Annotated in this window: 54 protein-coding genes (2 of these 54 only partly in view); 41 read left to right on the forward strand and 13 right to left on the reverse strand. The window is 70.4% G+C overall.

Annotated elements, in window-relative coordinates; translation table 11 throughout:
- From metH to OHA17_RS31610, 4 genes are all read left to right on the forward strand, one after another.
- On the forward strand, positions 1–996 hold the 3' end of the coding sequence (gene metH / locus OHA17_RS31595; RefSeq protein WP_406509361.1) for a methionine synthase. 2514 nt of this gene lie to the left of the window's left edge; only the last 996 of its 3510 coding nucleotides appear in the window; the start codon falls outside the window, past its left edge; it ends in the stop codon at positions 994–996.
- 130 nt (positions 997–1126) lie between these two features.
- Positions 1127–1828 carry an HAD family hydrolase gene (locus OHA17_RS31600; RefSeq protein WP_406509362.1) on the forward strand — a complete coding sequence of 234 codons (702 nt, stop codon included), beginning with the start codon at positions 1127–1129 and terminating at the stop codon, positions 1826–1828.
- A gap of 489 nt (positions 1829–2317) precedes the next feature.
- A complete protein-coding gene (locus tag OHA17_RS31605) occupies positions 2318–3919 on the forward strand; it encodes an ABC transporter substrate-binding protein (protein ID WP_406509363.1) in 1602 nt (533 codons plus the stop codon).
- A gap of 71 nt (positions 3920–3990) precedes the next feature.
- Positions 3991–5583 (forward strand): ABC transporter substrate-binding protein, encoded by a 1593-nt coding sequence (locus OHA17_RS31610; RefSeq protein ID WP_406510861.1) that lies wholly within the window; start codon positions 3991–3993, stop codon positions 5581–5583.
- Positions 5584–5817: 234 nt separating this feature from the next.
- Here the strand turns inward: OHA17_RS31610 and OHA17_RS31615 are convergent, their stop codons facing one another.
- The gene (locus OHA17_RS31615) at positions 5818–6489 is read right to left on the reverse strand and encodes a response regulator transcription factor (RefSeq protein WP_053723497.1); all 672 of its coding nucleotides are present in this window, start codon (positions 6487–6489) and stop codon (positions 5818–5820) included.
- A gap of 128 nt (positions 6490–6617) precedes the next feature.
- Positions 6618–7475, reverse strand: a complete 858-nt coding sequence (locus OHA17_RS31620; protein WP_406509364.1) for a RecB family exonuclease — start codon at positions 7473–7475, stop codon at positions 6618–6620.
- Positions 7476–7563: 88 nt separating this feature from the next.
- On the opposite strand from OHA17_RS31620, the gene OHA17_RS31625 reads away from it, so the two are divergent.
- The 3 genes from OHA17_RS31625 to OHA17_RS31635 all read left to right on the forward strand — a co-directional run bounded on the left by OHA17_RS31625 (position 7564) and on the right by OHA17_RS31635 (position 10625).
- Positions 7564–8910, forward strand: coding sequence for a site-2 protease family protein (locus tag OHA17_RS31625; protein ID WP_406509365.1), 1347 nt, complete (start codon positions 7564–7566; stop codon positions 8908–8910).
- A 56-nt stretch (positions 8911–8966) separates the two neighbouring features.
- Positions 8967–9854: a tRNA (adenine-N1)-methyltransferase gene (locus tag OHA17_RS31630; RefSeq protein WP_053723500.1), complete on the forward strand. Its 888-nt coding sequence runs from the start codon at positions 8967–8969 to the stop codon at positions 9852–9854.
- Between the two features lie 189 nt (positions 9855–10043).
- Positions 10044–10625, forward strand: a complete 582-nt coding sequence (locus tag OHA17_RS31635; RefSeq protein WP_406509366.1) for a hypothetical protein — start codon at positions 10044–10046, stop codon at positions 10623–10625.
- Between the two features lie 32 nt (positions 10626–10657).
- Here OHA17_RS31635 and OHA17_RS31640 read toward each other — a convergent pair whose 3' ends face one another.
- Entirely contained in the window at positions 10658–10936 is a 279-nt protein-coding gene (locus OHA17_RS31640; RefSeq protein WP_406509367.1) for a ferredoxin, read from the reverse strand.
- A gap of 240 nt (positions 10937–11176) precedes the next feature.
- Here OHA17_RS31640 and arc point away from each other — a divergent pair, with 240 nt between their 5' ends.
- The 6 genes from arc to prcA all read left to right on the forward strand — a co-directional run bounded on the left by arc (position 11177) and on the right by prcA (position 17295).
- Positions 11177–12943, forward strand: coding sequence for a proteasome ATPase (gene arc, locus OHA17_RS31645; RefSeq protein WP_053723538.1), 1767 nt, complete (start codon positions 11177–11179; stop codon positions 12941–12943).
- A 234-nt stretch (positions 12944–13177) separates the two neighbouring features.
- On the forward strand, positions 13178–14689 hold the full coding sequence (dop, locus tag OHA17_RS31650) for a depupylase/deamidase Dop (protein ID WP_053723503.1): 1512 nt from the start codon (positions 13178–13180) through the stop codon (positions 14687–14689).
- Between the two features lie 120 nt (positions 14690–14809).
- Positions 14810–15028, forward strand: a complete 219-nt coding sequence (locus OHA17_RS31655) for a ubiquitin-like protein Pup (protein ID WP_016325855.1) — start codon at positions 14810–14812, stop codon at positions 15026–15028.
- 44 nt (positions 15029–15072) lie between these two features.
- Complete coding sequence (locus tag OHA17_RS31660) at positions 15073–15684, forward strand: endonuclease VII domain-containing protein (RefSeq protein WP_406509368.1); 612 nt, start codon at positions 15073–15075, stop codon at positions 15682–15684.
- Positions 15636–16481, forward strand: coding sequence for a proteasome subunit beta (gene prcB / locus OHA17_RS31665; protein ID WP_053723505.1), 846 nt, complete (start codon positions 15636–15638; stop codon positions 16479–16481). Before OHA17_RS31660 ends, prcB begins: the two co-directional genes overlap by 49 nt.
- Positions 16482–16536: 55 nt before the next feature.
- Positions 16537–17295, forward strand: coding sequence for a proteasome subunit alpha (gene prcA, locus OHA17_RS31670; RefSeq protein ID WP_398877440.1), 759 nt, complete (start codon positions 16537–16539; stop codon positions 17293–17295).
- A 36-nt stretch (positions 17296–17331) separates the two neighbouring features.
- Here the strand turns inward: prcA and OHA17_RS31675 are convergent, their stop codons facing one another.
- On the reverse strand, positions 17332–18354 hold the full coding sequence (locus OHA17_RS31675) for a LacI family DNA-binding transcriptional regulator (RefSeq protein WP_406510862.1): 1023 nt from the start codon (positions 18352–18354) through the stop codon (positions 17332–17334).
- Positions 18355–18529: 175 nt separating this feature from the next.
- On the opposite strand from OHA17_RS31675, the gene OHA17_RS31680 reads away from it, so the two are divergent.
- The 15 genes from OHA17_RS31680 to OHA17_RS31750 all read left to right on the forward strand — a co-directional run bounded on the left by OHA17_RS31680 (position 18530) and on the right by OHA17_RS31750 (position 33766).
- Complete coding sequence (locus OHA17_RS31680) at positions 18530–19789, forward strand: MFS transporter (RefSeq protein WP_406509369.1); 1260 nt, start codon at positions 18530–18532, stop codon at positions 19787–19789.
- A gap of 9 nt (positions 19790–19798) precedes the next feature.
- Positions 19799–21160 (forward strand): Pup--protein ligase, encoded by a 1362-nt coding sequence (gene pafA / locus OHA17_RS31685; RefSeq protein ID WP_406509370.1) that lies wholly within the window; start codon positions 19799–19801, stop codon positions 21158–21160.
- Positions 21161–21295: 135 nt separating this feature from the next.
- Positions 21296–22306, forward strand: coding sequence for an FKBP-type peptidyl-prolyl cis-trans isomerase (locus OHA17_RS31690; RefSeq protein ID WP_406509371.1), 1011 nt, complete (start codon positions 21296–21298; stop codon positions 22304–22306).
- Positions 22307–22346: 40 nt separating this feature from the next.
- A complete protein-coding gene (locus tag OHA17_RS31695) occupies positions 22347–22718 on the forward strand; it encodes an FKBP-type peptidyl-prolyl cis-trans isomerase (RefSeq protein WP_406509372.1) in 372 nt (123 codons plus the stop codon).
- Between the two features lie 147 nt (positions 22719–22865).
- On the forward strand, positions 22866–23816 hold the full coding sequence (locus OHA17_RS31700; RefSeq protein WP_398877446.1) for a helix-turn-helix transcriptional regulator: 951 nt from the start codon (positions 22866–22868) through the stop codon (positions 23814–23816).
- A 16-nt stretch (positions 23817–23832) separates the two neighbouring features.
- Positions 23833–24807 carry a YafY family protein gene (locus tag OHA17_RS31705; RefSeq protein WP_053723512.1) on the forward strand — a complete coding sequence of 325 codons (975 nt, stop codon included), beginning with the start codon at positions 23833–23835 and terminating at the stop codon, positions 24805–24807.
- Positions 24808–24822: 15 nt separating this feature from the next.
- Positions 24823–25077, forward strand: coding sequence for a hypothetical protein (locus tag OHA17_RS31710; RefSeq protein ID WP_189962092.1), 255 nt, complete (start codon positions 24823–24825; stop codon positions 25075–25077).
- Positions 25078–25088: 11 nt separating this feature from the next.
- Positions 25089–25280, forward strand: a complete 192-nt coding sequence (locus OHA17_RS31715) for a hypothetical protein (RefSeq protein WP_406509373.1) — start codon at positions 25089–25091, stop codon at positions 25278–25280.
- A gap of 212 nt (positions 25281–25492) precedes the next feature.
- Complete coding sequence (gene tatA / locus OHA17_RS31720; protein WP_053723515.1) at positions 25493–25771, forward strand: Sec-independent protein translocase subunit TatA; 279 nt, start codon at positions 25493–25495, stop codon at positions 25769–25771.
- Positions 25772–25841: 70 nt separating this feature from the next.
- On the forward strand, positions 25842–26795 hold the full coding sequence (gene tatC, locus OHA17_RS31725; RefSeq protein ID WP_406509374.1) for a twin-arginine translocase subunit TatC: 954 nt from the start codon (positions 25842–25844) through the stop codon (positions 26793–26795).
- A 37-nt stretch (positions 26796–26832) separates the two neighbouring features.
- Positions 26833–27765 carry a diacylglycerol kinase gene (locus OHA17_RS31730; protein WP_406509375.1) on the forward strand — a complete coding sequence of 311 codons (933 nt, stop codon included), beginning with the start codon at positions 26833–26835 and terminating at the stop codon, positions 27763–27765.
- 45 nt (positions 27766–27810) lie between these two features.
- The gene (locus tag OHA17_RS31735) at positions 27811–30639 is read left to right on the forward strand and encodes an RNA helicase (protein ID WP_053723518.1); all 2829 of its coding nucleotides are present in this window, start codon (positions 27811–27813) and stop codon (positions 30637–30639) included.
- Positions 30640–31126: 487 nt separating this feature from the next.
- Positions 31127–32443 carry a cytochrome P450 gene (locus OHA17_RS31740; RefSeq protein WP_406510863.1) on the forward strand — a complete coding sequence of 439 codons (1317 nt, stop codon included), beginning with the start codon at positions 31127–31129 and terminating at the stop codon, positions 32441–32443.
- Positions 32444–32673: 230 nt separating this feature from the next.
- Positions 32674–32961 carry a hypothetical protein gene (locus OHA17_RS31745; RefSeq protein WP_406509376.1) on the forward strand — a complete coding sequence of 96 codons (288 nt, stop codon included), beginning with the start codon at positions 32674–32676 and terminating at the stop codon, positions 32959–32961.
- 175 nt (positions 32962–33136) lie between these two features.
- A complete protein-coding gene (locus tag OHA17_RS31750; protein WP_406509377.1) occupies positions 33137–33766 on the forward strand; it encodes a TetR/AcrR family transcriptional regulator in 630 nt (209 codons plus the stop codon).
- Positions 33767–33904: 138 nt separating this feature from the next.
- On the opposite strand, the gene OHA17_RS31755 is transcribed toward OHA17_RS31750, so the two are convergent.
- Complete coding sequence (locus OHA17_RS31755; RefSeq protein ID WP_406510864.1) at positions 33905–34933, reverse strand: ADP-ribosylglycohydrolase family protein; 1029 nt, start codon at positions 34931–34933, stop codon at positions 33905–33907.
- Between the two features lie 241 nt (positions 34934–35174).
- Here OHA17_RS31755 and OHA17_RS31760 point away from each other — a divergent pair, with 241 nt between their 5' ends.
- The 3 genes from OHA17_RS31760 (at position 35175) to OHA17_RS31770 (ending at position 37858) form a co-directional block, all read left to right on the forward strand.
- Positions 35175–35846 carry a PadR family transcriptional regulator gene (locus OHA17_RS31760; protein WP_406509378.1) on the forward strand — a complete coding sequence of 224 codons (672 nt, stop codon included), beginning with the start codon at positions 35175–35177 and terminating at the stop codon, positions 35844–35846.
- 195 nt (positions 35847–36041) lie between these two features.
- Entirely contained in the window at positions 36042–37052 is a 1011-nt protein-coding gene (locus OHA17_RS31765; protein WP_406509379.1) for an ATP-binding cassette domain-containing protein, read from the forward strand.
- Positions 37049–37858, forward strand: a complete 810-nt coding sequence (locus OHA17_RS31770; protein WP_406509380.1) for an ABC transporter permease — start codon at positions 37049–37051, stop codon at positions 37856–37858. The genes OHA17_RS31765 and OHA17_RS31770 overlap by 4 nt, the downstream gene beginning before the upstream one ends.
- A gap of 89 nt (positions 37859–37947) precedes the next feature.
- On the opposite strand, the gene OHA17_RS31775 is transcribed toward OHA17_RS31770, so the two are convergent.
- Positions 37948–38853, reverse strand: coding sequence for a hypothetical protein (locus OHA17_RS31775; protein ID WP_406510865.1), 906 nt, complete (start codon positions 38851–38853; stop codon positions 37948–37950).
- 174 nt (positions 38854–39027) lie between these two features.
- On the opposite strand from OHA17_RS31775, the gene OHA17_RS31780 reads away from it, so the two are divergent.
- A complete protein-coding gene (locus OHA17_RS31780) occupies positions 39028–39720 on the forward strand; it encodes a MerR family transcriptional regulator (protein WP_406509381.1) in 693 nt (230 codons plus the stop codon).
- A gap of 66 nt (positions 39721–39786) precedes the next feature.
- Here the strand turns inward: OHA17_RS31780 and OHA17_RS31785 are convergent, their stop codons facing one another.
- The gene (locus OHA17_RS31785) at positions 39787–40632 is read right to left on the reverse strand and encodes a siderophore-interacting protein (protein ID WP_406509382.1); all 846 of its coding nucleotides are present in this window, start codon (positions 40630–40632) and stop codon (positions 39787–39789) included.
- A gap of 112 nt (positions 40633–40744) precedes the next feature.
- Positions 40745–41653, reverse strand: a complete 909-nt coding sequence (locus tag OHA17_RS31790) for a 5'-3' exonuclease H3TH domain-containing protein (RefSeq protein ID WP_406510866.1) — start codon at positions 41651–41653, stop codon at positions 40745–40747.
- 278 nt (positions 41654–41931) lie between these two features.
- On the opposite strand from OHA17_RS31790, the gene OHA17_RS31795 reads away from it, so the two are divergent.
- The 4 genes from OHA17_RS31795 to OHA17_RS31810 all read left to right on the forward strand — a co-directional run bounded on the left by OHA17_RS31795 (position 41932) and on the right by OHA17_RS31810 (position 46278).
- A complete protein-coding gene (locus OHA17_RS31795) occupies positions 41932–42999 on the forward strand; it encodes a glycine betaine/L-proline ABC transporter ATP-binding protein (protein WP_398877467.1) in 1068 nt (355 codons plus the stop codon).
- On the forward strand, positions 42992–44794 hold the full coding sequence (locus tag OHA17_RS31800; protein WP_406509383.1) for an ABC transporter permease/substrate binding protein: 1803 nt from the start codon (positions 42992–42994) through the stop codon (positions 44792–44794). The genes OHA17_RS31795 and OHA17_RS31800 overlap by 8 nt, the downstream gene beginning before the upstream one ends.
- A gap of 213 nt (positions 44795–45007) precedes the next feature.
- Positions 45008–45565 carry a helix-turn-helix domain-containing protein gene (locus OHA17_RS31805; RefSeq protein WP_398877471.1) on the forward strand — a complete coding sequence of 186 codons (558 nt, stop codon included), beginning with the start codon at positions 45008–45010 and terminating at the stop codon, positions 45563–45565.
- Positions 45565–46278, forward strand: coding sequence for a helical backbone metal receptor (locus OHA17_RS31810; protein WP_406509384.1), 714 nt, complete (start codon positions 45565–45567; stop codon positions 46276–46278). Before OHA17_RS31805 ends, OHA17_RS31810 begins: the two co-directional genes overlap by 1 nt.
- A gap of 17 nt (positions 46279–46295) precedes the next feature.
- Here OHA17_RS31810 and OHA17_RS31815 read toward each other — a convergent pair whose 3' ends face one another.
- Positions 46296–47414 carry a TDT family transporter gene (locus OHA17_RS31815; protein ID WP_406509385.1) on the reverse strand — a complete coding sequence of 373 codons (1119 nt, stop codon included), beginning with the start codon at positions 47412–47414 and terminating at the stop codon, positions 46296–46298.
- A gap of 70 nt (positions 47415–47484) precedes the next feature.
- Here OHA17_RS31815 and OHA17_RS31820 point away from each other — a divergent pair, with 70 nt between their 5' ends.
- The gene (locus OHA17_RS31820) at positions 47485–48414 is read left to right on the forward strand and encodes a LysR family transcriptional regulator (RefSeq protein ID WP_406509386.1); all 930 of its coding nucleotides are present in this window, start codon (positions 47485–47487) and stop codon (positions 48412–48414) included.
- Between the two features lie 7 nt (positions 48415–48421).
- On the opposite strand, the gene OHA17_RS31825 is transcribed toward OHA17_RS31820, so the two are convergent.
- The 4 genes from OHA17_RS31825 to OHA17_RS31840 all read right to left on the reverse strand — a co-directional run bounded on the left by OHA17_RS31825 (position 48422) and on the right by OHA17_RS31840 (position 52534).
- A complete protein-coding gene (locus OHA17_RS31825; protein WP_406509387.1) occupies positions 48422–49105 on the reverse strand; it encodes a GNAT family N-acetyltransferase in 684 nt (227 codons plus the stop codon).
- A 312-nt stretch (positions 49106–49417) separates the two neighbouring features.
- On the reverse strand, positions 49418–50104 hold the full coding sequence (locus tag OHA17_RS31830) for a gamma-glutamyl-gamma-aminobutyrate hydrolase family protein (protein ID WP_406509388.1): 687 nt from the start codon (positions 50102–50104) through the stop codon (positions 49418–49420).
- 27 nt (positions 50105–50131) lie between these two features.
- The gene (gene eat, locus OHA17_RS31835) at positions 50132–51598 is read right to left on the reverse strand and encodes an ethanolamine permease (RefSeq protein ID WP_406509389.1); all 1467 of its coding nucleotides are present in this window, start codon (positions 51596–51598) and stop codon (positions 50132–50134) included.
- Positions 51599–51781: 183 nt separating this feature from the next.
- Positions 51782–52534, reverse strand: coding sequence for a FadR/GntR family transcriptional regulator (locus OHA17_RS31840; RefSeq protein ID WP_406509390.1), 753 nt, complete (start codon positions 52532–52534; stop codon positions 51782–51784).
- Positions 52535–52611: 77 nt separating this feature from the next.
- Here OHA17_RS31840 and OHA17_RS31845 point away from each other — a divergent pair, with 77 nt between their 5' ends.
- From OHA17_RS31845 to OHA17_RS31860, 4 genes are all read left to right on the forward strand, one after another.
- Entirely contained in the window at positions 52612–53976 is a 1365-nt protein-coding gene (locus OHA17_RS31845) for a glutamine synthetase family protein (RefSeq protein ID WP_053723549.1), read from the forward strand.
- 8 nt (positions 53977–53984) lie between these two features.
- Complete coding sequence (locus tag OHA17_RS31850) at positions 53985–55355, forward strand: aldehyde dehydrogenase family protein (protein WP_406509391.1); 1371 nt, start codon at positions 53985–53987, stop codon at positions 55353–55355.
- A 6-nt stretch (positions 55356–55361) separates the two neighbouring features.
- Positions 55362–56144 (forward strand): 3-oxoacyl-ACP reductase, encoded by a 783-nt coding sequence (locus tag OHA17_RS31855; protein ID WP_406509392.1) that lies wholly within the window; start codon positions 55362–55364, stop codon positions 56142–56144.
- Positions 56145–56264: 120 nt separating this feature from the next.
- Positions 56265–56906: the beginning of a haloacid dehalogenase-like hydrolase gene (locus tag OHA17_RS31860; protein ID WP_406509393.1), read on the forward strand. Its footprint extends 642 nt past the window's final position; the window shows 642 of its 1284 coding nt (coding positions 1–642); the start codon lies at positions 56265–56267; its stop codon lies off the right edge, out of view.

The following is a 56906-nucleotide window of genomic DNA, read 5'->3' on the forward strand; positions in this document are numbered from 1 at the left end:
ATCTACGAAGGCGAAGTCCGCTACGCCCGCGACGCCTTCGAAGGCCTGCGCCTCATGGACGCCCTCATCGGCGTCAAACGCGGCGTGCCCGGAGCCGCACTCCCCGACCTCAAACAGCGCCGCGTCCCCAAACGCGACACCCCCCTCCTGGAGACCAAGGAGCCCGAGGGCGCGGCCCGCTCCGACGTCGCCACCGACAACCCCGTACCCACCCCACCGTTCTGGGGCACCCGCGTCATCAAAGGCATCCCCCTCAAGGAATACGCCACCTGGCTCGACGAAAACGCACTCTTCAAAGGCCAGTGGGGTCTGAAGGAAGCCCGCAGGGGCGGACCGACGTACGAGGAGCTGGTGGAGACCGAGGGCCGCCCGCACCTGCGCGGCTGGCTCGACAAGCTGCACACCGAGGGCCTGCTCGAAGCCGCCGTCGTGCACGGCTACTTCCCGTGCGTGTCCAAGGGCGACGACCTGATCCTGCTGAACGAGGACGGCTCCGAGCGCACCAGGTTCACTTTCCCGCGCCAGCGCCGCGGCCGGCGGCTGTGCCTGGCGGACTTCTTCCGCCCGGAGGACTCCGGCGAGACCGACGTCGTCGGCCTCCAGGTCGTCACCGTCGGCTCCCGCATCGGCGAGGAGACCGCCAAACTCTTCGAAGCCAACTCCTACCGCGACTACCTCGAACTGCACGGCCTGTCCGTCCAGTTGGCCGAAGCACTCGCCGAGTACTGGCACGCCCGGGTCCGCTCCGAGCTCGGCATCGCCGGCGAGGACCCCTCCGACGTCGAGGACATGTTCGCCCTGAAGTACCGCGGCGCGCGCTTCTCGCTCGGCTACGGGGCCTGCCCCGATCTGGAGGACCGGGCGAAGATCGCCGAGCTGCTCCAGCCGGAGCGGATCGGCGTGCACCTCTCCGAGGAGTTCCAGCTCCACCCCGAGCAGTCCACCGACGCCATCGTCATCCACCACCCCGAAGCCAAGTACTTCAACGCCCGCTGACCGGGCGCGGCCCATAATTCAGCGCATGTTCAGCTGGCCGGACGTACACTGGTCGGCCCAGTAAAGGCCGGTCGCTTTTCCCGTCTCGGGGAAGGCGACCGGCCTTCTCGTCCCTCCAGGAGGTGTGCCGATGACCAGTACGGTCCCCGCAGCCATGACCCTTACGGCCGAAGGCTCCGCGCTCCAGGCCGTCTTCCTCGACATGGACGGCACCCTGGTCGACACCGAGGGCTTCTGGTGGGACGCCGAGCGCGAGGCCTTCGCGGCCCTCGGGCACGAGCTCGAAGAGTCCTGGCGGGACGTGGTGGTGGGCGGCCCGATGACGCGCAGCGCGGGCTTCCTCATCGAGGCCACCGGCGCCGACATCACCCTGGCCGAGCTGACCGTACTGCTCAACGAACGCTTCGAGGCGCGGATCGCCCGCGGGGTGCCGCTGATGCCGGGCGCCGCCCGGCTGCTGAGCGAGCTCGCCGCCCACAACATCCCCACGGCCCTCGTCTCGGCCTCGCACCGCCGCATCATCGACAAGATCGTCCACTCGCTCGGCCCGTCCAACTTCGCCCTGACGGTCGCGGGCGACGAGGTCACCCGCACCAAGCCGCACCCCGACCCGTACCTGATCGCCGCCAGTGGACTCGGCGCCGACCCGGCCAGGTGCGCCGTCGTGGAGGACACCGCGACCGGGGTGGCCGCCGCGGAGGCGGCCGGCTGCCGGGTCGTCGCGGTGCCGTCGGTCGCCCCGATCGCGGCTGCCGCGGGCCGGGTCGTGGTCGGCTCCCTCGAAGAGGTCGACCTGGCATTTCTGCGGACCCTGATCACCAGGATGAACTGACCCGGGCACCCAGCGTGCGCCGCTGAATGCAGCGGAAACTCATCGCAGCCGCGCGTTCATTTTCCGTGACCCCGCGGGGTCGAATTCACACCCTGTCAAAGGGACCCGAGTGGTGACGTTCGTCACCCGACAGGGGGTCGACAGGAGCCCGATCCAGGCACTCCGGGCCCCTCAGGCGCACCCTTGTGTCCCGTTTGGTGATCTCGTGTACGAATCATTCCGCCGCCCCGATATCGGTGGGCCGGTATTGCGGCGGACCGATTGATTCCCCGTGCACCAGAGCCAGTTCCAGCTTTCCGTACGGCGCGCACTAATCTCGTCCGAGAACTTCGCCGCACCCTCATCTGCCCCGCCGCACACCAAGCGACCGGGAACGCAGGTCCGATCGCACAAACCCGGCCCGATCGCCCCGCCCCGAACGGGCGGACGCGGCGGAGTGTCCCGTACACAGCTGTACCCCAAAGTGCCGGACAAGGGAGATCGTCCAGGATGAACCGCAAGACTTTGGTGCTGCCGGCCGTAGTGGCCTTGCTCGCTCCCGTACTCGCCGCCTGTGGCGGATCGGAGAGCGGGGGAGACGGCGGCAAGACCATCGTCGTGGGCACCACGGACCAGTTCGTGGCAACCAAGGACGCCCCTGCCCCCCTCGATCCGGCGCACGCCTATGAGACGGGCATCTGGAACGTGATGCGCCAGACCACGCAGTCGCTGGTCCACGTTCCGCGCGGCGGTGGCCTGCCCGTCCCCGACGCGGCCTCCTCGTGCAACTTCACCGACAAGGAGAACGAGAGCTACCGCTGCACCCTGCGCAGCGGCCTCGAATTCGCCGACGGCACCAAGGTGACCGCCGACGACGTGAAGTACTCCATCCAGCGCGTCGTCGACATCAAGGACGACAACGGCCCCTCCGGCCTCCTCGACAACATCGACACGATGGAGACCAAGGGCGACGCCGAGATCGTCTTCCACCTCAAGACGCCGGACGCCACCTTCCCGTACAAGCTCGCGACGCCCGCCGCGGGCATCGTGCAGAAGGACAAGTACGGGGCGAAGAAGCTCCGCGACGGCTTCGAGATGGACGGCTCCGGGCCGTACAAGATGAAGGCCGAGGTCAAGGGCGACCAGGCGGTGACGTTCACCTTCACCAAGAACTCGAACTACAAGGGTGACGTCAAGCTCGCCAACGACAAGGTCGAGCTGCGCTCCTTCCCGACCGCCGAGGCCATGGGCACCGCGCTCGCCAAGGGCGAGATCGACATGATGACCCGCGCGATGACGCCGGCGCAGATCCAGCAGATGCAGGTCAGCCCCAGCAAGGACATCAACCTGGTCGAGATGCCCGGTCTGGAGATCCGCTACCTGGGCTTCAACACCGAGGACCCGTCGGTGAAGAACAAGGCCGTGCGCCAGGCCCTGGCCCAGGCCATCGACCGCAGCCAGCTCGTGAGCAAGGTGTACGGGCAGACCGCCGAGCCGCTGTACTCGCTGATCCCCACCTCGATCGCCGGGCACACCAACTCGTTCTTCAACAAGTACGGCGAGGCCAGCAAGGCCAAGGCCCAGGCCATCCTGAAGAACGCCAACATCCAGACGCCCGTCAAGCTCACCCTCAACTACACGAAGGACCACTACGGTTCGATCACCGAGGACGAGTTCAAGAATCTCTCCTCGCAGCTGAACGCGACTGGGCTTTTCAGCACTACGATCCAGGGAACCGAGTGGTCGAAGTTCCGTCCGGCGCAGAAGAAGGGTGAGTACGCGGTCTACGGCCTCGGCTGGTTCCCCGACTTCCCGGACCCGGACAACTTCGTCGCGCCGTTCTTCGGCAAGGACAACTTCCTCAACACCCCGTACGTCAGCAACGACATCCGCAACACGCTGATCCCGGAGTCGCGGGTGGCCGCCGACCGCAACCAGGCGTCCAAGCCGTTCGAGTCCATCCAGGACATCGTCGCGAACGACGTCCCGGTCATCCCGCTGTGGCAGGGCAAGCAGTACGTCGCTGCCCGCAGCGACATCACCGGCACCGAATGGGCCATCAACTCCTCGTCGGACCTGCAGCTGTGGGAGCTGGCGCGGGGCAAGAAGTAACGCACGACCCGGCCGCGATCTCTCCGTGCCGGCCAGCAATTTCCGTGAGCAGGACTGTGAGGCACGTGCACGTGAAGATCCGGAACCGATGGCTGACCACCCCGCTGGCCGCGGGTGTGGCAGCCGGGCTCCTGAGCGGTTGTGGTACCCAGCAGGGCGGCGACGCCGCGTCCGGCGACGGCGGTTCGGTGGTCATGGGGATGTCCGACGACATCCTGGCCACCGACCCCGCCTCCGGTTACGACCCGGGTTCCTGGCTGCTGTTCAACAACGTCTTCCAGTCACTGCTCAGCTTCCCCAAGGGCAGCTCGACGCCGCAGCCCGAGGCCGCCCAGGCGTGCAGCTTCGACAAGGGCGGCTCCACGGTCTACCGCTGCACCCTGCGCCCCGGCCTCACCTTCAGCAACGGCGACAAGCTGACCTCCGAGGACGTCAAGTACTCCTTCGCGCGCGTGCTGAAGATCAACGACCCGAACGGCCCGGCGCCGATGCTCGCCACCCTGGGCAAGGTCGACACCCCGGACGAGAAGACGGTCGTCTTCCACCTCAAGGTCCCGGACGCCACCTTCCCCAGCAAGATCGCCTCCGGTGCCGGCTCGATCGTCGACCACAAGGAGTACCCGGCCGACAAGCTCCGCACCGACGGCAAGGCGGTCGGCTCCGGCGTCTACAAGCTGGACTCCTTCGGCGACAAGCAGGCCGTCTTCTCGGTCAACTCCTCCTACGAAGGCACGGTCAAGGCCAAGAACTCGGGCCTCACCCTGAAGCTCTTCCACGGCGACCAGAAGGCCCTTGCCGACGCCCTGAACAAGGGCGACGTCGACGTCGCCTACCGAGGCCTCACCGCCAAGGACACCGCCGCCCTGCAGGCTTCGCCGACGGCGGACAAGAAGGGCATCGACGTCATAGAGGGCTCCAGCGCCGAGGTCCAGGACCTGGTCTTCAACATGAAGGACCCGGTCGTCGGCAAGGCCGGAGTGCGCAAGGCGATCGCCTACCTCGTGGACCGCGAGGCCCTGGTGCGCGACGTGTACTCGTCCACCGCGAGCCCCCTGTACTCGGTCATACCGAGCGGCATCACGGCGCACAACACCGCCCTGTTCGACATGTACGGCGCCAGCCCCCAGCCCGCCAAGGCGAAGGCGGCCCTGCACTCGGCGGGCATCACCGGCAAGGTGAAGCTGACCCTGTGGTCCACGCCGAGCCGCTACGGCCCGTCCACCGACGACGAGTTGAAGGCGATAGCCGGGCAGCTCAACGCGAGCGGGCTGTTCGACGCGGATGTGCAGTCGGTCGAGTTCAAGCAGTACGAGAAGGACATCGAGGCCGGGAAGTACGGCGTCTACGTGAAGGGCTGGGTCCCCGACTACCCGGACCCGGACAACTTCACCCTGCCGTTCTTCGGCAAGGGCAACGTGCTGTCCAACAACTACACGAACAAGCAGATCACCGACGAGATCCTCCCGGCGACCGCCGCCACCGCCGACCGTTCGGCCACCGAGAGCGACTTCGCCAAGCTCCAGGACATCGTCGCCGACGAACTCCCGGTCCTCCCGCTGTGGCAGGGCAAGCAGTACGCGGTGGCCCGGACCGGCATCACGGGCCTGGAGTGGACCCTGGACGCGTCAACGGTGTTCCGCTTCTGGGAAATCAAGAAGGGCTGAGGGGCGACAACCCGCCAGGGGCGCGGGGCTGCGACATGTGCAGCCCCGGGTCCAGCCTGTACAGGATCCTGCTAGGGGCGCGGGGCTGTGACATTGTGCGGCTCCGCCGCGTGGGCGCGACCAGCCATGCACGGTCCGCAGCCGAAATCCATCGGCGCCCATCAGCCCCTCCGGCGTTTGAGGAGCGGGGGCCCGGGGGCAGCGCCCCCGGAAGGCTCAGGGAGCCACCCCGCCCTACTGCGCACCGGGCCGCACAAGCCCACTCTCGTACGCGTAGACGGCCGCCTGCACCCGGTCCCGGAGCCCGAGCTTCGTCAGCACATGCCCCACATGCGTCTTCACCGTCGTCTCGCTGACGAACAGATCCGCCGCGATCTCCGCGTTGGAAAGCCCGCGGGCGACCAGCTTCAGGACCTCGACCTCGCGGTCGGTCAGCGTGTGCAGCGTGTCCGGCACCGGCTCCTCGCCGGACGGCAGGTGGTCGGCGTACTTGTCGAGCAGCCGGCGCGTGATCGACGGCGCCAGCATCGCCTCGCCGGCCGCGACCACCCGGATCGCCTGCACCAGCTCGTTGGCGGGCGCGTCCTTCAGGAGGAAGCCGCTGGCCCCCGCCTTGAGCGCCTCCACCACGTACTCGTCGAGGTCGAAGGTGGTCAGGACGAGCACCTTCGCGGGGCCGTCCTTGCCGGGCCCGCTGATCTGCCGGGTCGCCTCGACGCCGTCCATCCGGGGCATCCGGATGTCCATGAGGACCACATCGGGCTGCAGCGCCCGGACCTGATCGAGGGCCTGCAAACCGTCACCGGCCTCGCCGACCACCGCGATGTCCTGCTCGGCCTCCAGGATCATCCGGAAGCCGGTGCGCAGCAGCGGCTGGTCGTCGACCAGTAGGACGCGGATCGCCACGGGTACTCCTCATCAGGATTGCTGGACCGGGCCCATTCTGCCCTGCTCACCAGCGGTGGGTGCGGCCGGGCGAGGGGCCGGGCGACCGGCACCCCGGGACGTCCCGGGCCGACGGCCGCCGCTGGGACTCAGCCTGCCGACTCCGGCGCCGGGCTGATGGACAACGGGTATACCGGGGGAGTCCCACCGAATTCCGGACAGACCGCCTGGTGGTCGCACCAGCCGCACAGCTTGGTGGGCCGGGGCCGCCAGTCGCCCGTCTCGGTGGCGAGCCGGATCGCTTCCCACAGCGCGTGCAGCTTCCGCTCCACCTGGACGAGATCGGCCTCGACCGGGTCGTACGTCAGCACGTCGCCGCTGCCCAGGTAGACCAGCTGGAGCCGGCGCGGCACGACCTGCTTCAGCCGCCACACCACCAGGGCGTAGAACTTCATCTGGAAGAGCGCGCCCTCCGCGTACTCCGGCCGCGGGGCCTTGCCCGTCTTGTAGTCGACGATCCGCACCTCGCCGGTGGGCGCCACGTCCACCCGGTCGATGACCCCGCGCAGGCGCAGCCCCGAATCCAGCTCGGTCTCGACGAAGAACTCCCGCTCCACCGGCTCCAGGCGCGTCGGATCCTCCAGCGAGAACCACCGCTCCACCAGGCGCTCGGCCTCGCCCAGCCACTTGGTGAGCCGCTCGCCCCCGGTGTCCTCGGCGAACAGCTCGGTCAGCTCCGGCTTCGATTCGAGCAGCCGGTCCCACTGCCCCGGGATCATCGACTTCGCGCGCGGCGCAGTTCGCTCGGCGGCCGGGTCGTCGAAGAGCCGCTCCAGAACGGCGTGCACCAGCGTGCCGCGCGTGGCCGCCTCGCTCGGCTTCTCGGGCAGCCGGTCGATCACCCGGAACCGGTACAGCAAGGGGCACTGCATGAAGTCGTTCGCCCGCGACGGCGACAGCGACGTTGGCTGCTGTGCGGCCGCGGCCCCACCGGTGCTCGTACTCATGACACAGACCCTACGACCCGCCACTGACAGCGAGCGGAATACCATCGACGACAGGCGCCCTCACCCTGCATGATCGTGGCATCGCACCATGCAGCGAACATTCGGCGGACGAGGCGAGTCCGGCCGGGGCTCCGGGGCAGATTTCCCGGAGCAGGCATCGTACCGACGAAGGGAACCCGTGGAAGACAGCGGCGAGAGCGGCGAGCGCGGACGGCCGCAGTCCGGCGCGGACGGCAACACCCCGGGTCCGGGCCCGGGCAAGGGCAAGCAGCCCCGCTCCGGACCCGGCGGCGGACTCCTGATGGGCCGCCCCTTCGGAGTGCCCGTCTACGTCGCCCCCAGCTGGTTCCTGGTCGCAGCCCTGATCACCTGGGTCTTCGGCGGCCAGCTCGACCGGGTCCTGCCCGAACTCGGCGCCGCCCGCTACCTCGTGTCGCTCTTCTTCGCCGTGGCCTTCTACGCCTCCGTACTGGTTCACGAACTCGCCCACACCGTCGCCGCGCTCCGCTTCAAACTGCCGGTGCGCCGCATCCAGCTCCAATTCTTCGGCGGTGTCTCCGAGATCGAGAAGGAGACCGAGACCCCGGGCCGCGAGTTCGTCCTCGCCTTCGTCGGCCCGCTGCTCTCGCTGGTCCTGTCCGGCGTCTTCTACCTCGGCATGAAGGCCGTCGAGCCCGGCACCGTGCCCGGCGTGCTCCTGGCCGGCCTGATGATCTCCAACCTGATCGTGGCCGGCTTCAACCTGCTGCCCGGCCTGCCCCTGGACGGCGGCCGCATGCTCCGTGCCGTCGTCTGGAAGATCACCGGCAAGCCCATGAGCGGCACCATCGCCGCCGCCTGGGTCGGCCGCGCGCTCGCCGTCACCGTCCTCATCGGCCTGCCGCTGCTCACCCAGACCGGGGTTCTCGGCAACTCGCCCGACGAGGTCAGCGGCATGGACACCGTCACCGACGCGCTGCTCGCCGCCATCCTCGCCGCCATCATCTGGACCGGCGCCGGCAACAGCCTGCGCATGGCCCGGCTGCGCGAACACCTCCCCGAGCTGCGCGCCCGCACCCTCACCCGGCGCGCCGTGCCCGTCGAGTCCACCACCCCGCTCTCCGAGGCGCTGCGCCGCGCCAACGAGGCGGGCGCCCGCGCCCTGGTCGTCGTCGACGGGCACGGCGACCCGACCGGCCTCGTCCGCGAGGCGGCCATCGTCGGCGTCCCCGAACACCGCCGCCCCTGGGTCGCCGTCAGCGGCCTCGCCCAGGACCTCACCGACGGCATGCGCATCCCGGCCGAACTCGCCGGAGAGCCACTGCTCGACCTGCTCCGAGCCACCCCCGCCACCGAGTACCTGGTCGTCGAGGAGACCGGCGAGATCTACGGAGTGCTGTCCGCGGCCGACGTCGAGAAGGCCTTCGTGGCCGCCATGGCGCGGCCCGGCTCCTGACACCGGGCGCCGTCGCCGTGGCGTTCGCGGCCCCGTACGGCCGGTACTCTGGTCGTATGTCCGAACCGACCGGTGCCGCCCGCCGTCGCGGGCCCTTCAAGGTCGGGGACCAGGTCCAGCTCACCGACCCCAAGGGACGCCACTACACGTTCACGCTCGAAGCCGGGAAGAATTTCCACACCCACAAGGGTTCCTTCCCGCACGACGAGCTGATCGGTGCTCCCGAGGGCAGTGTTGTCCGAACCACGGGAAACGTCGCCTACCTCGCGCTGCGCCCCCTGCTCCCCGACTTCGTCCTGTCCATGCCCCGCGGCGCCGCCGTGGTCTACCCCAAGGACGCGGGGCAGATCCTGGCCTTCGCCGACATCTTCGCCGGCGCCCGCGTCGTCGAGGCAGGGGTCGGCTCGGGCTCGCTGAGCGCCTTCCTGCTGCGCGCCATCGGCGACCACGGAATGCTGCACTCCTACGAGCGCCGCGAGGACTTCGCCGAGATCGCCACGCAGAACGTGGAGCGCTACTTCGGCGGACCGCACCCCGCCTGGCAGCTCACCGTCGGCGACCTCCAGGACAACCTGTCGGACACCGACGTCGACCGCGTGATCCTGGACATGCTCGCCCCCTGGGAGTGCCTGGACGCCGTCTCCAAGGCGCTCGTCCCCGGCGGCATCCTGTGCTGCTACGTGGCCACCACCACCCAGCTCTCGCGCACCGTCGAGTCCATCCGCGAGATCGGCTGTTTCGCCGAGCCGCAGCCCTGGGAATCGATGATCCGCAACTGGCACGTCGAGGGCTTGGCCGTCCGCCCGGACCACCGGATGATCGGCCACACCGGCTTCCTGGTGACCGCCCGCCGCCTCGCGGACGGCGTGGAACCGCCGATGCGCCGCCGCCGCCCCGCCAAGGGCGCGTACGGCGACGACTACGAGGGCCCCAACAAGGACTGACTTCCAGTTCAGGGGCTGAGCCTCGTACAACGAACCGGCGCCGCCGCCGAGTTCCCGGACCGACACGGGAACTCGGCGGCGGCGCCTTTACGTTGAGCCTGTTGCCCCGGTATTCCGCCCACCTGTGACGTGTGGCACGATGCTGGCCACCCCCACCACTCGCACCGCCCTTCACAGGAGACCTCCCGCGTGCAGACTGCCGCCGTCCCTGAGCTCGCGCACACCCACGCCCGCCCCGTGCACTGGATCGCCACCGCGACCGCGATGGCCGCCGTGGTCGCGATCGCGGGCTTCCTGCAGCCGGACGCCGCCAAGGCCTCCCAGACACCCGGCGAGCGAAGCACCACCCCCCTCACGACGGCGGCCGCCCCCGACACGGGCGCGGTCACCTTCCCGCTCGACTGCGGAAGCATCGGCACAGTGGTGGAGAAGAAGGCCTCGGGCGACCTCGACGGCGACGGCGTCCCCGAGACCGTCGCGGTCGTGCACTGCAACGCCGGCGGCGGCACCCCGCCCAGCGGCATCTACGTCCTGACGAAGCCGGTCGTGAAGGGGGCCCCGCCGCGCGTGGTGGCGACGCTGCTGGACCCCAAGGGGAAGCAGACCGTCGCCGACTTCGACGTACGGGACGGGGCGGTGGCGGCGACCCTGCTCGGGTACTCCTCCGACGACGTGCCCCGCTTCGAGCCGGATGTACGCCAGGAGGTCAAGTGGCGCTGGCAGGGCGGCAAGTTCGTCCGCTCGACCGGCGCCGCCGCGACGGGCGTCTGAGCGGCCCCGAGTAGCACCGGGTCACCCTCCGCTCACTCCGCGTCGGGACCGTACACCTCGACGCTGTCCGAAACCCGGCGTACGTGAATGCAGTCGCCCGGGCACTCCTTCGCGGAGTCCACGACGTCCTGGAGCAGCGGCAGCGGTACGGGTGTTGTGGCCCTGGGCGCCTGCAGCAACTCGTCCTCGGAACTCTTCACATACGCAAGCCCGTCGATGTCCAGCTCGAAGACCTCGGGGGCGTACTGGACGCAGATGCCGTCGCCGGTGCACAGGTCCTGGTCGATCCAGACTTCGAGCGCCTCGTTCATGTGCCTGCCGTTCCTGCGCGAGTGAATCAATCGGTGCCAGCCCTGACGGGTGTTGACGCCATCGACGATAACAACCGCCCGCTTTCCGATGTTGATGGGTGGGTATTCCCCTGGCGTGAGGGAGAGCGCAAGGGTGAAGATCAGACACACCTCAGAGTCTTTGTGATCTAGGGGTTTCAATCACCACCAGCCCAGGTAGGGTCAGGAAGCGTCCAGCTCCCCTTGGAGGAGGTGAGGACCGTGGCAGCCCACGACGACGACATCAACCGCGGCATCCGGCCCGGGCGGGGGTCTGAGGACCCAGCCGGCCAGGTTGCCTATCTAGAGCAGGAAATCGCCGTCCTGCGACGTAAGCTCGCCGACTCGCCGCGTCATACGAGGATTCTCGAAGAGCGGATCGTCGAGCTGCAGACCAGTCTGGCGGGCGTGTCCGCGCAGAACGAGCGGCTCGCCAACACGCTCCGCGAGGCCCGCGACCAGATCGTGGCCCTCAAGGAGGAGGTCGACCGGCTCGCGCAGCCGCCGGCCGGCTTCGGAGTCTTCCTGCAGTCCAACGAGGACGGCACCGCCGACATCTTCACCGGGGGCCGCAAGCTCCGGGTGAACGTCAGCCCCAGCGTCGAGCTCGACGACCTGAGGCGCGGCCAGGAAGTCATGCTCAACGAAGCACTCAACGTGGTCGAGGCCATGGAGTTCGAGCGCGCCGGGGACATCGTCACCCTCAAGGAGATCCTGGAGGACGGCGAGCGCGCCCTGGTGGTCGGGCACACCGACGAGGAACGGGTGGTGAGGCTCGCCGAGCCGCTCCTGGACATCACCATCCGCCCCGGCGATGCGCTCCTGCTGGAACCCAGGTCCGGCTACGTCTACGAAGTGGTGCCGAAGAGCGAGGTCGAGGAACTCGTCCTCGAAGAGGTCCCGGACGTCGACTACGACAAGATCGGCGGTCTGGGCAACCAGATCGAGCTGATCCGCGACGCGGTCGAACTCCCCTACCTCTACCCCGACCTCTTCAAGGAGCACGAACTGCGGCCGCCGAAGGGCATCCTGCTCTACGGCCCGCCGGGATGCGGCAAGACGCTGATCGCGAAGGCGGTCGCCAACTCCCTTGCCAAGAAGGTCGCCGAGGTGACCGGCCAACCCGCGGGGAAGAGCTACTTCCTCAACATCAAGGGCCCCGAGCTCCTCAACAAGTACGTCGGCGAGACCGAGCGGCACATCCGCCTCGTCTTCCAGCGTGCGCGGGAGAAGGCGAGCGAGGGCACCCCCGTCATCGTCTTCTTCGACGAGATGGAATCCCTCTTCCGCACCCGCGGATCCGGCGTCAGCTCGGACGTGGAGAACACCATCGTTCCGCAGCTGCTCGCCGAGATCGACGGTGTGGAGGGCCTGGAGAACGTCATCGTCATCGGCGCCTCCAACCGCGAGGACATGATCGACCCCGCGATCCTGCGGCCCGGCCGGCTCGACGTGAAGATCAAGATCGAGCGTCCGGACGCGGAGGCCGCCAAGGACATCTTCGCCAAGTACCTCCGCTCCTCGCTGCCGCTGCACGCCGACGACCTCGCCGAACACGGCGGGGACGCGGACGGCACCACCCACGCGATGATCCAGTCCGTGGTGGAGCAGATGTACGCGGAGACCGAGGAGAACCGCTTCCTCGAAGTCACCTACGCCAACGGTGACAAGGAAGTCCTGTACTTCAAGGACTTCAACTCCGGCGCCATGATCCAGAACATCGTGGACCGGGCCAAGAAGATGGCCATCAAGGCCTTCCTCGACCAGAACCAGAAGGGCCTTCGGATCTCCCACCTCCTCCAGGCTTGCGTGGACGAGTTCAAGGAGAACGAGGACCTGCCGAACACCACCAACCCGGACGACTGGGCCAGGATTTCCGGAAAGAAGGGCGAGCGGATCGTATTCATCCGCACCCTCGTCACCGGAAAGCAGGGCGCGGACACCGGACGCTCCATCGACACGGTGGCCAACACCGGTCAGTACCTGTAAAAGGCAGGCCGGCTGCGGGTGCCCGGGCGGGCATCCGCAGCCGACTGCTTTTCAGGCCACAAGCAGGGCAACAGCAATGACGGAATTGATCTCCCCACCAGCGCAAAGGCGTTCTAGGCTCTTCGGTACCGCCGAGTCGCGCAGTGCGGGGACGGGCACCGCACACGCACCGGAGAACCAGCGGTACTTGAGCGCCGCTCCCGCGGGGGAGCGCCGCCGGGCAAGGAGGGCCGCATGACCGTACGGCGAGTAATGGGCATCGAGACGGAGTACGGGATCTCCGTCCCCGGCCACCCCAACGCCAATGCCATGCTCACCTCGTCCCAGATCGTCAACGCCTACGCGGCGGCGATGCACCGGGCGCGCCGCGCCCGCTGGGACTTCGAGGAGGAGAACCCGCTGCGGGACGCCCGCGGCTTCGACCTCGCCCGCGAGGCCGCAGACTCAAGCCAGTTGACCGACGAGGACATCGGCCTCGCCAACGTCATCCTCACCAACGGGGCGCGCCTTTACGTCGACCACGCGCACCCCGAGTACAGCTCACCCGAAGTCACCAACCCGCGCGACGCCGTCCTGTGGGACAAGGCCGGCGAGCGCATCATGGCCGAGGCGGCCGAGCGCGCGGCCCAACTCCCCGGCGCCCAGCCGATCCACCTGTACAAGAACAACACCGACAACAAGGGCGCCTCGTACGGCACGCACGAGAACTACCTGATGAAGCGGGAGACCGCCTTCTCGGACATCGTGCGCCACCTGACCCCGTTCTTCGTCTCGCGCCAGGTCATCACCGGCGCCGGACGGGTGGGCATCGGCCAGGACGGCCACGAGCACGGCTTCCAGATCAGCCAGCGTGCCGACTACTTCGAGGTCGAGGTCGGCCTGGAGACGACCCTCAAGCGCCCGATCATCAACACCCGCGACGAGCCCCACGCGGACGCCGAGAAGTACCGCCGCCTGCACGTCATCATCGGCGACGCGAACCTCTCGGAGATCTCGACGTACCTCAAGCTGGGCACGACCTCACTGGTCCTGTCCATGATCGAGGAAGGGTTCATCAACGTCGACCTGGCCGTGGACCAGCCGGTCCGCACCCTCCACCAGGTCTCGCACGACCCCACCCTGCAACACCTGGTCACGCTCCGCAGCGGCCGCACGCTGACGGCCGTCCAGCTGCAGATGGAGTACTTCGAGCTGGCGCGCAAGTACGTCGAGGAGCGGTTCGGGGCGGACGCCGACGAGCAGACCAAGGACGTCCTGGTCCGCTGGGAGGACGTCCTGAACCGGCTGGAGAACGACCCGATGAGCCTGTCGGGCGAGCTCGACTGGATCGCCAAGCGCGAGCTGATGGAGGGCTACCGGCGCCGCGACGGCCTCGACTGGGACGCGGCCCGGCTGCACTTGGTGGACCTCCAGTACGCGGACGTACGGCCCGAGAAGGGTCTCTACAACCGTCTGGTGGCCCGCGGCAAGATGAAGCGCCTCCTGGACGATCCCGGCGTCCTGCGGGCGCAGACCAAGCCCCCAGAGGACACCAGGGCGTATTTCCGCGGCCGCTGCCTGGAGCAGTACGCGGACGACGTCGCGGCGGCCTCCTGGGACTCGGTGATCTTCGACCTGCCGGGCCGTGACTCGCTGCAGCGGGTGCCAACCCTGGAACCCCTACGCGGAACGCGTAATCACGTGAAGGCGCTGCTCGACCGGTGCCGCACGGCCGAAGATCTGGTGCGGGTGCTCTCAGGCGGCTGAAAGGCCGCAGGTGTGGGAAACACAGAGGTAGGCCCCGCACGTTCCACGAAGTGCGGGGCCGATGTCAGACCCTGCTTGTAGGGTCTGATCAAGGACATCGAACCGAGCGGGGTGAGGTAGATGGCGACCAAGGACACCGGCGGCGGCCAGCAGAAGGCGACGCGCTCCACCGAGGAGGTCGAGGAGCAGGCGCAGGACGCGCAGGCTTCGGAAGACCTCAAGGAGCGGCAGGAGAAGTTGTCGGACGACGTGGACTCGGTGCTGGACGAGATCGACGACGTCCTCGAGGAGAACGCCGAGGATTTCGTGCGCTCATTCGTGCAAAAAGGTGGACAGTAAAGGCTATCGCGCCGCTTTTCCCTTCGAATCGAAGGTGGCGGAGGATGAGGGTGGCTGGCGAATCGAACGCAAAGCAATGCAGGAAATGCACGCGAGATCGGCCTCTTGCTGCATTCGCGAGGGACAAGAATCGGCGTGACGGCCTGCAGGTGCACTGCCGGGAGTGCGTGGCGGAGTGCAGCGCCACGCACTACCGGCGTCGCCGGGAGGCCATGGGCAAGCCGGTTCGGGAACAGGTGGATGTCCCGGCTGGGCACAAGCTCTGTCGGACGTGTGGCGAGGCCAAACCTCACAGTGAATGGCATCGCAATGCGACCGCATCGGATGGTCTGTCGACCCGCTGCAAAGCGTGCAGGGCCGAGCGCGGGCGGCAGGACCACCTCAAGCGCCAGTACGGCATCACGGAAGCCGAACGCGACGGGTTGATTGCCTCTCAAGGGGGCGTCTGCTGCATATGTTTGTCTGCTCCGGCCGCGCATGTGGATCACTGCCACAAGACGGGTAAGGTCCGAGGCGTACTCTGCTTCAACTGCAATTCGGCCATCGGCAAGTTGGGAGACGACCCCAACACCGTCCGTCGGGCTGCCGCCTACTTGGAAGGAAACTCGTGGAAGCCAACACTCGTGGCACCGGGCGTCTACCAGCTGCCTTCCTGACGCCTGGCTCCTCCTCATTCATGGACTTCCTGTCCGAGCACTCGCCGGAGATGCTGCCCGGCAAGCGCGCCCTGCCGCCCGTGCAGGGTCACATCGAAGCGCCGCACGGCACGACGATCGTCGCGGCGACGTTCCCCGGCGGGGTCGTCCTGGCCGGCGACCGGCGGGCCACGATGGGCAACATGATCGCCCAGCGCGACATCGAGAAGGTCTTCCCGGCCGACGAGTACTCGGCGGTCGGCATCGCCGGCACCGCCGGCCTCGCGGTCGAGATGGTCAAGCTCTTCCAGCTGGAGCTGGAGCACTTCGAGAAGGTCGAAGGCGCCACGCTCTCCCTGGAGGGCAAGGCCAACCGGCTCTCCACGATGATCCGCAGCAACCTGGGCATGGCCATGCAGGGCCTCGCCGTGGTCCCGCTCTTCGCGGGCTACGACGTGGACCGCGAGAAGGGCCGGATCTTCTCCTACGACGTCACCGGCGGCCGGTCCGAGGAGCACGGCTTCGCCGCCACCGGCTCCGGCTCGATCTTCGCCCGGGGCTCCATGAAGAAGCTCTACCGCGACGATCTGACGGAGCAGGAGACGACCACGCTCGTCATCCAGGCGCTCTACGACGCCGCCGACGACGACTCGGCGACCGGCGGCCCGGACATGGCGCGCCGGATCTTCCCGATCGTCACCGTCATCACCGAGGACGGCTTCCGCAGGCTCACCGAGGCGGAGTCCTCCGAGCTCGCCCGCACCATCCTGGAACGGCGGCTGGAGCAGCCCGACGGCCCGCGGGCCTCCCTCCTCTGAGGCCCGAGCAGGCCCCGAGATGACTTCGCCACTGACAGAAAGGGACGGTTAGCCGGTGTCGACCCCGTTCTATGTCTCACCCCAGCAGGCCATGGCCGACCGTGCGGAGTACGCCCGCAAGGGCATCGCCCGCGGCCGCAGCCTGGTCGTGATCCAGTACGCCGACGGCATCGTGTTCGTCGGTGAGAACCCGTCCCGCGCGCTGCACAAGTTCAGCGAGATCTACGACCGGATCGGCTTCGCGGCCGCCGGCAAGTACAACGAGTACGAGAACCTCCGCATCGGCGGCGTCCGTTACGCGGATCTGCGCGGATACACCTACGACCGCGACGACGTGACGGCCCGTGGGCTCGCCAACGTCTACGCGCAGACTCTGGGCACCATCTTCTCCAGTGTCGGCGAGAAGCCGTACGAGGTGGAGCTGGTCGTCGCCGAGGTCGGCAGCACGCCCGAAGAGGACCAGATCTACCGGCTGCCGCACGACGGCTCGATCGTGGACGAGCACGGCTCGGTCGCGGTCGGCGGCAACGCCGAACAGATCAGCACGTTCCTGGACCAGCGCCACCAGGACGGCATGTCGCTCGCCGAGGCGCTGAGGCTGGCCGTGCAGGCCTTGTCGAACCAGACGAACGGCGCGGACCGGGAGATCCCCGCCGAGCGCCTTGAGGTCGCGGTCCTCGACCGGACGCGGCCGCAGCAGCGGAAGTTCAAGCGGATCGTCGGCCGTCAGCTCTCCCGGCTGCTCCAGGCGGATGTGGCCAAGACGGAGCCCACCGAGGCCCCCTCGGACCTGGAGGAGGCGGAGGACGAGTAGTCCCCCCCCCGCTGCCTCACGCGCCCCGGTTCCGCCTCAGGTGGGCCGGGGCGCGGCCGTTGAGCCCCGTACCGCCAGTGAGACGGGCAGGTCCCCGGTCTCGGGCGGGCGCCCCTCCAGGACGGCGAGCAGCGCGGCCATGCCGCGGGCGCCGACCTGCTCGGCGGGCAGCGCGAGCGTGGTGAGCTCCGGCTCAAGGGCGGTGGCGAGGGTGAGGCCGTCGAACCCGGTGACCGACACGTCGTCGGGGATGCGAAGGCCGAGCCGGTGGGCCGCCTTGCAGGCGCCCGCGGCCAGGAAGTCGTCGTCGCAGACCAGCGCCGTCGGGCGCGGGCCGGCGGCGCGCAGGGCCTGCTCGGCGGCCTCCCGCCCGGAGTCCACGCCGAGCGCCGCCCGGACCGTACGCAGTTCGGCGCCCGGCACCCCGGCGAGCGCGTCCGTCAGCGCGCGGGCGCGGACGACGAACGTCCAGGAGTCCACGTCGGCCGCGACGTGGACGAACCGGCGGTGGCCGAGCCCGAGCAGATGCTCCGTCAGGCGCCGTACGCCGTCGGCGATGTCGAGGTTGACGTGGGCCGCGGGCCCGGGCTCGTCGGGGTCGCTGTCGAGCATGACCAGCGGCAGGTCGCTGCCGCGGATCGAGGCGAGCGCGCCCGCCGCCATCGAGGAGGCGATGACCCCGTCGAGCGCGGTGCGCGCGGAGTCGAAGGGGTCGCGGGCCGGGCCGATGCCCTCGGGGGAGGGGTAGAGCACCACGCCGAAGCCGTGCTCGGCGGCGACCTTGGCCGCGCCCGCGTAGACCTGGGCGAAGAACTCGCTGGTCATGGCGGGCACGACGAGCAGCGCCGTCCTGGTGCGGCCGAGCCGCAGGCTGCGCGCGGCCAGGTTGGGGCGGTAGCCGAGCTCCCGTGCGGCCTCCCTGACCAGGCCCGCGGTCCGCTCCGAGACCCGGCCCCGCCACTTGTCGCCCAGGACCAGCGAGACGGTGGCCTGCGAGACGCCCGCCGCGCTCGCCACGTCCCTGCTGGTGGGCCGGGACCCGGCCGGCCGGCCGGACATCGCGGCGCGGGCGGCGCGCACCCCCGCGCGGGCCGCCGTCGGCGTGGACTCCGGGATGTCCGGGCTGGTCACAGGTCCTCCAGGGCGGCTGGTCGGCGGGTGCGGGGTAGACCCGCAGGCTTGCCACATGGTACGTATGACCTCGGAAGTTATACGTAACACGTGAGGAGTGGCCATGGCGGCGGGATACGCGGAGATCCTTCGGACCCGGCACGCCGCGCGGCTGCTCGCGGGCACGCTCACCGGCCGGCTGCCGAACGCGACCGCCGCGATCGCGGTCGTCTTCCTCGTGCGGGCCGAGGGCGGCAGCTACTCCCTCGCGGGCGCGCTGACCGCCGTGTACGGCCTGGCCACGGCCGTCGGCCAGCCGCTGCTCGGGCGCGCCGTCGACCTGTACGGACAGCCGCGCGTGATGCTCCCCGCCTCCGTCCTCGCGGCCCTCGGCATGGTCCTGCTCGCCGTCGTCGGCATCGAGCCGGTGGCCGTCGCGTACGCGGCCGTACTCGTCGCCGGGCTCGCCACTCCGCCCCTGGAGGGCGGTCTGCGCGCCCTGTGGCCCAGCGTCCTCAAGCGCGAGGACCAGGTGCACACCGCGTACGCCATGGACGCGATAGCCCAGGAGGTGATGTTCACGGTCGGCCCGCTGCTCGTCACCGTGTCCATCGCGCTCTGGTCGCCCGCCACCGCGCTGCTGCTCATCAACGCGCTCGGGGTGCTCGGCGCGCTCAGCGTCGTACTCTCCGAGCCGTCCAGGACCTGGCGTTCGGCGCCCCGCGAGGCGCACTGGCTCGGCGCACTGCGCTCGCCCGGACTCCTCGCGCTGCTCGGCTCCTTCTTCTTCGTCGGCCTCGCGCTCGGCGCCATCATCGTCGCCGCGTCCGCCTACGCCGACGACCACGGCAGCGACACGATCTACGGCTGGCTGATGACCGCCAACGGACTCGGCGCGCTGCTCGGCGGGCTCGTCTACGGGGCCCGGCAGTGGAGCGGGGCCCCCGAGAAGCGGCTGCGGATTCTGGTCGCGCTGCTCGCGGTCGGCTACCTGCCGCTGACGCTGGTCCCCGGCGTGCCCGCGATGGCCGCGCTCACCGTCGTCTCCGGCCTCTTCCTCGCGCCGTCCATCGCCTGCGCGTTCATCGTCGTCGACCGGCACGCCCCGCGCGGCACGGTCACCGAGGCGTTCTCCTGGCTGGTGACGGCGTTCGGCGTCGGCACCGCGCTCGGCACGGCGGCCGCGGGCCCGGCGGTCGAACTCGGCGGAACGGGCGCCAGTTTCGCGGTCGCGGGCGGCGGCGGCATCGCGGCCCTCGTCGTACTCCTGGCCACCCAGCGCGTCCTGGCAGCTCCCGGGCGTCGGCTTGATGTCGCCGGAGTTGACGAAAATGATCGAAACCGTGCCGTCGAACCCGGTTTCAGCTCAGGCCATCAGGCGTAATGTTCACTCATGGACCGCCGCATTTTCGGGCTGGAGAACGAGTACGGCGTCACGTGCACGTTCAGGGGACAGCGCCGACTGTCTCCTGACGAAGTGGCGCGCTACCTCTTCCGCCGTGTTGTGTCATGGGGCCGCAGCAGCAACGTCTTTCTGCGGAACGGCGCCCGCCTCTACCTGGACGTGGGATCGCATCCGGAATACGCAACTCCCGAATGCGACAACGTGACCGAACTGGTCACCCACGACAAAGCCGGCGAGCGCATTCTCGAAGGCCTGCTCGTCGACGCCGAACGCCGCCTGCACGAGGAGGGAATCGCGGGCGACGTCTATCTCTTCAAGAACAACACCGACTCGGCGGGAAACTCCTACGGATGCCACGAGAACTATCTCGTCGCCCGGCACGGAGAGTTCTCCCGGCTCGCGGACATCCTCATTCCGTTCCTCGTCACCCGCCAGTTGATCTGCGGCGCCGGCAAGGTGCTGCAGACCCCGCGCGGCGCGGTCTACTGCGTCAGCCAGCGCGCCGAACACATCTGGGAGGGCGTCAGCTCCGCCACCACCCGCTCGCGCCCCATCATCAACACCCGGGACGAGCCGCACGCGGACGCCGAGCGCTACCGGCGCCTGCACGTCATCGTCGGCGACTCCAACATGTCCGAGACGACCATGCTGTTGAAGGTCGGCGCCACCGACCTCGTCCTGCGCATGATCGAAGCCGGTACGGTCATGCGCGACCTCACCCTGGAGAACCCGATCCGAGCCATCCGCGAGGTCTCGCACGACCTCACGGGCCAGCGCAAGGTGCGCCTGGCCAGCGGGCGCGAGGCCTCCGCCCTCGAAGTGCAGCGCGAGTACTACGAGAAGGCCGTGGACTTCGTGGAGCGCCGCGGCATCCGCACCGGCACCGTCGACCAGGTCCTCGAACTGTGGGGCCGCACCCTGGACGCGATCGAGGCCGAGGACCTCGACCGGATCGGCACCGAGATCGACTGGGTCATGAAGTACAAGCTCATCGAGCGGTACCGGGCCAAGAACAACATGACCATGTCGCACCCGCGCGTCGCGCAGATAGACCTCGCCTACCACGACATCCACCGCCGGCGGGGCCTGTACTACCTCCTGGAGCGCAAGGGCCAGGCGGCCAGGATCTGCAACGACCTGAAGATCTTCGAGGGCAAGTCGGTGCCCCCGCAGACCACCAGGGCCCGCCTGCGCGGCGACTTCATCCGCCGTGCCCAGGAGCAGCGCCGGGACTTCACCGTCGACTGGGTGCACCTGAAGCTCAACGACCAGGCGCAGCGCACCGTGTTGTGCAAGGACCCGTTCCGGTCGGTGGACGACCGGGTGGAGAAGCTGATCGCCGGTATGTGAGACGGCATCAGTGGTCGTGACCGGGGCCCCGTGCGCTGTTGCGTGCGGGGCCCCCGGGCATGCCGGACCCTTGTGGTACCGGAGTGGGGCCGTAGAGTGGCGGCTCCGACCGTTCCAGCTACCCCGAGGACCACTGTGCGACGCCGACTTGCTGCCGCGCTCATCGTGCCGGCCTTGATGCTCACCGCGGCCTGCGGAGGAGGTGACGACTCGGCGAAGAAGAAGGACGCGTCCGCCTCCCCCTCCGGCCAGGCGTCCCAGCCCGCCGCTCCCAAGCCGGTGTCCGACGCCTCGCCGATGCCCACCGTCGCGGGCGACCTGGGCAAGAAGCCCACGATCACCATCCCCAAGGGCGACCCGAGCGGGAAGTTCGTCGTCAAGACGCTGACCGCGGGCACCGGCCCCGAGGTCAAGAAGGACGACCTCGCGGTGACGAAGTACACCGGGAAGATCTGGAAGAGCGGCAAGGACCTCGCCGGTTCCTACGACAAGGACGGCGTGCCCCAGGTCATCCCGGCCGGCTCGCAGACCTACATCCCCGCGTTCAGCGAGGCGGTGCTCGGCCAGAAGGTCGGCGCCCGCGTCCTGGTCGTCGCCCCGCCGTCCGCCGCGTTCGGCGCCGCGGGCAAGCAGGAGCTCGGCGTCTCCGGTACCGACAACCTGGTCTTCGTCCTCGACGTCGACAGCGTGATGCCGAAGAAGGTCGAGGGCACCCAGGCCGCCATCCCGTCCGACCTGCCGCAGATCAAGGCGGACAAGGACGAGGCGGCCACGATCACGGTCCCCAAGAACGACCCGCCGAAGAAGCTCGTCGACCAGGTCCTCATCGAGGGCAAGGGCGCCGAGGTCAAGAGCGGCCAGACCGTCTACATGCAGTACAGCGGCGCCACCTGGAAGCCCAACGAGGGCCTGCCTCAGGCGAAGCTGTTCGACACGTCCTGGAAGACCGGCGCCCCGTTCTCGACCGCGATCGGTCAGGGCCAGGTCATCGAGGGCTGGGACAAGGGTCTCGTCGGCAAGAAGGTCGGCAGCCGTGTCCTGCTGGTCATCCCGCCGGAGCAGGGCTACAAGGACAAGGCCCAGGGCGCGGACATCCCGGCCAACTCGACCCTGGTCTTCGTCGTGGACATCCTCGGAGCAGTGTAAGACTGTCCGGGTTGCCCATAGCGATAAGTAGGAGCATTACGTGAGCATCGACAAGCCCGAGATCGACTTCCCCGAGGGTCAGCCGCCGGCGGACCTGGAGATCAAGGAGATCTGGGAGGGCGACGGCGCCGTCGCCAAGGCCGGCGACTTCGTCAAGGTCCACTACGTCGGCGTGGCCTTCTCCACCGGCGAGGAGTTCGACGCCTCCTGGAACCGCGGCAACCCGCTGGAGTTCAAGCTGGGTGCCGGCCAGGTCATCTCCGGCTGGGACCAGGGCATCCAGGGCATGAAGGTCGGCGGCCGCCGCCGGCTGACCATCCCGGCCCACCTCGCCTACGGCGACCGCGGCGCCGGCGGCGCCATTGCCCCGGGCGAGACGCTGATCTTCGTCTGCGACCTGGTCTCCGTCTGAGACGCACCTCGATCAGTCCCGAGTGATCGGAGCTGATCAGACCGAGGGCCCATGCCTGCTGGCATGGGCCCTCGGCTTTTGCCCGGACAGCCGGGGGCGGTACGGTCAACGGTCGTAGCGCACAACGAGAGAGGGCGTAGGGCATCGATGGCGATTGCCAAGGCCGAGCGGCTGATGAACCTGGCGCTGTGTCTGCTCGGGACACGGCGCGCACTCAGCAAGCGGGAGCTGCGCGAGTCCATTGAGGCCTATCTCGAAGCCGGGTCCGACGACTCCTTCAACCGGATGTTCGAGCGGGACAAGGACGATCTGCGGGAGCTCGGCCTTGTCATCGAGACCGTCGAGAACCTCGACGGCGAGACCGGCTACCTCGCCCGCCGCGACAGCAACCGCCTGCCGCCGGTCCAGCTCGACGCCGAGGAGGCCGCGGCCCTCGGGCTCGCCGCCCGCGTCTGGCAGCAGGCCCGGCTCGCGGGCGCGGCCAGCGGAGCGCTCCAGAAGCTGCGCGCCGCCGGCATGCCGGAAGCCGACAATCCGTATGAGCACAGCGCCATCGAGCCGCGCATCCCGGTCCATGAGACGGCCTTCGAGCCGTTGATGCTGGCCTGCCGCGACCGGCGCCCCGTCGTCTTCGACTACCGCAAGGTCACCGCCGTACGCCCCGAGGCCCGGCACGTCGAGCCCTGGGGCCTGGAGTGCTGGCGCGGCCACTGGTACCTGGCCGGCTGGGACCGGGACCGGGGTGCCGAGCGGGTGTTCCGGCTCAGCCGCATCTCCGGCCGGGTCCGCTCCCGCGCGGCCGCCTTCACCGCGCCGGTGCCCGACGTCGTCACCGTGCGCGAGACGGTCGAGAGCTGGGCGGGGGAGACCGCGACCCGCTCGGCCAGGATCCGGCTGCGCGCCGGAGCCGGCTACCCGCTGCGCTCACGGGCCACCTCGACGCGGGAACTCGGCGACGGGTGGGACGAGTTGGAGATTCCGTACGGGCACGGGCTGGACGCCCACCTCGTGGAGTTCGGCCCCGACGTGGTCGTGCTGGAGCCCGCCGATCTGCGGGCCGACGTGATGGACCGGCTGCGCGCCGTGGCCAAGGGCTGAGGGGGACCGTACGACCATGGCTGCAAACGCCATCGACCAGACGCGGCGGATGCTGTCGCTGGTGACCTATCTGCGCGAGCGCCCCGGCGCCCACGTCGCGGACGTGGCCCGCGCCTTCGGCATCACCGAGGACGAACTGATCTCCGACCTCGACGTGCTGCCCATGTGCGGCACGAGCTTCCGAGGCGGCGACCTCCTGGACATCGACACCGACGGCGACCGCATCTGGTGGCACAACCCGGACGACGTCGCGGCCCCGCTCCGGCTCGCCGCCGACGAGGCGACCGCGCTCCTCGTGGCCGCGCGGGCCGTCTCCACGCTGCCCGGCCTGCGCGAGGGCGACCGGCAGGCGCTGCTGCGCGCCACCGCCAAGCTGGAGGCCGCGGCCGGCGAGGCCGCCGGTGCCAGCTCCCGGCTCTCGGTCACCTTCGAGTCCGAGGGTGGCGTCTTCGCCGAGGTCGACCGGGCGATCTCCGAGCGCCGCCGGCTGTGGGTGAAGTACTACTCGCCCGCCCGCGACGAGCTCACCGAGCGCGAGGTCGACCCGATCCGGCTCTTCGCCGTCGGCCACACCTACATGGAGGCGTGGTGCCGGCTCTCCGAGGCCCGGCGCACCTTCCGCCTCGACCGGGTCGCCGAGATCCGCCTGCTCGACGAGGCCTCCGCGCCGCCCGAGCTGGAGCTGCGAGACCTGTCGGAGGGGCTCGTCCAGCCGTCCGCCGAGGACCCCGAGGTCGTCGTCGAGGTCGGCCCCGGCGGCCGCTGGGTCGCCGAGTACTACCCGCACGACAGCGCCGAGGAGCTCCCCGACGGCGGCCTGCGGATCACGCTGCGCACGCCCGACCCCGCATCGCTGCGGCGCCTGGCGCTGCGCCTCGGCCAGGACGGCCGGATCGTCTCGCCGGACGACCTCGCCGAGAGCGCCCGGCGCGCGGCCCGCGAGGCGCTGGCCGGCTACGAGGAACCACCCGCGCTCGACCACCAGAGCTGAGGAGAATTGCGGAACATGTCGGTATTGCCCGGTATTTCCCGTCCCGTGATCCCGGTCCTCTTCAAGGCGGCCTGCCCGGAGTGCCGCGCCCGCTTCGAACTCGGCGCGGCCGCGCTCCGCCTCGCCATCGGCGCCAGCCGCCGCACCACGTTCTACTCCTTCACCTGCCCCGAGTGCGGCTCGGCCGTCCGCAAGCCGGCCGGGGAGCGCATCATCGAACTCCTCACCGGCGGCGGCGTCCGCACCCTCCGCCTCCACTCCACCGTCTAGGGTCCGCATCCATGTTCTGGCCGATGACCGCCATCGCCCTCGGTTTCCTCGGGATCGCCGTGCTCGGCGTCCTCGCCGTCAACGTGTTCGTCGAGGCGCAGCGGCTCGGCCGCCAAGTGGCCGACACCACAAGGAAGATCAACCGCGCGGCCGAGGACCTGGAGCGCGCCGCCGTCGCGGGCGCCGGGGAAACGCTGAGGTGACCGGTCCGCTCTGATGTCGCCCGTTTCGGGGCGGTACGCTGCACAACGCGGCCCAGGTAGCGAGGCCCGGTCCGCAAACGGGCGTACGCACGGGGATTGCCCAGCGTTTACCCCTGCGCGTTACGATCGCTGCACGTAAGGCGGTCGGACACCAGTCCGGCTGCCCTCCAGCAGCCCCCTACCCTGCAGCCTCGGTGAGAAGGTAAACGCTTATGTTCGGAAGGCTCGGCGCCCCCGAGATCATTCTCATCCTCATCGTCGTCGTCCTGTTGTTCGGCGCGAAGAAGCTCCCGGACATGGCGCGGTCGCTCGGCAAGTCGGCCCGCATCCTCAAGAGCGAGGCCAAGGCCATGAAGTCCGAAGGGCAGCAGCCTGCTCCGGCCGACCCGCCGGCCGAGCAGCCGCCGGCCCAGCGCACGATCCAGTCCGCGCCCGGCGACGTGAGCAGCGCCCGTCCGGTGACCGAGCCGACGGACACGACGCAGCGCTGACACCGGGCCGAAGCAGGCGCTGTTCACCTCTGTGACCAAAGTGACCTGCCGCACGAGATGAGGACGTGGGTTGCTCAAGTCTGCCCGCAAACAACAGAGGGACCCCGAGGGCCGGATGCCGCTCTCGGACCACCTTCGCGAGCTGCGCAACCGGCTCGCGAAGTCGGTGTTGGCGATCCTGGTCTGCGCCATAGTGGCGGCGTTCTACTACAAGGACATCGCCGGGCTGATCACCAAGCCGATCACGCACTCCGTCGGCTGCCCGTCCGACTTCCACGAGCTGACCAATAAGAACAACAAGACCTGCGGCAACATCACCATGTCCGGCCTCATGGGGCCGTTCACGCTGATGATCAAGGTGTCGATGGTCGCGGGCGTGGTCGCAGCCTGCCCGGTCTGGCTCTACCAGCTGTGGGCGTTCGTCGCGCCGGGCCTGCACAAGCACGAGCGGCGCTACTCGCTGAGCTTCGTCGCGGCGGGCGTCCCGCTCTTCCTGGCGGGCGGCTGGTTCTCGTACAACGTGCTGCCGGCCGCAGCTGAGGTGCTTCTGGGCTTCACCCCCTCGGGCGTGACCAACCTGCTGCCGCTCAACGAGATCATCGACCTCGTCACCCGCATGATCATCGTCTTCGGCCTCTCCTTCGAGCTGCCGCTGTTCCTGGTCATGCTCAACTTCAGCGGCATTCTCACCGGCCGCCGGATGCTGGGCTGGTGGCGTGGAATGATCATGGGTGTGACGGTCTTCGCGGCCTTCGCCACCCCGACCGTCGACCCGGTCTCGATGCTCTCGCTCGCCACCCCGATCGTCGCCCTCTACTTCATCGCCGTGATCATCTCGCTGATGAACGACAAGCGCCGCAGGGAGCGCGCCGACGCCGAACCCGACGACGACGAGGCCTCCGAACTCAACCTCACCCCCGAGGACGTCGGCACGGTCGAACCCGTGAGCGTGGCCCCGGCCGTGCCCGAGCAGGCCGACGGCGGCCGCTCCAGCAAGCTCAACGGGTACGACGACATCACCTGACCTTGACGGGAACGCCGGACCTTGTAGGGTCCGGCGGGTGACCAGCGAGATCACCCTCTTCGTCAATCCCACCGCCGGACGCGGCCGGGGCGCGCACGCCGCGCAACCGGCCGCTTCCGCGTTGCGGGCCGCCGGATTCTCCGTACGCACCGTGCTCGGCGAGGACGCCGACGACGCGCTGCGCCGGGCCCGCGAGGCCGTCGAGGGCGGCACCGGAGCGCTCGTCACCGTCGGCGGCGACGGCATGGTCAACCTCGCCCTCCAGGCCGTCGCCGGGACCAGGACACCGCTCGGCGTCGTCGCAGCGGGCACCGGCAACGACTTCGCCCGCGCCCTCGGCCTGCCCATACGCGACCCGGCCCGAGCCGGAGAACTCGCGGCTCGGGCCCTCAAGGGCGCGCACATCCGGGACATCGACCTCGGCCGCACGGGCGACCGCTGGTTCGCCACCGTCCTCGCCTCCGGCTTCGACTCCAAGGTCAACGACCGCGGCAACCGGATGCGCTGGCCCAGCGGCCGCTTCAAGTACGACCTCGCGATGCTCGCCGAACTGGCCGCCTTCAAGCCGATCCCGTACAAGATCACGCTCGACGACGGCGAGACCCGCGAGATCGAGGCGACCCTCGTCGCCGTCGGAAACGCGTCCTCCTACGGAGGAGGCATGCGCATCTGCGCCGACGCCGATCCGACCGACGGACTCTTCGACGTCACCGTCGTCGGCGACTGCTCACGGGCGACCCTCCTCAAGGTCTTCCCGCGGGTCTACAAGGGCACCCACCTCGGCCACCCCAAGGTCACCACGCACCGCGTCTCCTCGATCACGCTCGCCGCGGACGGCATCACCGGCTACGCCGACGGGGAACGGCTCGGTCCGCTCCCGCTCACCGCGGAGTGTGTACGCGCCGCCGTACGGGTATTGGCACCCGTACCGGCGTCCGGCCGGAAGGCCGTCAGTACCGGCCTCCAATAAAGATCGCGACCTCTGTCAGAGGCGGCGGGTAGGCTCGAAGACAAGATGACAGAGGACCTCTCACCAGCCGAAGCGTACGCAGCTGCCCGGCTCCGCGCCGTCGAGCAGGCCACCGCGCTCGCACCCTTCCGCGACCTGTACGACTTCGATCTGGACCCCTTCCAGATCGAGGCCTGCCAGGCCCTCGAAGCCGGGAAGGGCGTGCTCGTCGCGGCACCCACCGGCTCCGGCAAGACCATCGTCGGCGAGTTCGCCGTGCACCTGGCTCTGCAGCAGGGCCGCAAATGCTTCTACACCACGCCCATCAAGGCGCTGTCCAACCAGAAGTACGCCGACCTCGCGCGCCGCTACGGCGCCGACAAGGTCGGCCTGCTGACCGGCGACAACAGCGTCAACGCCGACGCGCCCGTGATCGTCATGACCACCGAAGTGCTCCGCAACATGCTGTACGCGGGCTCCCAGGCGCTGCTCGGGCTCGGATATGTGGTGATGGACGAGGTGCACTACCTCTCCGACCGCTTCCGCGGCGCCGTGTGGGAAGAGGTGATCATCCACCTCCCGGAGTCCGTCACCCTGGTCTCGCTGTCCGCGACCGTCTCCAACGCGGAGGAGTTCGGCGACTGGCTGGACACCGTCCGCGGCGACACCGAAGTGATCGTCTCCGAGCATCGCCCCGTGCCGCTGTGGCAGCACGTCATGGCCGGCCGGCGGATGTACGACCTCTTCGAGGAGGAGTCCGACCACGGCGGGCGCGGGGTCGCCCGGCGCGAGGTCAACCCCGACCTGCTGCGCATGGCGCGGATGGAGAACCAGAAGACGTACAACCCGCGCGACCGGCGCCGCGGCAAGATGGTCCGCGAGGCCGACCGCGAGCGCGAGCGCCGCTCGCGCTCCCGGATCTGGACGCCCGGCCGCCCCGAAGTCATCGAACGGCTCGACGCCGAAGGCCTGTTGCCGGCCATCACCTTCATCTTCAGCCGCGCCGCCTGCGAGGCCGCCGTACAGCAGTGCATGTACGCGGGCCTCCGGCTCAACGACGAGGAAGCGCGCCAGCAGGTCCGTGAAATCGTCGAGGAGCGCACCGCCTCCATCCCCGGCGAGGACCTGCACGTCCTCGGCTACTACGAATGGCTCGAAGGCCTGGAGCGCGGCATCGCCGCCCACCACGCGGGCATGCTGCCCACCTTCAAGGAGGTCGTGGAAGAGCTGTTCGTACGCGGCCTGGTGAAGGCCGTCTTCGCCACCGAGACCCTCGCGCTCGGCATCAACATGCCCGCGCGCTCAGTGGTGTTGGAGAAGCTCGTCAAGTGGAACGGCGAACAGCACGCCGACATCACACCCGGCGAGTACACCCAGCTCACCGGCCGGGCCGGGCGGCGCGGCATCGACGTCGAAGGCCACGCCGTGGTCCTGTGGCAGCGCGGCATGGACCCGGGCGCGCTCGCGGGCCTGGCCGGCACGCGCACCTACCCGCTGCGCTCCAGCTTCAAGCCCTCGTACAACATGGCCGTCAACCTGGTCCAGCAGTTCGGCAGGCACCGCTCGCGCGAGCTCCTGGAAACCTCCTTCGCGCAGTTCCAGGCCGACAAGTCCGTCGTCGGCATCTCGCGCCAGGTCCAGCGCAACGAAGAGGGCCTGGAGGGCTACCGGGAGGGCATGCACTGCCACCTGGGGGACTTCGAGGAGTACGCGCGGATGCGGCGCGACCTCAAGGACCGCGAGACCGAACTCGCCAAGCACGGCGCCGCCCAGCGCCGGGCGGCCGCCGCGGCCTCCCTGGAGAAGCTCAAGCCGGGCGACATCATCCACGTGCCGACCGGCAAGTTCGCCGGCCTCGCCCTGGTCCTCGACCCGGGGATCCCCGCCGGGCGCACCAACGGCCACCGCGGCTTCGAGCAGCACGACGGGCCCCGCCCGCTCGTGCTGACCGCCGAACGGCAGGTCAAGAGGCTTGCCTCGATGGACTTCCCGGTGCCCGTGGAGGCCCTGGAGCGGATGCGCGTGCCGAAGTCGTTCAACGCGCGCTCGCCCCAGTCCCGCCGCGATCTGGCGTCCGCGCTGCGCACCAAGGCCGGGCACATCGTCCCCGAGCGGCACCGCAAGGCCCGCTCCGAAGCGGCCGACGACCGCGAGATCACCCGGCTGCGGGCAGCCCTGCGCGCCCACCCCTGCCACGGCTGCGACGAGCGCGAGGACCACGCCCGCTGGGCCGAGCGCTACCACCGCCTCCAGCGCGACACCAAGCAGTTGGAGAAGCGCATCGAGGGGCGCACCAACACCATCGCGCGCACCTTCGACCGCATCGTGGCCCTGCTCACCGAGCTCGACTACCTGCGCGACGACGAGGTCACCGAGCACGGCAAGCGCCTGGCCCGCCTGTACGGCGAACTCGACCTGCTGGCCAGCGAATGCCTGCGCGCGGGCGTCTGGGAGGGCCTCAGCCCCGCCGAACTCGCCGCCTGCGTATCGGCGTTGGTGTACGAGGCCCGTCAGTCCGACGACGCCGTGGCACCCAAGACGCCCTCCGGCAAGGCGAAGGCCGCGCTCGGCGAGATGGTGCGGATCTGGGGCCGGCTCGACGCCCTCGAAGAGGACCACAAGATCAACCAGGCGGAGGGTGTGGGCCAGCGCGAGCCCGACCTCGGCTTCGCCTGGGCCGCCTACCAGTGGGCCTCCGACAAGGGCCTGGACGAGGTACTCCGCGAGGCCGACATGCCCGCGGGCGACTTCGTCCGCTGGTGCAAGCAGGTCATCGACGTCCTCGGCCAGATCGCGGCCGCCGCGCCGCGCGAGAACAGCACGGTCGCCAAGAACGCCCGCAAGGCGGTCGACGCGCTGCTGCGAGGAGTCGTGGCGTACAGCTCGGTCGGCTGAGCGGTGGGCGGTACGGGATTCCGTGCCGCCGGTCCGAGAGTGGCCCCCGCCGGGGTTCCGGCGGGGGCCACTCCATTGGGCCGCTCCATGTCCGGTTCGTTCCGTGAGGGAAGGGGGCTGCGGCGAACTTGCGCCTGGCCGCCTTGGATGACTCAACTATCGAGCGGAGTAGGCGAGTTGAGATCGCGTCAGCCGATTTCACCGGGCCTGTGTCGTGCGGCGCGAGAGGCGGCCGCTCGTCGCTGTGGAAAACGGCGTGCCCCTCCCGGGGGACGAGCCGTCTGGGGAGATATCCACAGGGGTGGCGGGGTGTCGGTGGTGTCGGATTGCATGTACTCACACGTTGCGCGGTCCGCATCGCGCAGGGTTCGCATGCCGGACGCAGGCACGCGGCGCACGAACTGACGGGCGCCGCCGGGGAGGGGAGTCACTCTTGACCACAGAAGCGGCCGCGACCGCCCGGGAACACACCGGGCCACGACGGGTGATGGCGGGCCCGCGCAGCCTTCCGTACCTGGGCAACCTGCCCCAGTTCGGCAAGGACCCGCTCGCCTTCTTCGAACAGCTGCGGAACCGGGGCGACTTGGTGCACTGGCGATTCGGCCGCACGACCTCCCTGTTCGTCGCCGACCCGGAATGCATCGGCGAACTCCTCGCCGAGGTCGAGCACACCTTCGACCAGCCCGACCTCGGAGTCTCCTTCCGCACCCTGCTCGGCAACGGAGTCGTGGTCGCCAAGGGCAAGGACTGGCGCCGCAAGAGATCCCTCGTCCAGCCCTCGGTCCGGCCCAAGCAAGTCCGGTCGTACGCCGCGACCATGGCCGCGTGCGCGACGGATCTCGCGGACAGCTGGGCCGACGGACAGCGCATCGACGTGAAGCGGGAGATGTCCGCCCTCACGCAGCGGATAGCCGTGCGCACCATCTTCGGCGTCGACACCGCTGCGGACGCTGACGCCATCGGGCGGGCCATGGAGATAGCCCAGCACGAGATCGGCGTCGAGTTCAGCGGGATCGGCGCGCTGCTGCCGGACTGGGTGCCGACGCCGGGCCGGGCCCGCATCAGGAAGGCGACCGCCGTCATCGACGCCGAGGTCGGCCGGGTCGTCGCCCGCCACCGCAACGGCGACACCGACCGCCCCGACCTGCTCAGCCGGCTGCTCGCCGCCCAGGACGAGACAGGCGCTCACCTCTCCGACCGAGAGATACGCGACGAGACCGTCACCCTCTACATAGGCGGCCACGAAACCACGAGCAGCACGCTGGTCTGGGCGTGGCACCTCCTGGCCCGCAACCCGCGAGTCCGAGAGGCGCTGTGCGAGGAGCTCGACCGGGTGCTCGGCGACTGCGAACCCGGCTACGACGACTACGCGCGGCTCACCTACACCCAGGCCGTGGTGAAGGAGACGCTGAGGCTCTACCCGACGATCTGGCTGCTCACCGCAGTCGCGAAGGAAGGCGCGACGCTGGGCGGCCGTCACATCCCGCCGGGCACCCGGATCTGGACCAGCCAATGGGCCACGCACCGGGACGCCCGCTGGTTCCGCGACCCGGAGGAGTTCCGCCCCGAGCGCTGGGCGGAAGGCGCCGAGGAGATACCCGAGTACGCCTGGTTCCCCTTCGGCGGCGGCCCCCGAGCCTGCCTGGGCACCCGCTTCGCGCTGGTGGAAGCGGTACTGATCCTGGCGGTGCTGTCCCACCGCTTCGACATCGAGGTGGCCCCGGGCGAGCTCAGGCCGGTGCCGGGGCTGACCTTGCAGGCGGAGGGGGAGGTATTGGCTTTCGTGAGGGGGCGGGGGGAGTAGAGGAGGGGGCGCCTCGATGTTCTTCTATGTTCTTCGTCAAGCGTCGGGGCAGGTTTGGCCTGAGGTTCGATCTTCTGCGTGGGGCATGAGACTGTCTGGTCGTGCCAGAGACGATGGGTGGGTTGGAGTCGGCCTTGGCTGAGGCGTCGTCTCCTTCGTGGACGCAACGTGCTCGTGCTGGGCATGACCTTGCTTCCTTCGCTGATGTTCCTGAAGCTGCGGGAGTGCTGGTGGGGCTGCTGCTGGATGCCGAGGACACTGCGGTGACGCGACAGACGGCAGAGGCGCTGGCCCGAAAGGGGACTGTGGCCGCGGTGAGGCTCATCGCTCTCGCGGTTGTCGAGGCCGACGGCAACCAGGCTGACTGGCTGCAGACCGGGGTGCATGACGCGCTCGTGGGACCGGACGGTGTGCAGGACGTAGCTGCGGCCTGCGGGAAGCTCGCCCGGAACCAGGAGGAAGCTGTCCGGCGGGGTGCAGCGGAGATCTCGGCGTGGACAGACGGCACAAGCTGTTGACTCCTACCGACCTGGCCTCGGGCCGGTTCATGCAGCCGCGGCTTGGGAGAGGCGGGGCTCGTAGAACGTGCCGTCGCGTTGCAGGACCGCGAAAAGATGACGAGGCGCCCCTCCCGAAGGGGGTGGAAAGCGTCGCCCCGGGCCCTCCTTAGCCGCGTGTGCGACGATCGGATTTATGAGTGTCACGACGGGGCGAAGGGTCGGGCGGCCGCGGGCTGTGCAGCGGCCGGACAGTGGGCTGGCCGCACGGGATGAACTGCTGTGCGCGGCCGCCGAGTTGTTCACGCTGCACGGATACGCGGCGACCACGACCCGGGCGGTGGCGGACCGGGTGGGGCTTCGGCAGGCCACGATGTACCACTACTTCTCCGGCAAGGAGGACCTGCTCGCCGAGTTGCTGGAGTCGACGGTCACCCCCTCCCTGGAGCTCGCGCGGCAGCTCCTCGGGGATGCCTCGCGCAGCGCCGAGGACCGGCTGCGCGAGCTGTGCCGGTCGGACGTGGAGCTGCTGTGCGGCGGTGCGTACAACCTGGGGGCGCTCTATCTGCTCCCCGAGGTGCGCGCCGAGCGCTTCGCCGTGTTCCACCGGAACCGCGCCGAGCTGAAGGCCGCGTACGGGGAATTGCTCGCCGGGACCGAGGCCTGCGCCGGCCTGGGCGCGGATGTGCTGGCGCTGCGCACGGACCTGGTCTTCGGCCTGATCGAGGGCGTCATCCTGATCCACCGCTCGGCGCCGGGCCGCGATGTCGCCGCCTTCGCCGCGGCCACCGCTGATGCCGCGCTGCGTATCGCGGGTGCGCGCTGACCCCGGGCTGATTTCTGGGTGCGGCAGGCGGGTCGGCTCCCGGCCGCGGGCCGTCTCACCGGCCCGCCGGACGTGGCGTACTGCCGCTTCGTAGGGACTGGTGGTCGCCGTCGGCCCCAGCACGCCGGGAATATTCCGCTACGGGTTCTCACTCCGCCGCACATGACCCGTTGCACCTGAACCCGAGCCCGAGCCCGAAGCCGAATTCGGACCAGAACCAGAAGCCTGAGCCGCCCCCGCCCGGGCCCGGTCCCCCGCGCCTGCTCCCACACTCAACTCCCTTGCCAGCACGCCCAGTTCAGCCGCCCCCAGGACCCGGTCGTCGAATCCCGGCAGGGGGACGTGCAGGGGGGTCGTCCAGCGGGTAGGGATGGATCGTAGGCCGTAATGGGCGCCGGCCAGGCCGCCGGTCACTGCCGCGACCGTGTCCGTGTCGCCGCCCAGGTCGATCGCCGCGCCGAGCGCCCGCTCGAACGAGTCGGTCGTGCGCAGGGCCCACACGGCGGAGCCGAGGCAGGGCCAGACCGCGCCGTTGAACTCCGTCGCGTCGTCGGGGTGCCAGTCGGGTGCCAGGACCGTCGACCAGCGGGTGCGGTGGTCGGGGTGGACGGCGGCCAGCGCGCCCGGCACGGCCGTCAGCGGATCGGCGCCGGTCAGCGCGGCGCGTATCAGGTCGTGATAGATCGCCGTGCCCTCCCAGGCGGCCCGGTCTCCGTGGGTGAGCGCGGCGATGCGTCGGGCAGCGGCCATCGTCGCCTCGCGCCCGGCGTCCGCGAAGTACACGGCAGCGGTGGTGGCCCGCATCAGTGAACCGTTGCCCGCCGCACGGCGGTTGACCTGGAAGTGGAGTGCGGCCGCGCGGTCCCAGGGCTCGCCGTTCGTCAGGACGTCCTCGGTCTGGAGCCCGATGTCCTTCGGGTCGGAGACCGCCCAGCGCTGGAACCGCCGGAAGATGTCGGCCGGTTCGAGGCCGCCGCGTTCCAGCAGGGAATCGGCGACCAGCACGGCCATCTGCGTATCGTCGGTGGCCTCACCCGGATCCCAGCCGCCGCCCCCGCACATCGCGCCGACGCCGTCGGGGAACCGCCCCGAATACACCCCGGGCGGCCCGAACTCGAAGGGCGCCCCCAGCGCATCGCCCACCGCCGAGCCGACCACGGCCCCCATCGCCCGGTCCGTCCGGCGCGCGGGCCCGCCCTCGCCGAAGCGGACCAGGTTCTGGTGATCTTCGATGCCCATGCCCATGCCCATGCCCATGCCCGCCACGCTAGTCAGTCGCCGTACGGCGCTGCGAACGGGTTCCCCGGCGGAGCTCACCCGGCTCCAGAACTCGCGATACATCGCGCTTGACGCAACCCTCCTGTCGCGATATGTTCGGCCACGAGTATTCGGGAACGAGGTGATGGTCATGGCGGCCGGGCGGCGCAAGCTCCGTAATCCCTTGGCGCTGGCCGTTCTGGTGCTGCTCGCCGAGCGGGCTTCGATGCATCCGTATGAGATCGCGTCGACTCTGCGCCAGCGCGGCAAGGAGTACAGCATCAAGATCAATTACGGGTCGCTGTACACCGTCGTCCAGAACCTTCAGAAGTACGGCTTCGTCGAGGTCGCCGATGTTCAGCGGCAGGGCAATCGCCCCGAGCGGACCCTCTACGCCCTCACCCCCGCGGGGCGCGAGGAGATGCTCGACTGGATGGCGGACATCGTCTCGGTGCCCGTGCACGAGTTCCCGATCTTCGAGACGGCGCTCTCTCTCATGGGCGTACTCCCGCCCGATGAGGTCACCGCGCTGCTTGAGCAGCGAGTCAATACGCTGGAAGTGCGGGCCGCCGGGCTGCGAGGAGCGCTGCGGAAGCTGTGCGAGACGCTGCCCCGGGTCTTCCTCGTGGAGAGCGAATACCAGCTCCACATGATCGACGCCGAGGTGGAGTGGGTGCGCGGCTTCCTCAAGGAGATGGCCGACGGCACCCTCAGCGGCGTCGAGGGATGGCGCACCCGGCATTCAACGGGTGAAGTGCCCGAGGAATGGCGGCAGTTGGAGGAACAGGACCACTCGCGCGGCCGGCCCGGGGCCACCCCCTAGGCCGGGCCGCACAGCAAAAAGGAACCCCGGTACGGGCTGTTGCAGCAGCCCGCACCGGGGTTGCGACCCCGGACCCGACCCGCGCGCGGCAGGCCAGGCGATCGAAGGTGCGGCACGCCAAGGATAGCCCGGCGCTTCTCACGCGGAACGGTCCGTCATACCGACCACCCCCGCTCACCACAGGAGAGCCCCGTCATGAGCACCCGGGCGCCCGCAGTAGAGGCGCACAACCTGATCAAGACCTACCCCGGTGATGTCACCGCCCTCAACGGCATGGCCGTCACCGTCGAAACCGGCAAGGCCTTCGGACTGCTCGGCCCCAACGGCGCCGGCAAATCCACCACCGTCAAGATCCTCACCACCCTCGCCCGCCCCGACAGCGGCACCGCGACCGTCGCCGGGCACGACGTGCTGCGCCACCCCGACCGGGTCCGGCGCGCGATCGGCGTGGTGGCGCAGAAGTCCGGCGCCGACCCCGTCGCCACCGGCCGCGAGAACCTCCAGCTCCAGGGGCGCCTGTACGGGCTGACCGGCGCGGCCCTCAATCGCCGCGTCGACGAGCTGCTCGAACGGTTCGGCCTCGGCCACGCCGCCAAGCGCATCGTCAAGGGCTACTCGGGCGGCATGCAGCGCCGCCTCGACGTGGCGCTCGGCCTGGTGCACCGCCCCGAGGTCCTGTTCCTCGACGAGCCCACCACCGGCCTCGACCCCGAGGCCCGCACCGCGATGTGGGACGAGATCTCCCGCCTCGCCGGCGACGAGGGGCTCACCATAGTGCTGACCACCCACTACCTCGAAGAGGCCGACCGGCTCTGCGAGCGGATCGCGATCGTGGACCGCGGCCGGGTCGTCGTCGAGGGCACCCCCGACGAGCTGAAGGGCGAGCTCCGCGGCGACGCCGTCCACGTGGAGCTGCGCGAGGCCGTCACCGAACGCTCCCTGCTGCGCGACGCGCTCTCCGGGCTGCCCGGCGTGCACGAGGTGCTGCTCGACGGCCGCCGGGTCAGCGCCCGCGCCGACGACGGCGCGGCCGCCGTGCCCGTCCTGCTCGCCGCCCTGGAACGGGCCGGAGCCTTTGTCGCCGCCGCGACCGTGGCCCGCCCCTCCCTCGACGACGTCTACCTCCGCTATGCCGGACGCCGCTACTCCGAGGCCGAGGCGGCAGCCGAAGCCCCCGCCCTCGCCGCCGCGGGAGACTCCCGATGAGCACCCAGTCCGCCACCCGCGCGCCCCTGCGTTCCAACGCCCTCGCCCAGACCTGGTACATGACGCAGCGTCAGCTGATGGCGATCTTCCGGCAGCCCGCCTATCTCCTGATCACCCTCATCCAGCCGGTGATCTGGCTGTTCCTCTTCGGCAACCTCTTCAAGAAGGTCGTCCAGCTCGGCGGCTTCGGCACCACCTCCTACCTGGACTACCTCGTCCCCGGCATCGTGGTGATGAGCGCGCTGGGCTCCAGCATGTGGGCCGGCATGGGCACCCTGGAGGAGATCGAGCGCGGCACGCTCAACCGGTTCCTCACCACACCGGTCAGCCGCGGCGCCCTGATGAACGCCAACGTCGTGCAGAACGGCATCAGCATCACCGTCCAGACGGTGATCATCCTGCTGCTCGGCAAGCTCGGCGGCGCCCACTATCCGGGCGGCTTCGGCGGTCTCGTCATCCTCGCCGTCGCCGCGATCCTGCTCGGTACGGTCTTCGGCGCCTTCTCCAACGCGCTCGGCATGCTGGTCCGCCAGCGCGAGTCGATCATCGGCATCAACACGTTCCTGCTGCTGCCGCTGACCTTCCTGTCCTCGGCCTTCATGGCGCCGTCCCAGATGCCGTCCTGGATGCGGCACATCGCCGACTTCAACCCGCTCAACTGGGCCATGGTGGCGGGCCGTTCGGCCGTGTCCGCCGACCCCGACTGGGGCATCGTCCTCGGCCGCGGCGGCGCGCTCCTCGGCCTCGCGATCGTCGCGGTCTGGCTGTCGACCCGCACGTTCCGCTCGTACCAGAAGTCGGTCTAGCGCCAGTCCTGCGTGCAGCGCGGTCGGTTGTCCGGCCCGGCCCTCCGTCGTCCTGGAGGGCCGGGCCCTTCCGTGCGCGGGGGCGCCGGTCACCCCACGGGCTGCCTCGTCCGCTCCGGCGTACCGGCCCGATTTCCCCCAACTGGCCTGCGCAGTGCGGCGATCGAGCCCAGTGCGGCCCCCGCCGCGATCAGGGCCGCGGCTGCCAGCGTCGCCCCGTCGGGGTGGACCAGGGGCTGGCCGCGCAGGGCCTGCCAGGTCAGCAGGGCGAGCACCGCCGCGTACACCGCACCCGCGACGGCGACCAGGTGAGCGCGGATCCGCTCGTCGCGCAGCCGGGGGACCCGGGCGCCCAGCGCGACGAGGCCCATCAGGGCGAGCGGGATCAGCTGGAGGGCGTGCATGCCCACGAAGTGCGGAATGCGCAGGTCGCCGCCGGTCGTGGACCAGCCGGTCAGCGGCATCGAAGGGCCGCCGTCGGGCACCCCCACGCTGTGCGCGCCGACGATGTCCGACGTCCCGCGCATCTGGCCGGGCGTCGGTTGTGTCATCAGGAAGCCGAGCCCGGCGCCGGCCAGACCGAGGACCGCGCCGATCCGGACCGCCCGGGCGGACGCGCGGTCGGCGATCGTGCTGCGGAACAGGAGCACGGCGAGGATCAGGGTGGCGAGCCACAGAACGGCGACCGTCCCCGCCATCACGTTGTAGAGCGCCGAGTCGAACGGTGTCTGGTGATTGAAGTGGCTGCGCCTGCCGCGGATCACCTGCCCGGTGATGATCACCATCTCGATCGCCCCGGTCACCGCGACCACGGTCCCGGCCCACCAGCCCAACTTCCGCCTACGGGTGAGGAACTGGAGCATCCAGGCGAGCGTCAGGCAGTACGCCACGAACGAGACCGAGAACTTCAGCGACTTCGCCCAGATCGGCGCGCCGACCAGGACGCGGTCGTCCACGATCAGCCCCGCCACCGACACGACGGCCAAGACGGCCATCGCCCCGGAGAACAGCACCAGTGGCCGGTGCCACGAGCGGAGCGAGGTGAGAGGGGAGGAGAAGGACATGGGAATACCCCCGAGAGAATGGACAGCGGCACTATCCGCTATCCGATAGTGGGACTATCTATGATGGGGCGATGGGTTGGCAAGGCCGGATGAGGTGAACACGCGATGCGCATCGGTGAGTTGAGCCGCAGGACGGGGGTCGCGATCCCCACGATCAAGTACTACGTCCGGGAGGGGCTGCTCCCGCCCGGCGAGCTGACCAGCCCGAACCAGGCGAGCTACGACGACTCCCACGAGCGCAGGCTGCGCCTGGTGCGCGCGCTGATCGACGTGGGCGGGCTCTCGGTGCAGGCGGTCGGTGAAGTGCTCGGCGCCGTCGACGATCCCCACCGGCCGGTGCACGCGGTGCTCGGCGCCGCGGCCAAGCGCATCGTGCCCCGGTACGGCGAGTACGACGACCCCGAACTGGAGGCCGCCCGCGAGGAAGTGGCGGCGCTGATCGAGCGCCGGGGCTGGCGCGTCCGGCCGGGCGGCCCCGCCGCGGAAGCCCTGGCGGGCGCGCTCGCGGCGATGGAACGGGTCGGCCACGGCGACTTCGCCACGGAGGTCCTGGACGAGTACGCGCGGGCGGCCGAGCAGGTGGCCGCGGCCGACCTCGGCTACGTCGGCCGCAAGGCGAGCCGCGAGGACCTGGTCGAGACCGTGGTCATCGGGACCGTCCTCGGCGAGGCCGTCTTCTCCGCCGCCCGCCGCATGGCCCACCAGGACGCGTCGGCCCGCATGTACGGCAAGGAGGGCGACGGGAGCCGCCTCAAGGGCGTGGACGGTGACGGTGCAGTGCGAGAGCGCCCGGCCTGAGCAACGGCGAAACCCCCGGCGGGCAGGCGCCGGGGGTTTCGGGGTGAGCGGGGGAGGGGGAGGAGGTCAGGCCGCCGGGGCCTCCTGCTCGCGCTCCACCTGCTCGTTCCAGTCACGCTTCATCGCGCGCCAGCCGTCGTCGTCCTGGCCCAGGCGCCAGTAGCCCGAGATGGAAAGCCGCTCGCGCGGTACGTTCCGCTCGACCCGGAGCAGCCGGCGCAGCTCCTTCACGAAGCCTGCCTCGCCGTGCACGAAGGCGTGCACGGCGCCGGCCGGGAACTCCAAGTCCTTGACGGCGCCCACCAGTTCGGAGCCCACCGCGGCCTCGCCCCGGTGCAGCCAGGTCACCGTGACGCCGTCCGGAGTGCTGATCTTCTGCTCCTCCTCGGGGCCGGTCACCTCGACGAAGGCGTGCACCACGGCGCCCGCCGGCATGCGCTCCATGGCCGCCGCGATCGCGGGCAGCGCGCTCTCGTCACCGACGAGCAGGTGCCAGTCGGCCGCCGGGTCCGGGGCGTACCCGCCGCCGGGGCCGAGGAAGCGCACCGTCTCGCCCACCTGGACGCGGGCGGCCCACGGGCCCGCGAGGCCCTCGTCGCCGTGCACCACGAAGTCGACGGTCAGCTCGCCGGCCGCCGCGTCCCAGTTGCGCACCGTGTAGGCGCGCGTGCTCGGCCACTGCTCGCGCGGGAACTCGGCGCGGATCCGCTCCATGTCGAAGGGCTCCGGGTAGCTCACGCCCTCGGCCGGGAAAAGGATCTTGATGTAGTGGTCGGTGTGCTCGCCGGTGCCGAACCCGGCCAGCGACTCGCCGCCGAGCACGATGCGCACCATGTGCGGAGTGAGCCGCTCGGCCCGCACCACCTGCGCCTCATTGATGGTCCGTGCCTTGCGAGACGGGCGTTCTGCCACAGTGCGCTCCCCTGATCCAGCCTGATCCACCGTTAGTTAGGATTGCCTAAGTTAGCACCTTGAGGGCGAAAAGTGGCACCTCAATCAAGTGGCGCGTCACCCAAGTGGCGCGTCACCGGTGAAGAGTGGAGAGCAGCCGGCCCGTCGCCCCGGCCAGGCCCCACTGGGCCACCAGCTCCTCCAGGGTGGCCGGATCGAGCGGCTCCGAGGGCAGCGTGGGGTCGAACTCCGGCAGGGCCACGTCCATCGCGACCCGCACCACCTTCGGCGCGACGTCCAGGTAGTCGGCCGCCTCCAGGATTCCCCGGCGCTTGGCCGGCGTCAGCTTGGAGAAGCGGTCGGCGGCGGCTGCGCGCACCCCCGCCAGGTCGCCGTACTCGTTGATCAGCTGGGCCGCCGTCTTCTCGCCGATGCCCTTCACGCCGGGCAGCCCGTCACTGGTGTCGCCGCGCAGCGCCGCGAAGTCCGCGTACTGGTCGGGCCGCACCCCGTACTTCGCGCGGATCAGCTCGTCGTCGACCAGGTCGCAGTCGCCCACGCCCTTGCGCGGGTAGAGGACCCGCACCCCGCGGTTGTCGTCGACCAGCTGGAACAGGTCGCGGTCGCCGGTGACGATGTCGACCGGTCCCGGCGCGAGGCCGGACAGGGTGCCGATCACGTCGTCCGCCTCGTACCCCGCGACGCCGACGCGGGCGATGCCCAGCGCGTCCAGGACGTCGTCGATCACCGGCACCTGCGGGGCCAGCGTGTCCGGGGTCTCCTCCTCGTCGGGCTGCCCGGCCGGAGTCTCCTCGGCCACCCGGTGCGCCTTGTAGGAGGGGATCAGATCGACCCGCCACTGCGGCCGCCAGTCCGCGTCCATGCAGGCCACGAGGTCGTCCGGGCGGTGGTCGTGGACAAGCCGGGAGATGAAGTCGAGCAGGCCGCGCACGGCGTTGACCGGTGTGCCGTCCGGCGCCCTGACCGTGTCGGGCACCCCGAAATAGGCGCGGTAATAGAGGGACGAGGTGTCGAGGAGCATCAGGCGTCGCGTCACACCCCGATGATGCCGCACCCCACTGACAGCCACCTCACGCCGGATGCGCGCACGCGCCTGGCGCCGGAGCGAGCGTGTAGCTAGTGAATAAGTGAACTGGGTCACTGTTGTGTTTGCTCCTGGCAAAGGGGGGCAGGCGCGACGCCGGAGCGGACCCAGGTATGGATTTCAACCATTTCTCGGGCTGCGGACCGAATCCGCGCCGCTCCACGGCCCGCCCGCGGGGGAGTCGGGCCGTTTTGAGTTCTACCCGTGAGGTGTATGTGTCCAGGCTGCAAGCCGAGCAGCTCTACAAGGTGTTCGGCAGACGACCCGACGAAGCCGTCCGCAAGCTCGAAGGCGGCGCGGACCGCGACGAACTGCGGGCGGACGGGACGACCGCGGCGGTGATCGACGCCTCGTTCACGGTGGACCCCGGCCAGATCTTCGTTGTCATGGGTCTCTCCGGATCCGGCAAGTCGACCCTGCTGCGCATGCTCAACGGGCTCCTGGAGCCCACCGCGGGCCGCGTGCTCTTCGACGGCCAGGACCTGACCAGCCTGTCCGCCCGCGAGCTGCGCACGGTCCGCTCCAGCAAGATCAGCATGGTTTTCCAGCACTTCGCGCTGTTCCCGCACCGCAGCGTGCTGGAGAACGCCGCGTACGGCCTCGAAGTCCAGGGCGTCCCGCGTGCCGAGCGTGAGAAGCGCGCCGCCGAGGCCCTGGAACTGACCGGCCTCGCGGGCTGGGGCGACTCCTGGCCCGACGAGCTGTCCGGCGGCATGCAGCAGCGCGTGGGCCTGGCCCGCGCCCTGGCCACCGACGCCGACCTGCTCCTCATGGACGAGTCGTTCAGCGCCCTCGACCCGCTGATCCGGCGCGACATGCAGGACCAGCTCCTCGAACTGCAGAAGCGCCTCAAGAAGACGATCGTCTTCATCACGCACGACCTCAACGAGGCCATGCGGCTCGGCGACAACATCGCCGTGATGCGCGACGGGCGGATCGTCCAGCTCGGCACCGCCGAGGACATCCTGCTCACCCCGGCCAACGACTACGTGGCGTCCTTCATCCAGGACGTCGACCGCTCCCGGGTGCTCACCGCGCTGTCCGTGATGACCACCCCGCACCGCCCCGACGCCGGGGACTGCGACTGCGAGACCGTCCTGCCCGGCACCCCCGTCGCCGACGTGTGCGCCGTGGCCGCCCGGGTCCCGCACCCCGTCGCGGTGAAGGACATCGACGGCTCGCTGCTCGGCGTCGTGCCGCAGGAGCGGCTCATCGCCTTCCTCGGGGACGACAAGCAGGGCCCGGTCGAATGCTCGATGAAGGAGGTGGCGACGCATGCCTAGGCTCCACCTCGGCGACTGGGTCGACAGCGCCGTCAACTTCCTGCAGAGCCACCTGTCCTGGCTGTTCGACGCCATCACCCATGTCGTCAACGGCATGTACGACGGCATCAACACGGTGCTCGACGCGCCGCAGCCGCTGCTCTTCGCGGGCATTCTCGCCGTCGTGGCCTGGTGGCTGCGCGGCCTGTCCGCGGGTGTCCTGACCTTCGCCGGTTTCGCGCTGATCGACTCGATCCAGCTGTGGGACGACACCATGTCGACGCTGTCGCTGGTGCTCGTCGCGGCGATCGTCACGCTGGTCGTCGCGATCCCGCTAGGCATCTGGGCCGCCCGCTCCAAGACGGTCAGCGCCGTCCTGCGGCCGGTCCTCGACTTCATGCAGACCATGCCGGCGATGGTCTACCTGATCCCCGGCATCATCTTCTTCGGCGTCGGCGTCGTCCCCGGCATCATCGCCACCATCGTCTTCTCGCTGCCCCCGGGCGTGCGCATGACGGAGCTCGGCATCCGGCAGGTCGACGGCGAGCTCGTCGAGGCCGCCGAGGCGTTCGGCACCACGCCGCGCAACACGCTGGTGCGCGTGCAGCTCCCGCTCGCCCTGCCGACGATCATGGCGGGCATCAACCAGGTCATCATGCTCAGCCTGTCCATGGTCGTCATCGCGGGCATGGCGGGCGGCGGCGGCCTCGGCGGCGCCGTCTACCGGGCGATCGGCAATGTCGACATCGGCCTCGGCTTCGAGGCCGGCATCTCCATCGTCGTCCTGGCCATGTACCTGGACCGGATGACCGGAGCGCTCAGCCGTCAGGTCTCGCCGCTCGGCCGGCGCGCGCTCGCCAAGGCGAAGGCCGCCACCGGCGGTCTCAAGATCTGGAACTACCGTCCGCAGCCCGCCGTCGCGGTCGTCGGCGTGGTCGTCCTCGCGCTCGTCGCGGGCGGCATGAACATGTTCGGCTCCTCGGACCAGGCCACCGCCAGCGGCGCCCAGGACGTCGGCAAGGGCAAGAAGATCTCGCTCGGCTACATCCCGTGGGACGAGGGCGTCGCCTCCACCTTCCTGTGGAAGGAGCTCCTGGAGCGCCGCGGCTTCACCGTGGACGCCCGCCAGTACGAGGCCGGCGCGCTCTACACCGGCATGGCCGGCGGCCAGATCGACTTCGAGACCGACTCCTGGCTGCCCACCACGCACGCCCAGTACTGGGCGAAGTACAAGGACAAGCTGGAGGACCTGGGCTCCTGGTACGGGCCCACCTCCCTGGAGCTGTCGGTGCCGTCCTACGTCAAGGACGTCAACTCCCTCGACGACCTCAAGGGGAAGGGCGCCGAGTTCCAGAACCGCATCGTCGGCATCGAGCCGAGCGCCGGTGAGACCGGGATCCTGAAGGACAAGATCCTCAAGGAGTACGGCCTGGACGGCGAGTACAAGGTCGTCGACGGCTCCACCCCCGGCATGCTGGCCGAGCTGAAGCGGGCGTACGCCAAGAAGGAGCCCATCGTGGTTCCGCTCTGGTCGCCGCACTGGGCGTACAACACCTACGACCTGAAGAAGCTCAAGGACCCCAAGGGCGCCTGGGGCAAGGGCGACGGTGTGCACACCCTGGCCCGCAAGGGCTTCGCCTCCGACAACGCCGAGGTCGGCACGTGGCTGAAGAACTTCAAGATGGACGAGAAGCAGCTCACCAGCCTTGAAGCCAAGATCCAGTCCACCGGCAAGGGCAAGGAGCAGGACGCGGTGCGCGCCTGGCTCAAGGAGAACCCGGGCCTGGCCGACAAGTGGACTCCGGTCTCGTCGTAGCCGCCCGAGGAGGGGAGCCCCTCCCACCTCCCGTTTCCGCAGCCGCGGCCGGTCCTCCGGCCGCGGCTGCGGAACGTCGGGATCCGGCCTGATCTCCCACGGAACCCTTGGCGATCTTGGCGGGACGGTCCCCTTGGGGCCCGAAGCTGCGTAGGGTGACGTGAACGCAGCCGGTGCGGACGCGGACCGAGTGACAGGGAGGGAGCCCGGGAGATGGACGACAAGGAAACTCTTCGGGTGGGGGTGGCGGTACGGCGGCTGCGCCGCAGCCTCGGCCTCACCCTGGCCGTGGTCGCCGAGCGCAGCGGCCTTTCGGTGCCGTTCCTCAGCCAGGTCGAGAACGAGCGCGCCCGCCCCAGCGCCCGCTCCCTCCAGCGCGTGGCGGACGCCCTGAACACCACGGTCGGCGAGCTGTACGACGCCGCCGACTGCACCCGCACCGTCGACGTCGTACGGGCCGAGCCCGAGGGCGAGGAAGGACCGGGCGTGCGGGCCCTGCTGCGCGGACACCACCAGCTGCACGCGATGGAGTTCACCGGCGAGCAGGACACCGGTCGCGAGTTCCAGCACCGCAACGACGAGTTGATGTACGTGGCCGACGGGGCCGCCGAGGTGGAGGCCGAGGGCCGCGCCTACCGCCTGGAGCGCGGCGACACGCTGTGCCTGTCCGGCGGGGTGCGCCACCGCTGGCGGGCGGCGCTGCCCGGCACGCGCATCCTCGTCGTGGCGGTCGCCGACCACATTGAGGCCATCGAGGAAACCCGCCACTGATGAGGGTGGTCTCCCTCGTCCCGTCCCTGACGGAGGCGGTCGCGGTCAGCGCCCCCGGGCTCCTGGTGGGCGTGACCGACTGGTGCAGCCACCCCGCCGGGCTCGACGCCGTACGCGTCAAAGGCACCAAGAACCCGGACGTGGCCCGGATCATCGAGCTCGCCCCGGATCTGGTGATCGCCAACGAGGAGGAGAACCGGCCCGCCGATCTGGCGGCCCTCACCGCCGCCGGGCTCGACGTCCTGGTCACCGAGGTCCGCACGCTGCCGCAGGCCTTCACCGAGCTGGAGCGGGTCCTGGTCGACGGCTGCGGCCTTGCCCGGCCGGGCTGGCTGGACGCGGCCGAGCAGGCGTGGGCAGAGGTGCGTCCCGGTCCGAAACGCAGGGCCGTCGTGCCGATCTGGCGGCGCCCCTGGATGGTCCTCGGCCGCGACACCTTCGCGGGTGACCTGCTGGCCCGGCTCGGCGTGCACAACGTCTACGCCGCTCACACCGAGCGCTACCCCCGCATCGCCGTCGACGAGCTGAACGCGGCGGGGGCCGACCTGGTGGTCCTGCCCGACGAGCCGTACCGCTTCACCGCGGACGACGGCCCCGAGGCCTTCCCCGGTCTGCCCGCCGCGCTGGTCGACGGCCGCCGGCTCACTTGGTACGGCCCCTCATTGGCCGAAGCGCCGGCCGTACTCGGCGCGGCGCTTCGGAACAGTCTCTGACGGGACGTCAGGCGGGGCTACTTCTTCACGGGGGCCGCGAGCAGCTTGCCGTTGACGAGGCCTCGTACGGTGTGGAATCCGGCCACCAGCCAGGCCGTCACCAGGAGGGCGTACAGGGCGACCGCCAGCCAGTCGAAGGCGTGCAGGCCGGTGTGGTGGGCGAGGCCCTCGGCGCCGGTGACGCAGGTGCCGACGGGGAAGGTGAACGCCCACCAGGTCATCGCGAAGCCCATGCCGCGCCGCTTCGCCCGGATCGCCATGGCGGCCGCGAGCGCCAGCCACATCAGGGCGAAGCCCATCACGGGCACCCCGTACAGGACGGCGAAGGCGCCCATTCCGTTCGCGTAGGTGGCGTCGATCGCGCCGGGGGCCACGTCGGCGAGCTTGTTCACTGCGGTGGTGGACTGGCCGAGGGGGCCGAGCACCAGGAACAGGGTGGGGGTCAGGAAGAGGGGCAGCGCACCCCGGTGGATCAGGCGCGAGAACACCACGGGAAGGATGACCAGGGTGGCCAGCAGGCTCATGCCGAACATCGCGTACGAGCCGAGCAGCAGCGCCTCGCGGGCCTGACCCGCGGGCAGGTGGGGGACGAGCAGCGGGCCGAGGGTCGCCGAGACCATGGGGGCGACCACGGGGAGCAGCCAGACGGGGGATGCGCTGCCGGGAGCGACGTCGTGCCGGGCGACCATCAGGTACGGCACGGCCACGGCGGCCACCAGGCCGATCAGCGTGCCCACGCCGTAGAGGACCCAGGCCAGCGGGACGGCCGCGGTCTCGCCGATCAGGTCGGCGCCGACCGACAGCGAGCCGATGCCGACGGCCAGGAACGCCATCGACAGGCAGCCGTAGAACGGCGCGACGGTGGGGTCCATGAGGTGCGCGCGGGCCTGGTCGCGGTGGTGCAGCCAGTGCCCGGCGCGGGCCACGAGCAGCACCACGAGCATGGCCAGCGCCAGCGCCCAGATCGCCTGGAGACCGGGGACGTGGAACGGCAGTCCGGCGCCCGCGTTGGCGATGATCGCGGTGCCCATCACCGCGGCGTACCAGTTCGGGCCGAGGTGGCGCAGGGCGGGACGGCGCCGGACGGCGGCGACGGGGGGTTGGGTGCGGGGGCGCGGTTGCGCGATGGTGGCCATGAATCCAGCTTCGTACCGTCCGGAGGCCCCCGCCACGCCTGCTGGGGCTATGAGCCCATAAGCTGGGTTTATGAGCGTGAACGGTCCCGAGGACACCGCCCCCCTCGCCCACCGGGTGCCCGACCTGGGCGCGATGGAGCTGCTGCTCGCCGTCGCCCGGCACGGCAGCCTCGGGCGGGCCGCCCGCGACCTCGGCATCACCCAGCCCGCCGCGAGCAGCCGCGTCCGCTCGATGGAGCGCCTCCTCGGCGTCGCCCTCGTCGACCGCTCCCCGCGCGGCTCCCGGCTCACCGCCGAGGGCGTCCTGGTGACGGACTGGGCGCGGCGGGTCGTGGAGGCGGCCGAGGCGTTCGACGCGGGAGCGCAGGCGCTGCGCGGCCGCCGGGACTCGCGGCTGCGGATCGCCGCGAGCATGACGATCGCCGAGTACCTGCTGCCGGGCTGGCTGATCGCGCTGCGCGCCGAGCGCCCCGGCACCGCGGTCTCGCTCAGCGCCGGGAACTCGGCGGTGGTCGCCGAGCGGCTGCTCTCGGACGAGGCCGACCTCGGCTTCGTCGAAGGGCTCGGTGTGCCCGCGGGCCTGGACTCGGCGGTCATCGGCCACGACCGGCTCGTCGTGGTCGCGGCCCCCTCGCACCCGTGGGCCCGTCGGCGTCACCCGCTGCCGCCGGCGGAGCTGGCCGCGACCCCGCTCGTCCTGCGCGAACGGGGCTCGGGCACCCGCCAGGTCCTGGACGCGGCGCTCGCCGCGCACGGCGGGCTCGCCGAGCCCCTCATCGAACTCTCCTCCACCACCGCCGTGAAGGCGTCCGTCGTCAGCGGGGCCGGGCCCTCGGTGCTCAGCGAGCTCGCGCTCGGCGAGGAGCTGGCGGCCCGGCGCCTGGTGCAGATCCCGGTCGAGGGCGTACGGCTGCGGCGCGATCTGCGCGCGGTGTGGCGCCGGGGACCGCTGCCCGCGGGGCCCGCCCGCGACCTGCTCTCGCTGACCCGACCCACCTGACGAACCGTCAGGCAGGCACCAGGCGGCCGCTGTTGGCGTTCCGCCGGATGCGGGCCAGGCGCTGCTCGATGGTGTGCCGCACCATGGGCCACTCCTCGTCGAGCACCGAGTAGAACGCCGTCCCGCGGACGAGTCCGTCCAGACCCCGCGTGTGCACCCGGCGCACCCCCTCGCACACCGCGCCGAGCCGCTCGATGGCGGCCCGGGAGCGGGTGTTGCGGGCGTCGGCGCGCAGCGAGATGCGCCGCACGCGCCAGGTGTCGAAGGCGTGCTGGAACATCAGGAGCTTGGCCTCGGTGTTGATGCCGGTGCCCTGGGCGTGCGCGGAGAGCCAGGTGGCGCCGATCTCGGCCGCGTCCGGGACCGCGTCGGCGCCGCCGGTGAGCGGGCCGCGCGGCGCGGGAGGCCACACCACTGGCCCGTCCCAGTAGTCCAGTTCGCAGAACCGGGTCGAGCCGACGACCAGGCCGTCGGCGGCCCGTACGGTCGCGAACGCCAGGCTCAGCCCGGCCTCCTGGTCGGCCAGTGCGCTCTGGATGTAGGCGTGCGCCGCGTCGAGGCCGTGCGGCACGGGAGTGAAGGCGTACGAGGTCCGGTCGGCGGCCGCGGCGGCGGCCAGGGCCGGGGCGTGGGAGACGGTGAGCGGTTCGAGCCGTACGGAACGGCCCGACAGGATGACGGGTGCGGGCACGGGGCCTTCGGTCCTTCGGGGCGCGGCGGAGCCTCTCCACCGATGGGTGGCGAGAGCGGGGACACGGAGGAACACATGGTCAGGATGTTTCCGTGAAATGGCCAGGGAAGGAACGAGAGCGCGAAGAGGAACGAGCGGCCAGGTGAAGGCGAGGAGTCGCGGGGAATCCGCCTTGTGAGGGGCGGCGAGAGGAAGATACCCGGATGATCGCCCAATCGTCACCCCCTCGGAAGAGTGAGGGTCGCCGGGCGTGTCGCGCGGCCCCGGCCCGCACCGGGTCCGGGGCCGTCGCAACGGGCCTGAGCTGGGGCTTCAGCGTGTGGACGCGGCCCGTACGAGCCCCTCGGTCACGCGGGTGTCCCGGCCCATCTCCGGATGCCACTGGACGCCCAGGACCCAGCCGGGGCCGGGCAGTTCGGCCGCCTCGACGGTGCCGTCCTCCGCGTGGGCCGAGGCGATGAGGCCGGCGCCGAGCCGGTCCACGCACTGGTGGTGGTAGGTCGGCACGTCCGCGGCCTCGGGGACGAGCCCCGCGTAGAGCGTGCCCGGCACCGGCTTGACGGTGTGCTCGCCGAACACGCCCCGCCCGCCGGTGTGCCCCTCCAGGTGCTGGACCAGGGTGCCGCCGAGCGCGACGTTGAGGAGCTGGAGGCCCCGGCAGATGCCGAGCAGGGGGGTGCCGGCGGCCAGCGCCGCGTCGATCAGGGCGAGCTCCCAGGCGTCCCGCTCGCGGGCGGGGGGTCCGGTGCGGGGCGACGGCTCAGCCCCGTACCGGACCGGCTCCACGTCCGCCCCGCCCGCGATGACCAGGCCGTCCAGGCGCGCCACGACCTCGGCCGCGGCCGCCGGGCCGTCGTCGGGCGGCAGCATCGCGGCCAGTCCGCCGGCCGCCCGGACAAGCCGGGGGTATCCGGCGGGCAGCAGGGCCGCGGGCAGGTCCCACACGCCCCACTTGGCGGGCTCCAGGTACGTACTGATGCCGATGAGCGGCTTGGACACGGTGGCGGTCTCCGTTCGTTGAGCGGGTCAGTCCCGGGCGAGCTCGGCCTCGGCGGCGGCCAGGGCGGCGAACTCCTCCTCGGGCGCGTGGGCGACCAGACGGTGGCGACTGTAGAAGGCGAAGTAGGCCAGCGCGATCGCGTAGACGCCGAGTGCGATGAAGGCCGCGTCCTTGTCGACCAGGAACGTCGCGACGAGGGCGAACAGGGCGAGCACGAAGGCGACGGACGAGGTCAGGACGCCGCCGGGCGTGCGGTAGGGCCGGTCGAGGCCCGGCTCGCGGCGGCGCAGGACCAGGTGCGAGAGCGCCATCAGGGCGTAGGAGATGGTGGCGCCGAACACCGCCACGTTGAGCATCCGGCCGCCGTTGCCGCTCCAGGCAGCCAGCGCGAAGCCGAGCGCGCCCGGGATGAGGAGGCCCAGATACGGGGACTTGCGGCGGCTGGTCAGGGACAGGAAGCGGGGCAGGTAGCCGGCCCTCGACAGGGCGAAGAGCTGGCGCGAACCCGCGAAGATCAGCGAGAAGAACGACGCCACCAGGCCCGCGAGCCCCGCATAGTTGACGAAGCGGCTGAGAGCCGTGGGGCCGCCGTCGCCCTGGAGCGCCACGACCAGCGGGTTGCCCGCGTCCTTGATGGCGGCGGAGCCGTGCGCCCCGGTCGCCGCGAAGAAGGTCACCACGGCGAGCAGCACCAGGATCGACAGGGAGATGGCGAGCGCGCGCGGCATGGACCGCACCGGGTCCTTGGCCTCCTCGGCCGCCAGCGGCACCCCCTCGACGCCGAGGAAGAACCACATGCCGAACGGGAACGCGGCCCAGATGCCGAGCACGCCGAACGGCAGCCAGGAGTTGGAGCCGAGTGCGGAGGCGTCGACCGGGATGTCGTTGAGGCGGGACGCGTCGAAGTCGGTGAAGGCGCCGACGGCGAAGACCAGCAGGGCGGCGACCGCGATCGCGGTGACCACGAGGCTGAAGCGCAGCGCCTCGCCCACGCCCCACAGATGGATCCCGATGAAGATCGCGAAGCAGGCGAGGTAGACGGGCCAGCCCGAGGTGAGGCCGAACAGGCCGAGCGATTCGACGTAGTCGCCGATGAACAGCGAGATCGCGGCGGGCGCCAGGATGTACTCGATGAGGATCGCGGTGCCGGTCAGGAAGCCGCCCCAGGTGCCGAGCGCCCGGCGCGCGAAGCCGTAACCGCCGCCCGCGGTGGGCAGGATGGCCGACAGCTCGGCGAGCGAGAACACGAGACAGGCGTACATGACGCCCATCAGGACGGTGGCGACGGCGAGCCCGCCGAAGCCGCCCTTGGACAGGCCGATGTTCCAGCCGGAGAAGTCGCCCGAGACCACATAGGCGACGCCGAGCCCGGTGAGCAGCAGCCAGCCGGCGCTGCCGCGCCGCAGGGTGCGCCGGTGCAGGTAGTCGTCCTGGGCGTCCTTGGCGGACGCAGACGGTGCGGTGCGCAGATCGGTGTCGGTGCCCTCGGCCATGAGCCGCTCCAGGTGATCGTCAAGGGAGATCAGGTCAATGGTTCGGCTGCATACCTTTGCTGGAGGGCAGGGTGGAGCGCAAGGGGTGTACGTAAAACCGCGGTTACGGAAATCGCCGGTGAACGCGGGGCCGGGCGGGTTCACGTGGGTTCGGGCCGGGGTGCGTCGGCCGCCCCGGACCGCTCAGGTCAGGAAGCCGCGCAGCAGCGCCGCCGTGCCGCCGCAGTGCTCCCGCATCACCTCGCGCGCCCCGTCGGCGTCCCCGTCGAGCACCGCCTCGACCAGTGCGGTGTGCTGGTGCTGCGAGTGCTCCAGGTTGCGGACCAGGAGCGGGATGCAGTCCAGGAGGTCGTTCACGGTGGCCCGCACCGCCGCGTACTGGGCGGTGAGCGTGGGCGATCCGGAGAGCTCGGCCAGGGTGAGGTGGAGCAGGGTGTCCTGGCGGCGGTAGTCGGTGAGCTCGGCGTCGTGGGTCGCGGCGAGCGCGGCGCGCAGCCGCTCGGCGCCCTCGTCGGTCAGCCCGTGCGCCGCGCAGAGCCCGGCCGCGCCGACCTCCAGGACCTCCCGGAAGCGCAGGATGTCCTCGACGTCGACGGAGGCGATCCGGCGGCGCAGCTCGTCCTCGCCGCCCTCGGCGGCCCTGGGCAGCACGAACGTGCCGCCGTAGCGGCCGCGTCTGCTCTCCACCAGGCCCTGGTCCTGGAGCACCTTGAGGACTTCGCGCAGGGTGACCCGGCTGATCCCCATCCGCTCGGCCAACTCCCGCTCGGAGGGCAGCCGTTCACCGGGCGGGACAAGGCCCAGGCGCAGGAGCTGGAGAATCTGCTCCAGCGCTTCCTCGAAGCCGTTCCCGGCCCGTACGGTCCGCAGTACGGGGACGAGCGTGTCCGGTGTCCGGCCGTCCGGGCGGTCCGCCGAGTCGATCTTCTTCGCCACGTCGCGGATTCCCCTTCCCAATCAATGGTCTTACCCCATACCTTATGGCTCTCGGCTGACCCAAGGAGGAGCTTCCCGTGGCAGACCGCACACCCCCGCTCTCGATCGAGGAGCTGCGCGCCCTCGTCGCGAGCGGTGAGATCGACACTGTCGTCCTCGCCTTCCCCGATATGCAAGGGCGATTGCAGGGCAAGCGCTTCGCGGCCGGGTTCTTCCTCGACGAGGTCCTGGCGCACGGCACCGAAGGCTGCAACTACCTGCTCGCCGTCGACACCGAGATGAACACCGTCGACGGCTACGCGATGTCGTCCTGGGAGCGCGGCTACGGCGACTTCGCCATGCACGCGGACCCGGCGACGCTGCGCCGCGTCCCGTGGAACGAGGGCACCGCGATGCTCATCGCCGACCTCGGCTGGAACGACGGCTCGCCGGTCGTCGCGGCCCCCCGCCAGATCCTGCGCCGCCAGCTGGAGCGGCTCGCCGAGCTCGGCTACACCGCCCAGGTCGGCACCGAGCTCGAATTCATCGTGTTCAAGGACAGCTACGAGCAGGCCTGGGACGCCGGATACCAGGGACTCACGCCGGCCAACCAGTACAACATCGACTACTCGGTGCTCGGCACCGGCCGCATCGAGCCGCTGCTCCGCCGCATCCGCAACGAGATGCAGGCCGCCGGCCTGACCGTCGAGTCGGCCAAGGGCGAGTGCAACCCGGGCCAGCACGAGATCGTGTTCCGCTACGACGAGGCCCTGGTCACCTGCGACCAGCACGCCATCTACAAGACGGGTGCCAAGGAGATCGCGGCCCAGGAGGGCGTCTCGCTCACCTTCATGGCCAAGTACGACCAGCGCGAGGGCAACTCCTGTCACATCCACCTCTCGCTCACCGACGAGGACGGCCGCAACGTGATGGCGGGCGACGGGCCCGACCACATGTCGCCCGTGATGCGCCACTTCCTGGCCGGACAGCTCGCCGCACTGCGCGACTTCTCCCTCCTGTACGCGCCGAACATCAACTCCTACAAGCGCTTCCAGCCGGGCTCCTTCGCGCCCACCGCCGTCGCCTGGGGCCACGACAACCGGACCTGCGCGCTGCGCGTCGTCGGCCACGGCGCGGGCACCCGCTTCGAGAACCGGCTCCCGGGCGGCGACGTCAACCCGCACCTGGCCGTCGCCGGACTCGTCGCGGCCGGTCTGTACGGCATCGAGAACAAGCTCGAACTCCCCGAGGCCTGCACCTCGAACGCCTACGTCGGCGACTACGCCCATGTCCCCACCACCCTGCGCGAGGCCGCCGAGCTGTGGGAGAACAGTCCCATCGCCAAAGCCGCCTTCGGCGACGAAGTCGTCGCGCACTACCGCAACATGGCGCGGGTCGAGCTCGACGCGTTCGACGCCGCGGTGACCGACTGGGAGCTCCGCCGCTCCTTCGAACGCCTGTGAGGAACGACTTGTCCACCGCGTACGAGCTACAGGTACTCAACCCGGCCACCGAGGAAGTCATCGCGACCGTCCGGGGTGCCACCCCTGCCGACGTCGACGCGGCGGTCGTACGGGCCCGCTCCGCCCAGCGCGGCTGGGCGGCCGCGGCCCCCGCCGACCGGGCCCGCCTGCTTCGCCGCTTCGCGGCCGTCGTCGACGAACACATCGAAGAACTCGCCCAGTTGGAGGTCCGCGAGGCCGGGCACACACTCGGCAACGCACGCTGGGAGGCGGGCAACGTCCGCGATCTGCTCGACTTCTCGGCCGGGGGAGTGGAACGCCTGAGTGGCCGTCAGATCCCGGTCGCGGGCGGCCTCGACATCACCCTGCTCGAACCGCTCGGCGTGATCGGCGTCATCGCCCCCTGGAACTTCCCGATGCCGATCGCCGCCTGGGGCACCGCCCCCGCGCTCGCGGCCGGCAACGCGGTGATCCTCAAGCCCGCCGAGACGACCCCGCTCACGGCCCTGCGGCTGGCCGAACTCGCCCTGGAGGCAGGGCTTCCCGAAGGCCTCTTCCAGGTGCTCCCGGGTGCGGGGGCGGTCGCGGGCGACGCGCTCGTCGAGCACCCCGGCGTCGCGAAGATCGTCTTCACCGGGTCGACCCGGGTCGGCAAGCAGATCATGGCCAAGTGCGCGGACCGCGTGAAGCGGGTCACCCTCGAACTCGGCGGCAAGAGCCCCAACATGGTCTTCGCGGACGCCGACATCGAGGCAGCCGCCCTCGCCACCCCGATGTCGTTCCTCGACAACTCCGGCCAGGACTGCTGCGCCCGCACTCGCATCCTGGTCCAGCGCACGGCGTACGACCGCTTCATGGAGCTGCTCGCCCCCGCGATCGCGGAGGTCGTGGTCGGCGACCCGGCCGACGAGAAGACGCAGATGGGCCCGCTGATCTCGCGCGTCCAGCTGGACCGCGTCCGCTCCTACGTCGCCGACGACGCACCCGGCCTGCGCGGCAGCGCGCCCGACGGCCCCGGGTTCTGGTTCCCGCCGACCGTCTTGACGGGCCTCGCCGCGGACGCGCCCGCCGCCGTCGAGGAGGTCTTCGGGCCGGTCGCCGTCGTGCTGCCCTTCGAGGACGAAGCGGACGCGGTGCGGCTCGCCAACGCCACCGAGTACGGGCTCTCCGGGTCGATCTGGACCCGGGACGTGGGCCGCGCGCTGCGCGTCTCGCGGGCCGTCGCGGCGGGCAACCTGTCCGTCAACTCCCATTCCAGCGTGCGCTATTCGACCCCGTTCGGCGGCTACAAGCAGTCCGGCCTCGGCCGCGAGCTCGGCCCCGACGCCCTGACCGCTTTCACCGAAACCAAGAACGTCTTCATCAGCACGGAGGCCTGAGCACACATGACCGACGACATCATTTGCCGCCGCCTGGTCGGCCGCACCGCCGTCATCACCGGGGCCGGCAGCGGCATCGGCCTCGCCACCGCCAGGCGGCTCGCCGCCGAGGGCGCCAACGTGGTGTGCGGCGACATCGACGAGAGCGCCGGCAAGGCCGCCGCCGAAGCGGTCGGCGGCACCTTCGTCAAGGTCGACGTCACCGACCAGGAGCAGGTCGAGGCGCTCTTCAAGACGGCCTTCGACACGTACGGCAGCGTCGACATCGCGTTCAACAACGCGGGCATCTCGCCGCCCGACGACGACTCCATCCTCACCACCGGGCTCGACGCCTGGCGCCGGGTCCAGGAGGTCAACCTCACCTCCGTCTACCTGTGCTGCAAGGCCGCGCTGCCCTACATGCAGCGCCAGGGCCGGGGCTCCATCATCAACACCGCCTCGTTCGTGGCGATCATGGGGGCTGCGACCTCGCAGATCTCGTACACCGCGTCCAAGGGCGGCGTGCTCGCCATGTCGCGCGAGCTCGGCGTGCAGTTCGCCCGCGAGGGCATCCGCGTCAACGCGCTCTGCCCGGGGCCGGTCAACACCCCGCTGCTCCAGGAGCTGTTCGCCAAGGACCCGGAGCGGGCCGCGCGCCGCCTGGTGCACATTCCGGCGGGCCGGTTCGCCGAGGCCGACGAGATCGCCGCCGCGGTCGCCTTCCTCGCCAGCGACGACGCGTCCTTCATCAACGCCACCGACTTCCTGGTCGACGGCGGCATCGCCGGGGCGTACGTCACCCCCCTCTAAATCCCGCCAACCCCCGTTGTTCACCTGGGGGCCACGCACACGGCAGCCGGGCGTCGCACGACGCCCGGCTGTGCTGTCTAACGTCCGCGATGATCTTCCCGACGACAGGAGCTCCTCAGCGTGTCCAAGTCCAGCACCGTCCGCCGACTGCCGGTCCTCGCCGCGGCCCTCTCCATAGCCGCCGGCGGCCTCGTCGCCGCCCAGCCCGCCGAGGCGCGGACGCCCCACTGCCCCCGACTGACCATCTCCGACGGGTGGTACGGGGACAACCAGGACCGGATCCAGGACCTGATCGACACCTACGGAAAGTGCGGAGCGGACGCGGGCCACGGCAAGAAGCCGGTCGCCGTCTTCGACTGGGACAACACCGTCGTCAAGAACGACGTCGGCGACGCCACGATGTACTGGCTGCTGCGCAACTCCAAGATCCAGCGCCCGGCGCGCGGCGACTGGCACACCACCAGCCGCTACCTGACCGACGACGCGGCGAAGTCCCTCGCCGCCGCCTGCCCGGTGGGCAGCTCCCAGACCCTCCCCACCGGCACCGACACCAAGTGCGCCGACGAGATCCTCGCGGTGTACGGCGACGGCAAGACCGGCAAGGGCGCCGCCGCCTTCGCCGGGTACGACCGCCGCACCATCGAGCCCTCGTACGCCTGGCTCGCCCAGCTCCTGCACGGCTGGACCCCGGCCCAGGTCAAGTCCTTCGCGAGCGCGGCCCGCACCGAGAACCTCAACGCCCCCGCCGACGCCGTCCAGACG

Source organism: Streptomyces sp. NBC_00212 (genome assembly GCF_045206365.1).
Taxonomy (GTDB): Bacteria; Actinomycetota; Actinomycetes; order Streptomycetales; family Streptomycetaceae; genus Streptomyces.

Coding starts and splice junctions, on each gene's coding strand:
- OHA17_RS31600 (WP_406509362.1), top strand. CDS start 1,127: ATGACCAGTACGGTCCCCGCAGCCATGACCCTTACGGCCGAAGGCTCC.
- OHA17_RS31605 (WP_406509363.1), top strand. CDS start 2,318: ATGAACCGCAAGACTTTGGTGCTGCCGGCCGTAGTGGCCTTGCTCGCT.
- OHA17_RS31620 (WP_406509364.1), bottom strand. CDS start 7,475: ATGAGTACGAGCACCGGTGGGGCCGCGGCCGCACAGCAGCCAACGTCG.
- OHA17_RS31625 (WP_406509365.1), top strand. CDS start 7,564: ATGCAGCGAACATTCGGCGGACGAGGCGAGTCCGGCCGGGGCTCCGGG.
- OHA17_RS31630 (WP_053723500.1), top strand. CDS start 8,967: ATGTCCGAACCGACCGGTGCCGCCCGCCGTCGCGGGCCCTTCAAGGTC.
- OHA17_RS31640 (WP_406509367.1), bottom strand. CDS start 10,936: ATGAACGAGGCGCTCGAAGTCTGGATCGACCAGGACCTGTGCACCGGC.
- dop (WP_053723503.1), top strand. CDS start 13,178: ATGACCGTACGGCGAGTAATGGGCATCGAGACGGAGTACGGGATCTCC.
- OHA17_RS31655 (WP_016325855.1), top strand. CDS start 14,810: ATGGCGACCAAGGACACCGGCGGCGGCCAGCAGAAGGCGACGCGCTCC.
- OHA17_RS31660 (WP_406509368.1), top strand. CDS start 15,073: ATGAGGGTGGCTGGCGAATCGAACGCAAAGCAATGCAGGAAATGCACG.
- OHA17_RS31675 (WP_406510862.1), bottom strand. CDS start 18,354: ATGTCCGGCCGGCCGGCCGGGTCCCGGCCCACCAGCAGGGACGTGGCG.
- OHA17_RS31680 (WP_406509369.1), top strand. CDS start 18,530: ATGGCGGCGGGATACGCGGAGATCCTTCGGACCCGGCACGCCGCGCGG.
- pafA (WP_406509370.1), top strand. CDS start 19,799: ATGGACCGCCGCATTTTCGGGCTGGAGAACGAGTACGGCGTCACGTGC.
- OHA17_RS31700 (WP_398877446.1), top strand. CDS start 22,866: ATGGCGATTGCCAAGGCCGAGCGGCTGATGAACCTGGCGCTGTGTCTG.
- OHA17_RS31705 (WP_053723512.1), top strand. CDS start 23,833: ATGGCTGCAAACGCCATCGACCAGACGCGGCGGATGCTGTCGCTGGTG.
- OHA17_RS31710 (WP_189962092.1), top strand. CDS start 24,823: ATGTCGGTATTGCCCGGTATTTCCCGTCCCGTGATCCCGGTCCTCTTC.
- OHA17_RS31715 (WP_406509373.1), top strand. CDS start 25,089: ATGTTCTGGCCGATGACCGCCATCGCCCTCGGTTTCCTCGGGATCGCC.
- tatA (WP_053723515.1), top strand. CDS start 25,493: ATGTTCGGAAGGCTCGGCGCCCCCGAGATCATTCTCATCCTCATCGTC.
- OHA17_RS31735 (WP_053723518.1), top strand. CDS start 27,811: ATGACAGAGGACCTCTCACCAGCCGAAGCGTACGCAGCTGCCCGGCTC.
- OHA17_RS31740 (WP_406510863.1), top strand. CDS start 31,127: ATGGCGGGCCCGCGCAGCCTTCCGTACCTGGGCAACCTGCCCCAGTTC.
- OHA17_RS31750 (WP_406509377.1), top strand. CDS start 33,137: ATGAGTGTCACGACGGGGCGAAGGGTCGGGCGGCCGCGGGCTGTGCAG.
- OHA17_RS31755 (WP_406510864.1), bottom strand. CDS start 34,933: ATGGGGGCCGTGGTCGGCTCGGCGGTGGGCGATGCGCTGGGGGCGCCC.
- OHA17_RS31760 (WP_406509378.1), top strand. CDS start 35,175: ATGGCGGCCGGGCGGCGCAAGCTCCGTAATCCCTTGGCGCTGGCCGTT.
- OHA17_RS31765 (WP_406509379.1), top strand. CDS start 36,042: ATGAGCACCCGGGCGCCCGCAGTAGAGGCGCACAACCTGATCAAGACC.
- OHA17_RS31770 (WP_406509380.1), top strand. CDS start 37,049: ATGAGCACCCAGTCCGCCACCCGCGCGCCCCTGCGTTCCAACGCCCTC.
- OHA17_RS31775 (WP_406510865.1), bottom strand. CDS start 38,853: ATGGCCGTCTTGGCCGTCGTGTCGGTGGCGGGGCTGATCGTGGACGAC.
- OHA17_RS31780 (WP_406509381.1), top strand. CDS start 39,028: ATGCGCATCGGTGAGTTGAGCCGCAGGACGGGGGTCGCGATCCCCACG.
- OHA17_RS31790 (WP_406510866.1), bottom strand. CDS start 41,653: ATGCTCCTCGACACCTCGTCCCTCTATTACCGCGCCTATTTCGGGGTG.
- OHA17_RS31800 (WP_406509383.1), top strand. CDS start 42,992: ATGCCTAGGCTCCACCTCGGCGACTGGGTCGACAGCGCCGTCAACTTC.
- OHA17_RS31805 (WP_398877471.1), top strand. CDS start 45,008: ATGGACGACAAGGAAACTCTTCGGGTGGGGGTGGCGGTACGGCGGCTG.
- OHA17_RS31810 (WP_406509384.1), top strand. CDS start 45,565: ATGAGGGTGGTCTCCCTCGTCCCGTCCCTGACGGAGGCGGTCGCGGTC.
- OHA17_RS31815 (WP_406509385.1), bottom strand. CDS start 47,414: ATGGCCACCATCGCGCAACCGCGCCCCCGCACCCAACCCCCCGTCGCC.
- OHA17_RS31820 (WP_406509386.1), top strand. CDS start 47,485: ATGAGCGTGAACGGTCCCGAGGACACCGCCCCCCTCGCCCACCGGGTG.
- eat (WP_406509389.1), bottom strand. CDS start 51,598: ATGGCCGAGGGCACCGACACCGATCTGCGCACCGCACCGTCTGCGTCC.
- OHA17_RS31855 (WP_406509392.1), top strand. CDS start 55,362: ATGACCGACGACATCATTTGCCGCCGCCTGGTCGGCCGCACCGCCGTC.